The sequence below is a fragment of the Candidatus Poriferisodalis multihospitum genome, from assembly GCF_028283155.1.
Classification (GTDB): Bacteria; Actinomycetota; Acidimicrobiia; order Acidimicrobiales; family Poriferisodalaceae; genus Poriferisodalis; species Poriferisodalis multihospitum.
Map to the genome: position 1 here is coordinate 1 of NZ_JAPYOK010000091.1, position 48,055 is coordinate 48,055.

At 66.2% G+C, this 48,055-nt stretch carries 33 protein-coding genes and 2 pseudogenes; 19 read left to right on the forward strand and 16 right to left on the reverse strand.

All coding sequences use genetic code 11. The features are described from left to right. Together VI480_RS09290 and VI480_RS09295 are read right to left on the reverse strand one after the other, a co-directional pair. Positions 1-1,055 (reverse strand): ImmA/IrrE family metallo-endopeptidase (locus VI480_RS09290; RefSeq protein ID WP_323672553.1); only part of this gene is annotated, 1,055 nt, incomplete at its 3' end. A gap of 25 nt (positions 1,056-1,080) precedes the next feature. Further along, complete coding sequence (locus VI480_RS09295; RefSeq protein WP_323672554.1) at positions 1,081-1,413, reverse strand: type II toxin-antitoxin system RelE/ParE family toxin; 333 nt, start codon at positions 1,411-1,413, stop codon at positions 1,081-1,083. Between the two features lie 166 nt (positions 1,414-1,579). Between VI480_RS09295 and VI480_RS09300 the strand changes: the two genes are divergently transcribed. From VI480_RS09300 to VI480_RS09310, 3 genes are all read left to right on the forward strand, one after another. Next, positions 1,580-2,623 carry a hypothetical protein gene (locus VI480_RS09300; RefSeq protein WP_323672555.1) on the forward strand — a complete coding sequence of 348 codons (1,044 nt, stop codon included), beginning with the start codon at positions 1,580-1,582 and terminating at the stop codon, positions 2,621-2,623. A gap of 154 nt (positions 2,624-2,777) precedes the next feature. Continuing rightward, a complete protein-coding gene (locus VI480_RS09305) occupies positions 2,778-3,044 on the forward strand; it encodes a hypothetical protein (RefSeq protein WP_323672556.1) in 267 nt (88 codons plus the stop codon). A gap of 2 nt (positions 3,045-3,046) precedes the next feature. Beyond that, positions 3,047-3,565, forward strand: a complete 519-nt coding sequence (locus tag VI480_RS09310) for a hypothetical protein (RefSeq protein ID WP_323672557.1) — start codon at positions 3,047-3,049, stop codon at positions 3,563-3,565. Between the two features lie 49 nt (positions 3,566-3,614). Here the strand turns inward: VI480_RS09310 and VI480_RS09315 are convergent, their stop codons facing one another. Next, positions 3,615-4,802, reverse strand: coding sequence for a hypothetical protein (locus tag VI480_RS09315; protein ID WP_323672558.1), 1,188 nt, complete (start codon positions 4,800-4,802; stop codon positions 3,615-3,617). Between the two features lie 178 nt (positions 4,803-4,980). On the opposite strand from VI480_RS09315, the gene VI480_RS09320 reads away from it, so the two are divergent. Continuing rightward, entirely contained in the window at positions 4,981-5,868 is an 888-nt protein-coding gene (locus VI480_RS09320; RefSeq protein ID WP_323672559.1) for a gamma-glutamyl-gamma-aminobutyrate hydrolase family protein, read from the forward strand. Positions 5,869-5,877: 9 nt separating this feature from the next. Here VI480_RS09320 and VI480_RS09325 read toward each other — a convergent pair whose 3' ends face one another. Continuing rightward, the gene (locus VI480_RS09325) at positions 5,878-6,909 is read right to left on the reverse strand and encodes an LLM class flavin-dependent oxidoreductase (RefSeq protein ID WP_323672560.1); all 1,032 of its coding nucleotides are present in this window, start codon (positions 6,907-6,909) and stop codon (positions 5,878-5,880) included. 120 nt (positions 6,910-7,029) lie between these two features. On the opposite strand from VI480_RS09325, the gene VI480_RS09330 reads away from it, so the two are divergent. Both VI480_RS09330 and VI480_RS09335 read left to right on the forward strand, forming a co-directional pair. After that, positions 7,030-8,727, forward strand: a complete 1,698-nt coding sequence (locus VI480_RS09330; protein ID WP_323672561.1) for an NAD(P)/FAD-dependent oxidoreductase — start codon at positions 7,030-7,032, stop codon at positions 8,725-8,727. 80 nt (positions 8,728-8,807) lie between these two features. Further along, entirely contained in the window at positions 8,808-11,078 is a 2,271-nt protein-coding gene (locus VI480_RS09335; protein WP_323672562.1) for a xanthine dehydrogenase family protein molybdopterin-binding subunit, read from the forward strand. A gap of 203 nt (positions 11,079-11,281) precedes the next feature. On the opposite strand, the pseudogene VI480_RS09340 reads toward VI480_RS09335, so the two are convergent. Beyond that, positions 11,282-12,178: pseudogene (locus VI480_RS09340) on the reverse strand (MFS transporter); the annotation flags it as partial. Between the two features lie 118 nt (positions 12,179-12,296). On the opposite strand from VI480_RS09340, the gene VI480_RS09345 reads away from it, so the two are divergent. The 5 genes from VI480_RS09345 (at position 12,297) to VI480_RS09365 (ending at position 23,184) form a co-directional block, all read left to right on the forward strand. Further along, a complete protein-coding gene (locus VI480_RS09345; RefSeq protein ID WP_323672563.1) occupies positions 12,297-14,678 on the forward strand; it encodes a CoA transferase in 2,382 nt (793 codons plus the stop codon). Between the two features lie 275 nt (positions 14,679-14,953). Beyond that, positions 14,954-17,329: a TerB N-terminal domain-containing protein gene (locus VI480_RS09350; protein ID WP_323672564.1), complete on the forward strand. Its 2,376-nt coding sequence runs from the start codon at positions 14,954-14,956 to the stop codon at positions 17,327-17,329. Next, positions 17,326-18,732: an ATP-binding protein gene (locus tag VI480_RS09355; RefSeq protein WP_323672565.1), complete on the forward strand. Its 1,407-nt coding sequence runs from the start codon at positions 17,326-17,328 to the stop codon at positions 18,730-18,732. Before VI480_RS09350 ends, VI480_RS09355 begins: the two co-directional genes overlap by 4 nt. Continuing rightward, a complete protein-coding gene (locus VI480_RS09360; RefSeq protein WP_323672566.1) occupies positions 18,704-21,706 on the forward strand; it encodes a DEAD/DEAH box helicase in 3,003 nt (1,000 codons plus the stop codon). Before VI480_RS09355 ends, VI480_RS09360 begins: the two co-directional genes overlap by 29 nt. A 206-nt stretch (positions 21,707-21,912) precedes the next feature. Then, a complete protein-coding gene (locus VI480_RS09365) occupies positions 21,913-23,184 on the forward strand; it encodes an ATP-binding protein (RefSeq protein ID WP_323672567.1) in 1,272 nt (423 codons plus the stop codon). Between the two features lie 30 nt (positions 23,185-23,214). Here VI480_RS09365 and VI480_RS09370 read toward each other — a convergent pair whose 3' ends face one another. The 4 genes from VI480_RS09370 to VI480_RS09385 all read right to left on the reverse strand — a co-directional run bounded on the left by VI480_RS09370 (position 23,215) and on the right by VI480_RS09385 (position 27,300). Next, positions 23,215-24,474 carry an LLM class flavin-dependent oxidoreductase gene (locus VI480_RS09370; RefSeq protein ID WP_323672568.1) on the reverse strand — a complete coding sequence of 420 codons (1,260 nt, stop codon included), beginning with the start codon at positions 24,472-24,474 and terminating at the stop codon, positions 23,215-23,217. A gap of 17 nt (positions 24,475-24,491) precedes the next feature. Beyond that, positions 24,492-25,643 (reverse strand): serine hydrolase domain-containing protein, encoded by a 1,152-nt coding sequence (locus tag VI480_RS09375; RefSeq protein ID WP_323672569.1) that lies wholly within the window; start codon positions 25,641-25,643, stop codon positions 24,492-24,494. Positions 25,644-25,774: 131 nt separating this feature from the next. After that, positions 25,775-26,746 (reverse strand): hypothetical protein, encoded by a 972-nt coding sequence (locus VI480_RS09380; protein WP_323672570.1) that lies wholly within the window; start codon positions 26,744-26,746, stop codon positions 25,775-25,777. Then, positions 26,743-27,300, reverse strand: coding sequence for an RNA polymerase sigma factor (locus tag VI480_RS09385; RefSeq protein WP_323672571.1), 558 nt, complete (start codon positions 27,298-27,300; stop codon positions 26,743-26,745). The genes VI480_RS09380 and VI480_RS09385 overlap by 4 nt, the downstream gene beginning before the upstream one ends. A 115-nt stretch (positions 27,301-27,415) precedes the next feature. Here VI480_RS09385 and VI480_RS09390 point away from each other — a divergent pair, with 115 nt between their 5' ends. The 3 genes from VI480_RS09390 to VI480_RS09400 all read left to right on the forward strand — a co-directional run bounded on the left by VI480_RS09390 (position 27,416) and on the right by VI480_RS09400 (position 32,884). Further along, on the forward strand, positions 27,416-28,186 hold the full coding sequence (locus VI480_RS09390; protein ID WP_323672572.1) for an ABC transporter ATP-binding protein: 771 nt from the start codon (positions 27,416-27,418) through the stop codon (positions 28,184-28,186). 13 nt (positions 28,187-28,199) lie between these two features. Continuing rightward, positions 28,200-29,549, forward strand: coding sequence for an ABC transporter substrate-binding protein (locus VI480_RS09395; RefSeq protein ID WP_323672573.1), 1,350 nt, complete (start codon positions 28,200-28,202; stop codon positions 29,547-29,549). A gap of 113 nt (positions 29,550-29,662) precedes the next feature. Next, positions 29,663-32,884: a branched-chain amino acid ABC transporter permease/ATP-binding protein gene (locus tag VI480_RS09400; RefSeq protein ID WP_323672574.1), complete on the forward strand. Its 3,222-nt coding sequence runs from the start codon at positions 29,663-29,665 to the stop codon at positions 32,882-32,884. A 1,376-nt stretch (positions 32,885-34,260) separates the two neighbouring features. On the opposite strand, the pseudogene VI480_RS09405 reads toward VI480_RS09400, so the two are convergent. The 4 genes and pseudogenes from VI480_RS09405 to VI480_RS09420 all read right to left on the reverse strand — a co-directional run. Further along, positions 34,261-35,226, reverse strand: a pseudogene (locus tag VI480_RS09405) (ABC transporter substrate-binding protein); the annotation flags it as partial. 12 nt (positions 35,227-35,238) lie between these two features. Further along, positions 35,239-35,520: a hypothetical protein gene (locus VI480_RS09410; RefSeq protein ID WP_323672575.1), complete on the reverse strand. Its 282-nt coding sequence runs from the start codon at positions 35,518-35,520 to the stop codon at positions 35,239-35,241. 158 nt (positions 35,521-35,678) lie between these two features. Further along, the gene (locus VI480_RS09415; protein WP_323672576.1) at positions 35,679-38,078 is read right to left on the reverse strand and encodes a xanthine dehydrogenase family protein molybdopterin-binding subunit; all 2,400 of its coding nucleotides are present in this window, start codon (positions 38,076-38,078) and stop codon (positions 35,679-35,681) included. A 63-nt stretch (positions 38,079-38,141) separates the two neighbouring features. After that, positions 38,142-38,810 (reverse strand): SDR family NAD(P)-dependent oxidoreductase, encoded by a 669-nt coding sequence (locus VI480_RS09420; protein WP_416246672.1) that lies wholly within the window; start codon positions 38,808-38,810, stop codon positions 38,142-38,144. 237 nt (positions 38,811-39,047) lie between these two features. On the opposite strand from VI480_RS09420, the gene VI480_RS09425 reads away from it, so the two are divergent. The 3 genes from VI480_RS09425 to bfr all read left to right on the forward strand — a co-directional run bounded on the left by VI480_RS09425 (position 39,048) and on the right by bfr (position 40,768). Next, the gene (locus VI480_RS09425; RefSeq protein WP_323672578.1) at positions 39,048-39,725 is read left to right on the forward strand and encodes a metal-dependent transcriptional regulator; all 678 of its coding nucleotides are present in this window, start codon (positions 39,048-39,050) and stop codon (positions 39,723-39,725) included. A gap of 218 nt (positions 39,726-39,943) precedes the next feature. Continuing rightward, on the forward strand, positions 39,944-40,174 hold the full coding sequence (locus VI480_RS09430; RefSeq protein WP_323672585.1) for a (2Fe-2S)-binding protein: 231 nt from the start codon (positions 39,944-39,946) through the stop codon (positions 40,172-40,174). 120 nt (positions 40,175-40,294) lie between these two features. Beyond that, the gene (bfr, locus tag VI480_RS09435; protein ID WP_323672579.1) at positions 40,295-40,768 is read left to right on the forward strand and encodes a bacterioferritin; all 474 of its coding nucleotides are present in this window, start codon (positions 40,295-40,297) and stop codon (positions 40,766-40,768) included. A gap of 58 nt (positions 40,769-40,826) precedes the next feature. Here bfr and VI480_RS09440 read toward each other — a convergent pair whose 3' ends face one another. After that, entirely contained in the window at positions 40,827-42,242 is a 1,416-nt protein-coding gene (locus tag VI480_RS09440; RefSeq protein ID WP_323672580.1) for a DUF3179 domain-containing protein, read from the reverse strand. Further along, positions 42,208-44,079 (reverse strand): hypothetical protein, encoded by a 1,872-nt coding sequence (locus VI480_RS09445; RefSeq protein WP_323672581.1) that lies wholly within the window; start codon positions 44,077-44,079, stop codon positions 42,208-42,210. The genes VI480_RS09440 and VI480_RS09445 overlap by 35 nt, the downstream gene beginning before the upstream one ends. Before the next feature lie 141 nt (positions 44,080-44,220). Here VI480_RS09445 and VI480_RS09450 point away from each other — a divergent pair, with 141 nt between their 5' ends. Continuing rightward, entirely contained in the window at positions 44,221-45,927 is a 1,707-nt protein-coding gene (locus tag VI480_RS09450) for an NAD(P)/FAD-dependent oxidoreductase (protein WP_323672582.1), read from the forward strand. 71 nt (positions 45,928-45,998) lie between these two features. Here the strand turns inward: VI480_RS09450 and VI480_RS09455 are convergent, their stop codons facing one another. Next, complete coding sequence (locus tag VI480_RS09455; protein WP_323672583.1) at positions 45,999-46,814, reverse strand: enoyl-CoA hydratase/isomerase family protein; 816 nt, start codon at positions 46,812-46,814, stop codon at positions 45,999-46,001. Positions 46,815-47,032: 218 nt separating this feature from the next. On the opposite strand from VI480_RS09455, the gene VI480_RS09460 reads away from it, so the two are divergent. Next, positions 47,033-48,055: trimethylamine methyltransferase family protein (locus VI480_RS09460; RefSeq protein WP_323672584.1), on the forward strand; the 1,023-nt coding region annotated here is incomplete at its 3' end.

Below are 48,055 nucleotides of genomic sequence, written 5' to 3' on the forward strand. Positions count from 1 at the left end.
TTGCCTTCGGAGTGCTTCCACCAGCCCATGTGCTGCAGGCGCCCAACGACAATGCCTGGACCAATGCCAATCAAGTGGGCAAAACGCGTAGCGTCCGCGGCGGAGTTCAGATGCCCGAGCTCCGGCTCTTGTTCAGGTGGGATGAGAACTCGGGAGGCAAACGCATCGGCTTCCTGCTCGACTGCGCCGATGCTGACGCCGTCGTTGATGAACGTCTCCTTCTTTGAGTGCAGCAGGAGATGCCCGATCTCGTGGAAAAGCGTGAACCAAGCAATGTCGTGCCGCTTGTGCCGAGTGCTGATCTGAACCAAGGCCTTGTTCGGCCCGAGCCACCGCGTGGCACCGTTCAGCCGGCTTCCTCGAATCTCGGGCTCGACTACGAACGCCACCCCGACGTGTCGGCAGCGTTCTCGCACCGCGGGCACCCAGACGGCTGGATCGGCCTCGTTCGTCAATGAGCGCAGTTCGGGAAGCAACGCCCGCAGACCCGACTTGCTGAACCCCTCACATTCGAGCTTGGACCCCTCGATCTCTCCGATCCGCAACCACGCGGCTACCGCGCCAGGATCCTTGCTGAAAGCCCTTGAGGCCCGGTAAGCGGCGACCGGCTGCTCCCAGATGTCGCGCCAAACTGCGACGCTCGCGACCCCGAAGAACGAGCAGACCTCTCGCACACGCTCTGCGCCGGTGGTCCCCTTGGTGATCCATCCCCGCTTCACGAGTTCCGCAACGGGCAGCTCGTCCAGCCAGTCGACATCCTGCGCCAATCGCTCTAGCTCGGCACAGCGGGTGAGATGCGCGCGGTAGTTCAGTTCCAAGTTGTTCCAGAATGCTGCGGGCACTCGGGTGACTTGCTCGAGGCCCAACGCCGTCTCCGTCGTAACCGGTGCAGCGCCCTTCGCTATCTGGTTGACGTGCTTGGCTGACAGGCCCATCCGAGCGGCGAGATCGGTTTGGGTCATGCCATGTTCGTCAAGCCACTCAATCAACGTCTCACCTGGCGCGTAGACGATGTCAGGCTCGTACGTGTAACGGTTTTCGGTTCGGGTCCCCATGTCTCGGTGCTCCTAGATGTCTTGGTCAGTGGTAGTCGTCGATCTGGACGACGGTCACGCTGTCCACAGCAGACCAGTCGAGGCCACCGTCCGCGCTGCGTGGTGGCGGCTCTTCGGTGGGCCGAAAGATCAAGCGGTGCGGCCCCGTGAGACCGCACGCCAGACAGCCCTGAAGATCGCCGGTCAATTCGTGCCAACGCCCCGGAAGATCGCGTAGATCGCCCAGGTGACGGGCGGCGTTCATCTGCTGCAGCCGCAACGCGATCTTCTTTGCCATCGGCTCGCCGTACGCCTTGCGCGTTTCGGTCTCCGAATTGAACCGTCGCTCCAGCTTGCGCTTCGCGAACAGCACTTCCACGGAACGCTCCTAGGGGGTGTGGCGGACGTGTCCGCGGCGAGCACGAGGGCGATGCAGCAGGTCTAGAGCTGAGAGGTGCAGAGTTACGCACTAGATTGATACACCTATTAGGTATATTTCTATGTGATACAACTTGTGTACCTCCATCGACAAGAAAGATAGCACCATGAACGCACTGACAACGCTTGAGACCATCCGCAGGTGCGTTGCCGCCGAGCCGTCGTCGCTGAGCGAGGCACGTGATCGGCTTGATGCCGTGCGCTCAGCGGCTAGTACCCAGCCGGATGCGCTGCGCACTTACCGGTCAGGGTCGCTCGCGTCCAGATTCACGAACCGACCGGTCGCTGATGCCGACGGCGGTCTCGTCATCGATCGCCGCAAACATCCGAGCCTCGGGCCAGATGGCGGCGGGGAACTGCCTCGCCGACTGGTCGACGACGTCCGCCAACGCATCCGCCCGCAGTTGGTCCAGCGGTTCCCTGACTTGCGCATCGAGACTATGAAGCGCGGTCTTCTCCTGCGATTCAACCAGCCGCTTCAGTCCGGCGAGGACCCCACCGTGGACCTCGTGGTCGCGCTCAATCGGGTCGAGGCACCCGGACTGTGGATTCCCAACGTCGACCGGAATCGCTGGGATCCCAGCCATCCTGAGCGCCACGTCGAGCTCTTCACTGCTGGCTGGCCCTCATTGCGGCAGACGCGCCAGCACGTGGTGAGAGTGGCCAAAGCACAGGCAAAGCAGTTCAGCGACCCGGCGGTGTGCTCGTTCAATATCGCAGCGCTCGCATGGGAATGCATCGAGTTGGCCGAGCCGCTCGACCGTGCACTGCTGCGCTTCTACGAACACGCCGCCTCATCGCTGGCACGACACCTGACGAAGGATCCCGCAGGCATAAGCGCACCCATCAGGGTCACGGACCGAAACCTTGCAGTGAAGCGCTTTCGAAAGGTTGCAGACGCCATCGCTCTGGCCATCGATGCTGGCGACGACAGTGAGAAGGTCCACGATGTACTGGCTGCAACTGGCATCTTCTGGAAGCTCATCCAACCATCGCTCCCCCCAGAGGTAGCCGCCGTTCATCAGGTGATTTCTGATGGCGGCTCGTTGTCCATCACCAAGGCGGGCACACTCGTGGCCGGCACCGGTGTCAGCAAAACGCCTATCAAGCCGACTCGTTCCTACGGCGGCCGTCGTGTACCCATGGCGTAGCCAAGGACCGTGGTACGGCCGATTCGCAGACCGTCTGCGATTCGAAGGCGACGCGCGGCGACACGTCGTCGGGCTGCATGTGCCGCGTCGGGCCCGACACGGCGGAGTGCGATACCGCTGGTCCGTCGCCGCGCCGGGGTGTGAGCGTCGACAGGTGCGCATCGATTTTCCGATCACCTCGCCGCGACATCCTCGCGTCTTCGTCGACGGTCCCGCAGATTCGCCGCACCGCTATGACGATGGCTCGCTGTGTATGTGGTACCCGAGAGACCCGCTGGAGCGCCGCTGGGTATTCGACGACGGGTTGATGGCACTCTTGGGCCAAGTCGCAGCGCATCTCGTCAAGGAACACCTCTGGCGCATCACCGGCCACTGGCCCGGCGACGAAGTGCCGCACGCTGACGGCGTCAAGGCAGCGTGATGATGCCTCCGACGTTGTGCGCGGCCGAAGTGGGCATCGGTCGCTGGGAAGCAATTCTCATCGCAGCCGCCGTCTCCGCATGCGTCGCGCTGTTGGGAATATGGCAGGGTGCCCGAACAGCCCGACAAGACAGACAGCGCCGCCTCTTTGGCGAAGCGCTGGCCGCCGTCATGGAGTACCGCGAATACCCGTACATCGTGCGGCGCCGGGCGAACGACAAGGAACGCAGTGACATATCCCGGGCTCTCTCCGGCGTTCAAGGATCGCTGAACCGGTACATCGCCATCCTCACCATCGAGTCTCGGTCCGTCGGCGACGCCTACGCACTGCTCGTCGAGCAAACCCGATCAGTGGCTGGGCCACTAATCGCTTCAGGATGGGATCTGCGGCCCCGTGCCGAATGGGCCGACATGCGCGTCAATGACGTCGATCTCTCCGAGCTCCAACCTGTCACAGACGCCTTCATCAGAGCGGCCAGACAGCACTTGAGGCTGTTCCCGTCGTTCAAGAGCATCCGATGATCTGAACCCCCACGGAACCGCTGTGTCGGAGCCTCATGCGAATCGACGGCTAGTTGCCGGACTGCGTCACAGAAAGGCGGTAGATCCAGGCGCTGCCGCGTGGGTCTGTGGCGTGAAACAGCAAGTGCTCACCGGTCTCGCTCCATCGCAGGGTTGGCGGGCCATCCGACGCGGTCTGCGCGGGACCGTCCACGGCGATCGTGTACTGCTCGGTGGTTCCCGGATCCTGTAGCGAGCGGACGGCAACGGTTGCTCGGCTCGCCGTCCACTCGCTGATGGCCGCGATCGCGGAGCCATCGCGAGACCACGAGCCGCGGCCGCCGGCAACGCTGTCCAACAGCACTGAGTCGGACAGGTCGTCGAGCCGCACCATTCTCAGCTCGTCGCCGATCCGGTAGGCGATGGCGGCGCCATCGGGCGACCACGACGGCGCCGACAAGCTCTCTGTGCTCGCCGAAACCACTTGCTCGGCGCCGTCCGACAGATCCACCACCACGATGCGGTGTTCGAAGCGGATGCTTCCGTCGTTCTCGGTCACCTGCAGTCGCCGGGCGAAGACAACGCTGCCTTCGTCGGGCGACCACGCGGGATCTTGATCCAATACGTTCCCGCGGGTGATCTGAGCAAGTCCCAGCCCGTTGGGCAGGATCATGTAGATGTGGCTGGCCCGCTCACCGTCCACGATTGCTCCCTGCGAGAACGCAATCCACTGGCTGTCGAGCGACCACACCGGGGCATTCAGGCCGTGCTGAGCCGTCAGGAACGGCAGGTCGCTGGTGCCGTCGCCGTCCGCAACCCACAGGGTGCTGCCGACCCGGAACACCATGCGCCGGCAATCGGGCGACCACGACAGATGACCGACGCCTTCGGGTTTGGTGCTGGCGAAGCGCAGGGGCAGCTGGACCCGCTGAGCAGGAAGCGCTCCCCTGCAGACGTCAGCGGGCGGGCCGGGCTCGTCGAGCCGAACCCTGCTGGGGACGTATGGCTCCACGCCCGACACGGGGTGCTCCGGTTCGCCGAAGGCTTCAGACAGCTCGGTGCCGGACTCGTCATCGGCCTCGGCTGGCTCCTCACCTGATGCAGACGGCTCCGAATCCTCCGGTGCTTCTGCATTGACAATCGTCGCGACGGGCTCGGCGTCCTCTTCGGGCGGAAGTTCATCGGCGCTCGTTGCGGGTCCAGAGTCCGCAGATTCGGCGCCGTCAGCGTCGCGGCTCGATCCAAGCTGTGAACTCACTGCGACCGCAGCGACAAGCAGCGCTCCTCCGACGGCCGCGGCCAGCCACCAACGCCTTCGAGGCCCACCAGCGTCGCCGCGATGCGAGGACGGCACCTCCACCCGCGCGACCGTACTTGGCGCCACCCGCACACAACCCGTCAGAGGACGGACGAATCCGCGCATCTAAGGTGGCCCGGTGCCCAAGCCGCTGATCGGACTGTCGGGACGGCGCCGTGCGGGCGCGCGCATCCGGGGCTTCCCGCCGGTGTTCGTCGACGTCGAGGTGGATCTGTACATCGCCCATTACGCCCAGGCGGTTCACGCCGCGGGGGCCGTCGCGCTGCATGTGCCGCTCGACGCCGACCCGGCCGATGTCGTGCCGCGCCTCGACGGCGTGCTGCTCACCGGCGGCGAAGACGTGGCCGCCTGCCTGTACGCCGATCGCCTGCACGAGCAGGTGTACGACGGCATCGACCCGTTCGCCGAGCGCACCGCCGGATTCGACAACGACATGAGCGGCGCCGTGGAAGCGGTTCCGATGCTCGCTCGCAGCAACGGCGAGCAGAGCAAGCCACCCGCTGTCCGCAACGACGATGTGCCGCTGCGTGACGCATTCGAGATCGCACTGCTCGACGCCGCCGTCGGCGCCGGCCTGCCCGTGCTCGGCATCTGCCGGGGGCCCCAGCTCATCAACATCGCAGCCGGCGGAACCCTGCACCAGCACCTGCCCGAGCACGCGGCCACCGACGGGCCACCGGACGCCACACCCCACACCGTCGCCACGGTCGAAGGCAGCCAGCTGCGCCAGATGTACGGCCCCGAAGTGGCGGTGAACTCACTGCATCATCAAGCGGTGGATCAGCTCGGGGAGGGCTACGTCGCTACCGCTCACTCCCCCGACGGGATCATCGAGGGCATCGAGCACACCGATCTGCCGATTCTTGCCGTGCAATGGCACCCCGAGCTGATGACCGGTTCACTGACCGATCCCTGCTTCCGCTGGCTCGTCGACATCGCCAGCGGCCGATTGCCCTGTGCGGCACCGGCGCTGAACCGCCAGCCCCGGCATGGCCGCGGGGCCTGATCGGGCAGCTCAGCCGGAAGCCGCACCCTCGACAATCTCGCGTACCCGCGGGATGACGTTTCGGGCAAGCCGTTCGAGCGAATCGTTCATGATCGACGGTGCCAGGCCGGGCGGGCCGCCCCATGTGCACACGTCAGTCACGCCGTACTGGTTGATGAACGCAATCAGCTCGGCCGTGCAGTGGTCCTCATCGCCGACGATCCAGCCCTGGGGAATCGCACCCTTTGACGGGTCGAACGCTGTGAACTCGTCGGGCGTCTCGTCGAAGAGCCGGGCGTACACGCCCGCCCGGTAGCGCTCGGCGGCCCGGATCTGCTGCCAGGCGCCCTCGCGGTCGTCGGTCACGAACACCGAGCGGATGATGCCCACCCGGTAGTCGTCGGGATCACGCCCTGTCGCCCGCAGCTCATCACGCCAGGGTTCCAGCACGATGTCGGGTGCGCCCTGAGGCAGCAGGTGGGTGTCGAATCGGGCGGCTCGCACGGCGGCATTGCGGCTCATTCCTGCGATCCACAGCGGCGGCCCGCCGGGCTGCACCGGCGCCGGGGTCACCAGCAGGTCGTCGAAGCGCCAGCGCTTGCCCTCGAAGCTGAACGGCTCGCCCTGCCACGCCAGCTGCAAGATCTGCACCAGCTCCTCGGTCAACGACACCCGGCGCGACTGCGGGATGCCGAAGCCACGGAACTCATGCGCCGCGTAGCCCATGCCGATGCCGAGCTCGATGCGCCCGCCCGAGATGTTGTCGAGCACCGCAAGGTCCTCGGCCAGACGGATCGGGTGGACGAACGGCGCCAGCAGGATGTCGGTGGAGATGCGAATGCGCGACGTGCGCGCTGCCACCGCCCCGGCCACCGGCACGAAGTTCGGCAGGTGGCCGTCGTCGAGGAAGTGGTGCTCGGTGAACCAGGCCAGCTCGAAACCCAGCTCGTCGGCCATCTCGAGCTGATCGAGCGCCTGCGCATACATCTCGGGCAGCGACACCTCGCTGCCGGGTGGGCTCCGCAGATCGTGGACGACCCCGAAACGCAGTGGTTGAGCCATGGCTGGAGACTACGACGGCGCCGCAGAGCCGGGCTGAGGACCCACGCGCCACAGAGCCCGAAAATTTCCTAAGACGCGTTCGACTATTGTGAGAGGCAGATCACTTGGGGGGAACCAGACATGGCAGCTGCAGCGTCTAACGGAGCCTCGAACGGCAGCGCCAACGGCATGCCCGACTACGAGGTCATCATCATCGGCGCAGGCGTGGCCGGCATCTACCAGATGTACCGGCTGGCCGAGCGGGGCGTGCACGCGACCGTGCTCGAGATGGGCAGCGATCTCGGCGGCACCTGGTTCTGGAACCGCTACCCCGGCTGCCGCTTCGACTCGGAGAGCTACACCTACGGCTACTCCTTCTCCGACGAGCTGCTCGACGAGTGGCACTGGAAGGAGCGCTTCTCGGGCCAGCCCGAGAACCTGCGCTACCTCAACTACGTCGCCGACAAGTTCGACCTGCGCAAGTACATGCAGTTCAACTGCGCTGTCGAGACGGCGCACTTCGACGACGACGCCGGCGTCTGGCGGCTGCACTTGGGTGACGGCCGTGACCTGAGCTGCCGCTTCCTGCTGACCGCGCTGGGCTTGCTGTCCGCGCCGACCTACCCACGCATCGAGGGCGTCGAGGCCGACGGCACCGACGTGTTCGAAGGCCCGTCGTTCCATACCTACCACTGGCCCGCCGAACCGGTCGAGATCAAGGGCAAGCGGGTGGCGGTCATCGGCACCGGCGCCACCGGCGTGCAGGCCATCGCCGCCATCGGCGAGCAGGCCGATCACCTGACGGTCTTCCAGCGGCGGCCCAACTGGTGCGCGCCGCTGCACAACAGCGAGATCTCCGACGAGGAGATGGCCGGCATCCGCGCTCGCTACGACCAGATCTTCGACAAGTGTGCGCGCACCCCCGGCGGCTTCGAGCACGAGCCCGACCGCCGCGGCTTCTGGAACGTGCCGCCCGAAGAGCGCCGCGCGATGTGGGAGAAGCTGTACGGGGAACCGGGCTTCGGCATCTGGATGGCCAACTTCCGCGAGATCTTCTTCGATGAGGAGGCCAACGCCGAGCTGTCGGCATTCATCGCCGACAAGATCCGTGAGCGGGTCGACGACCCGATCGTCGCCGACAAGCTGATCCCCAAGGACCACGGCTTCGGCGTGCAACGCGTGCCGCTGGAGACGAGGTACTACGAGACGTACAACCGCCCGAACGTGGACTTGGTGGACATCGCGGACACGCCGATCACCAGGATCACCCCGACAGGCATCGAGACCACCGAGCGGCACCGCGAATTCGACCTCATCGTCTACGCCACGGGCTTCGATGCCATCACCGGCTCGTTCGACCGGATCGACTTCCAAGGCAGCGGCGGACTGAAGCTGAGGGAGAAGTGGAAGGACGGACCGGTCACCTACATCGGCCTGATGGTCAACGGGTTCCCGAACCTGCTGACCATCGCCGGCCCGCAGAGCGGCTCAGCGTCCACCAACTACCCGCGGGGCATCGAGATCGGCGTCGACTGGGTCACCGGCATCCTGGATCACATCTGGGAGCACGGCTACACACGCTTCGAGGCCGATGAAGACGCCGAGGCCGAGTGGACCAATCACGTCATCGACATGTACAGCATGATGCTGATGCGCAAGGCCCAAGGCTGGTTCACGGGCTACAACTCGAATGTGGACGGCCACGAGAAGGGCACCATCCGTTACCTCGTGTACAACGGCGGCGCCCCGAAGTACAAGCGCCGCATCGACGAGATTGCCGATCACGACTACGAGGGCGTCTCGTTCGCAACCGAGCGCACAGCCATCGGCGTCGGCTGAGCCAATCCGGCCCGGACGCCGTTTGACCGGTCAGCGCTGATTACCCTCCGGCCGTCGCCAACCGGAGGATCCCCCTGCCCATGAGCATGCTCGGCACCCGCGTGGAGCGGAAGGAAGACCCAGAACTCCTCACCGTCGGCGGCACGTACGTCGATGACATCGAATGCGAAGGCGCACTGCACGCAGTGTTCGTCCGATCGACGATGGCCCACGCCGACATCACGGCCATCCAGCTCCACGAGGCACAGCAGATGCCTGGCGTGGTGGGCGCCTTCACGGCAGCCGATCTCGAGCTCAGCGCCGATCCGCCTCGCATGCCCATGCTCAATCAGCAGATGCTGCGCTCCCCGCTGGCGACAGATCGGGTGCGGTATGTGGGCGAGCCGTATGCCGTGGTGGTCGCCGAGTCGCAGTCCCAGGCGACCGATGCCGCCGAGCTGGTGTATGCCGACTACGAACCGCGCGACGCGCTGGTGGACACCGCCGAGGCCGCGCTCAATGACCGTCTGCTGTTCCCCGAAGCCGAGACCAACACGGTATTCGCCATCCCGCCCAGCCCGCAGAACGGGCAGGATCCCTTCGCCGACTGCGAGGTCGTCGTCGAGCTGGCATTTCACAACCCTCGGATGACTGCGGCGCCCATCGAGCCGCGCACTGCGCTTGCCTCCTGGGACGCCAGCGCGCAACGGCTCACCTATTGGGCGTGCACCCAGTTCCCGCATCAGACCCGCGACACCATCTCCGCGTTCTGCGGGTTGGAGCCCAGCCAGGTGCACGTCATCACGCCCGATGTCGGCGGCGGCTTCGGGGCCAAGAACGCCCAGTACATCGAGGACTTCGTGGTGGCCCGCCTCACCTGCCGGCTCGAACGCCCGGTGCGCTGGGCGGAGACACGCTCGGAGGCCATGGTCGGCTTCACGCACGCTCGTGCAATCTCGTATTCAGCACGTCTCGGCGGCACCCGCGGCGGCAACGTGACCGCATACGAGGTGGACGCGCTGCAAGACGCCGGCGCCTACCCGATGATCGGGTCGCTGCTGCCCATGTTTGTCCGCACCATGGCGAGCGGCGTGTACGACATCCCGAACGTGGCGGTGTCCACCAACTCGGTCACCACGAACACCGCGCCGGTGGGCGCGTACCGGGGAGCCGGGCGCCCCGAGGCGGCGCTGGCGATCGAGCGAATGATGGACCTGTTCGCGGCCGAGATCGGGATGGACCCCGGCGAACTGCGACGCCGCAACTTCATCCCGCCCGAGGCCTTCCCGTTCAAGACCCCCACAGGCGCCGACATGGATTCCGGCGAGTACGCCAAGGCCCTCGACGCCGTGATGGAGGCTGCCGACTATCCCGGCCTGCGGGCTGAACAGGAACGGCGCCGCTCGGCGGGCTCAGCGAAGCTGCTCGGACTGGGTTGGAGCGCGTACGTGGAGATCTCGAACCCGATGGGCGCCCCGGAGTTCGGCAGCCTGGAGGTCCGCGACGACGGATCGGCGCTGGTGCTGACCGGCTCGTCCAATCACGGCCAGGGTCATCACACGGCGTACGCCCAGATCGCTGCCGACCTCACCGGTATTGCGTTCGAGCAGATCGAGGTACGCCACGGGGACACCGACGAGGTCAAGCGTGGCGGCGGCACCGGCGGCTCCCGCTCGCTCCAGACAGGCGGGGCGGCAGTCTTCGAAGCAGCGCAGGCAGTGGTGGAGCAAGCCAGGCAGGCCGCCGCGGCAATGCTCGAGGCCGATCCCGCCGACATCGTGCTGGACGTCGACGCGGGCACATTCGCCGTGGTGGGCACTCCCGCCAGGTCACTCGGCTGGGCTCAGATCGCCGCCCATGTGAGCAGCTCCGAAGGCGGCGAGCTGCACGCCGAGAGCGACTTCCAGCCGCCGGCCGCCACGTTCCCCTTCGGTGTGCAGCTCTCGGTGGTGGAGGTCGACAGCGACACCGGCCAGGTCACACCGCTGCGCCATGTCACATGCGACGACGCCGGCGTGATCGTGAACCCGATGATCGTGGAAGGCCAAGTGCACGGCGGGGTCGCATCGGGGATCGCACATGCGCTCGGCGAGGTGTTCGTCTACGACGGCGACGGCAACCCGCTGACCGGCAATTTCATGGACTACGCCATCGCGTCAGCCGCAGAGCTGCCGAGCTTCGAGCGGATACCGCTCGAGACCCCGACCGATCGCAACCCGCTCGGCGCGAAGGGCATCGGCGAGTCGGGCACCATCGGTGCCACACCGGCAGTCCACAACGCCGTCATCGACGCGCTGGCGCACCTCGGTGTGCGCCACGTCGAGCTCCCCTGTACTCCAGAACGGGTCTGGCGATGTCTCCGGGACAGCTGAGATGCTGAGCCGGGCCTGAGCGGGCCGCGAGCACAGCGAGCTAGAGCGGGAAGCGCAGGGCGACTCCTTGGCTCGAGCGCGGCCGCGCGCTCATCTGTGTTCGCGCGTGTTGAGCCCGCTGGCCAGCACGGTGACAACCGCCAGCACACCGATACCCGCCGAGGCGAGGTAGGCGAAGGTCGACCTGCGACGAACCAGATGACGGCGAGTGTCCAAGCCGATCGGGCAGCGGGCAAGAGCGCGACAAGCCCTGAGCAGACGGCGATTGCGACGGTGGAGGCTTGGCGCCCTCCCCAGCGATCCAGCACGATGCCCCACAGCGGCGCCGCTGCCATGCCAGCCGCTCCGCCCGCGAACAGCAACAGACCGGTCCTGAAACCCGTCAGTTCGATGACATCGCGACTGCTCAGGCTCACCAGGACCCGCGAACCGATGGGTCCGAGAGCGCTCAGCAGCGCCGTGGCCGCCAAGAGCATCACCGGGCGGCGTATCAGAGTACGCAAACGGGGAGGTGCGCCAAGGGTTTGAGTCGGGCTGGCAGCACCGGTACCTGCGTCGGCGGGGTTCGGCATCAGCGCCGCAATGGCGGCACCCACGACGGCCGTCGCCAGAAACGCCAGCCGCCAGTTCACATCGGCGCTCAGGCCGCCCAGTATCGGGGCGGTCAGCTGGCCGAGCGCCTGACCGGCGGCATAGCGGCCCACGATCCGGCCGACGCCGGATGCGGCCACCGCCTCGGTCAGCGCTGCCAGCAGCAGCGGTGTGATGAACGCGTTCATCGAGCCTTGTGCGACACGAGCCACCAGGAACCACAGGTATGACGGCGCGATGGCGCACCCGGCCGTGGCGACGGCGTAAAGGGCGATTGCCGGACGGAGTATCCGGGATCGACCCCAGCGATCGGCGATCGTGCCCGACACCAGCAACAGCCCCGCGAAGGGCAGCAGGTAACACCACAGCGACCACCCGATCTGCGCGGTCGTGACCGAATAGGTCTCGCGGAGCTCGGGGATCATCGGCAGCATCACGAAGGTGCCGAGCGGTCCCATCGAACCGCCGAGATAGAGCAGCGCCCGGCGCCACTCGCCGTTCACTGCCATCCCCCCATAAGCCCCTGCACGCTACTTCGCAGCCGCTGGACGGGTCCGGGCGATCGCACTGCTGCCCAGGGCGCAGCCGCTCGCGCCTACGATCGCCGCGCGACGAACGGGGGCAGTCATGGCCGAAGAAGCTCCTCTGCCGTCCCGCCGCCCGACGCCTGCGGTTCCCGAAGCCGGGCTGTCTCATGTGCGGGTGCTGGAGCTTGCCGGAGGCGTGGGAATCGCTTGGGCGGCGAAGCTCTTCGCCGACCTGGGTGCCGACGTCATACGCGTCGAGGACGGCAACGACGCGGTCCGGTCGCGGCCCCACGATGTCCACCGGTGGCTGAACTCCAACAAGCGATCCGTCTGGTCACTGAGCAACGAGCTGATAGGCGGTGCCGACATGGTGATCCACGATCGCCGCGATCTGCCCGATCTGAGGCAGCAGAACAGCCAGCTTGTCGTGCTTGCCTTCACCCACTTCGGGCTCACCGGGCCATATGCGCACTACGACGCGGCTGAGATCAACGTCATCCACGCCTCCAGTTGGGGAAACCTCTCACCGGGCGGTGCCACCGATCCCGACCTCCCGCCCCTGAAAGCGCCGGGCCATCACGCCAACATCAACGTGGCCAGCGTCGCCGCGATCGTGGCCCTCGCGGCCACCGAGCGAGCCGCCGTCAGCGGTCAAGGCGAGCACATCGACTTCGCCGCCGTCGCAGCAGCGGCCAAGATGACTGAAGTCGCTCCTGCCACGGTCTCATTCCTGGGCGTGGAGGCCTCCCGGCTCGGCACCCGGACGGTGGTGCCGTGGCGGATCTTCCAATGCACCGACGGGCTGCTGCAGCTCATCTGTCCCGAGCAATCCCAGTGGGAGGCCTTCGTGGAGCTCATGGGCTCCCCCGAGTGGGCATCACTCGAGGTGTTCGCCACTGGGCCGGACCGGACCCAGAACGCCGACGTCCTCAACATGTATCTCGCAGAGTGGTTCGCCGACCAGCAGGCCGACGAGATCTACCACGCCTCCCAGGCCGCCCGAATTGCCGTGACGCCGGTGAACACGATGGCCCAGCTCGAAACCAACGAGCACTTCGCCGAGCGCGGGTTCTTCGCCACCACTCCCGACGGGTTGAAGCTGCCGGGACCGGGGTTCCAGATCGATCAGCCGTGGTGGCATCTGGCTGCCGAAGCACCCGACGCCGGAGCCCACGACGGCGAGGGCTGGCGGCACCGCACAGGCGGCGCAGATCACGGCGAGGCCGCCGCGGCAACCCGGGGGCGGCGCCCGCTGGAGGGAGTGCGGGTCTGTGACTTCACGTGGATCTGGGCCGGTCCGTTCTGCACCCAGATCCTGGCCCACCTCGGAGCCGACGTCATCAAGCTCGAGTCTCCCGATCATCTGTGCATGTTCCGGCGGCTGCCGCTGAACCCACCCGACAGCCCGCCGCCGGCGCATGACACCTCGGGTCTGTTCCAGCTCTACAACAGCGACAAGCGCAGTGTCGGCATCGACTTGTCGCACCCCGATGCCGCGGAGGTTGTCGCACGGCTCGTCGCCATCAGCGACGTCGCGGTCGACAACTTCGGCGTCGGCGTCATGGATCGGCTCGGGTTCGGTGCCGAGCAACTGCGCGCCATCAATCCCGACATCGTCATCGCCTCGCTGTCCGGGTACGGAAGCACCGGCCCCTGTGCCGAATATGCGGCGTACGGGCCTGCGGGCGGTGCGTTCGCCGGCCTGTACGCCTCCAACGGCTATGAGGACGGTTCCGCGCTCGAGACCGGCGTGGCCGTCGGCGATCCATGCACGGGCATCACCGCTGCATGGGCGGTGGTGGCATCCCTGTCCGCCCGCCGTCACAGCGGCATCGCCGCCACGATCGACGTCGCGATGACAGAAGCCGTCGCGGCGACGGTCGGCGAAGGCTGGATGCAGTACGTGACCGACGGCCGATCGCCTGCTCGGATCGGCAACCACGACCCGATCTGGTCGCCGCACAACTGCTACCCGGCTCAAGGCGACGATGAGTGGGTCGCCATTGCCTGCACCGACGAGCGCATGTGGCAGTCGCTGTGCACGGTCGTCGACCCCGGTCTCGCGACCCGCCCGGAGTTCGCCGGCGCTGCGGATCGCAAGCGGCACGAGACTGAGCTTGATGCCGCAATCTCGGCGTGGACGCAGACGCGGGATCGCTGGCAGATCACCGACGAGCTGCAGGCGGTCGGCGTCACCGCCTTTCCCTCGCTCGCAGCGCACGAGCTGTGGACTGGCGACCCCCACTTCGAGGCCAGAGGGATGCTCGAGCGGCCTCACCACCCGCTCACCGGCGACCGTGTGGTGCCCGGCGTGCCGTGGCGCTTAAGGGACGGCCCCAATGGGCTGCGACGCCCGGCACCCCTGCTCGGCCAGCACACCGTCGAAGTCATGACCGATGTCTTGGGATACGCGCCTGATGCCGTGGGCGACCTGATCACTCGGGGCGTCGTTCAGGAACCTGCCACGGCTCACACCGATTGAGGGCGCTCGCAGGCGGCGCATTCGCGCGGTGCCTCAGGCGCTAGCGGCGGCTTGGACGGTGGTGGTGACCTCGGGCGTCAGGTCGTGGCCGTGGAAGTTCTGGAGCCGCTCGATGGTCTCGTGAAGACTCCATCCACACCATCGGGTGTCCACGCGCCTCGACTCGCACAAAAGCATGAGCGGGGCTGACTGCAACGCAGTGAATGTGCAAGGATTCTGCGGCTTGAGTCCGACAAATGGTCTGGGCCGGGCCACGAACGACTGGTATCGGAGCCATGAGAGGTCTGTTCAGGCGAAGGAACCGGCGCGACGCGCCATCAGACCAAGAGCGGACCCCCAACCGCCCGAGTCCCGCTCCTTCGCCCAATCAGCCACGTATCCCCGACCGCCCGAGACCGGCACCCGCGCCTGCGCAACCGTTAAGCCGAGGTTTGTCGCAAACGCCGCGTTCGGTGCCGCCACCGCGAGTTGAGCGAGCAGCTTCGACAGAACAGCAGTCACACGCGCCAGCGAAGACAACTCTTGTCCGACCCCGGCGCGGTGTCGCTACGTGGGTGCCCGCGGACGCCACCTTTGAGGTGGATGGACGCAAGGTCCACGGCGGCATGGTGTACATCGGTAGCCGCGCGCGAGCCGCCGGCTACGAAATCACTGAGCCGTGTCTCATTGATCGCTCCCTGCGAGTCGGCTGGAGGCGGCCGGATCGGTCTGGTTCAACCATGGGCTACTGGCCGTCCTATGACACCAGCGCACCCGAGGCACGCAGTGCCTACTTGAGCTGGCTCATGGACGGGCGCCGCGATCCGTCGGCGTACATCGGGTACGTGTTCCTGTTCTTCTACGGACTCGAACGCCGGCTTCTCGTAGACCTTGCCGAGGACTCGAACGACCCCGAGATCGACGAGCTAGAAGCAGAGGTCCAGCGGCTGCTTGACATCTATGCCAACAACCGTTCCTTCCGGGGGTACGCGACGAGCTTTCTCGACCTCATCGTCGCCATGAAGTCGTTGGAGGGTGACGTGGAGCCGGTGCCTTGGGATCCTGACTCTCGAAGCTGGGAGATACCAAGCGCGCTTCGCCTCGGCCTTGGTCGACTCGCTGCGGCAGGCACCCCACTTCCGGTGGATTGGGCACTGAGCTACTTGCGCTACCACCCTGAGAACGGCCTCCGGACCGCGGCCCATCGATGTGAGTCTCATTTCGACGAGCTATTCCGCATCCGCTATCGGGAGCGACACCCCAACGGCATCAAGATGCGCCCGCCTGCCCGCAAAATCAGCTTCTCCTACTACCCGGCATCTGCCGGTTTCGGAGGCACGGTTTCAGCTCAATCGGATGTGCCCGATATTGCATCTGTAGTGGGTCCGCTCAACAAGCTGAAGGATCTTGGCGCGGAATGCATGGATGAATTGGATGCACTGAGCCGCTTTCTCGGGCGACGACCGGAAGACTCCGCGAGTGCTTTAGCGGTGTCGTTGCTACCCGAGGCGTTGCTCGCGACCCACGGTGGTCCCTTGGTTCAGAGAATGAGCGACTGGGTCGCATCAGCTCTCGCTGAGGATTCATTCGCCTCAGTGTCGCTGGACGAGCTCATACAGCTTTGGTCGCCTGGCCGCGAGGAGAAGCTCACGAAACGGGACGCAGCCTCGTTGGCGTCTCTGCTGGCGAAGCTAGGCGTCGGACTGGAGCCCGACGTTCGATTCGGGGCCTCAACGCCCAAGCCTGGCTCCACGGTTGTGTTGTTCCCTCTGCCTGATGGATCGTCTGCTGCGCCTTCCACCGCGTACACGGCCGCGGTGTCACTAGTGCATCTGGCTGCCTTGGTCGCGGCCGCCGACGGCACCCTTAGTCCCGCCGAGCAACATCACCTCGCTGAGCACATCGAGCAAGTGCTCGGACTCGACGCATCTGAACATGCTCGATTGGAAGCCCACTTCGTGTTGCTCGCCGCAAGCAAGCCCAGCATGGCTGGGCTGAAGAGGAAGGTCGAAGCTCTCTCCAGCAACGAGCGAACCGCCGTTGGCAGGTTCCTCATCGACATCGCTGCAGCGGACGGCGTGGTCAGTCCCGAAGAGATCTCGACCATCACCAAGATCTTCCGCTTGCTCGAGTTGGACGAGACGGACGTCTACAGCCAAGTGCATGCACTCGCCACCGGCGATCCAGGCCCAGTGACCGTACGCGAGTCGTCACGGACGACGCGCTGGGCCATCCCAGAGCCTGCAGCGGACCGTCAATCCAGCGCGATTCGACTCGACCACGCCAAAGTGCAAGCTCGCCTAGCGGAGACTGCACACGTTGCTGCCCTGCTGACCGACATATTTGCCGACGACGAGATCCCGCCAGCGCACCCGCATGGCGCGTCGATCGGTTCGCCGGAGCCGCTAGATGAACCGCCTTCTGATCTGTCGCCGGTGCCGGGTATCGACGGGCTTGACGATGCCCATTCAGAGCTAGCCACAGCGCTGACGCAGCAAACCGAATGGCTCCGTTTTGAGGTCGAAGAACTGGCTGCCTCTTTGGGCCTGCCGCTCCTCGATGGTGCTCTCGACGTCATCAATGAGGCCGCTATTGACCTTTGCGGCGAACCGCTGATCGACGGTGACGACCCGCTCGAAATCAACCCGTACGCCCTCGAGGAGGTGCTGTGACATCAGCGAACCCCACAGCTGATCGAATTCGCCCGCGCGAACGCGATGCGGTTATCCAATCCCTACGAGCCGGAGTAGTGCCGCGCATCGGCCAACAGCACATTCAGGTTGGACGCGCCAACGAGGTCTCGGCACTTGTGACTGACATTGATCGAGTCGCCGACGGCGGCTCTGCCATCCGGTTCGTCATCGGGGAATATGGCGCAGGCAAATCGTTCTTCTTGAACTTGGTGCGCTCAATCGCTCTTGAGCGCAAGCTCGTCACCATCCATGCCGATCTGTCGCCCGACCGCCGCCTGCATGCGACAGGCGGCCAAGCCCGAAGTCTGTACTCGGAACTCATGCGCAACCTCTCGACACGTGCGAAATCTGACGGAGGTGCGATGCCATCAGTGGTTGAACGCTTCATCAGCGAGAGCCTCAGGCTCGCCCGTGCACGCGATGTGAGCCCGGAAGCTGTAATCCGTGAACGGCTCGCCCACTTGCAGGAAATGACCGGCGGATACGACTTTGCGGAGATCATCGCCGCCTATTGGAGGGCCCATGAGAACGGCAGCGAGCAGTTGAGCGCCGATGTGGTCCGATGGTTGCGAGGCGAGTTCTCCACCCGTACCGACGCTCGCGCAGCGCTGGGCGTGCGCACGATCGTCGATGACGGGAACTTTTACGACCAACTGAAGCTGTTCGCACGCTTCGTCCGAATGGCGGGCTTCTCCGGCGTGCTCGTGTGCCTAGACGAGATGGTGAACCTCTACAAGCTGTCCAACACAAAGGCTCGCAACTCCAACTATGAGCAGGTGTTGCGCATTCTGAACGACTGCTTGCAAGGTTCAGCCGACGGCCTCGGATTCGTGATGGGCGGCACCCCAGACATGCTGTTGGACACGCGCCGCGGCATGTACTCATACGCTGCGTTGCAATCCCGGCTCGCGGAGAACACGTTCGCGGCTGGTGGCCTCGTTGACTTCTCTGGGCCTGTGCTTCGCCTTGCGAACCTCTCACCGGAAGACATGTACGTGTTGCTCGGCAAGCTGCGACACGTGTTTGCCAGCGGTGAGCCGTCTCGTTACCTAGTGCCCGACGATGCCCTCGAAGCGTTCATGAATCACTGTGCTTCAAGAGTAGGCGACGCGTACTTTCGGACCCCCAGAAACACGATCAAGGAGTTCGTTAACTTGCTCGCCGTGCTCGAGCAAAATCCCGACGTTGAGTGGTCCGACCTGGTCAAGCGAGTCGAGGTTCCGGCCGAGTTCAATCCCGACCTTGAGCCGATCGACGAAGACAGCCCCGAGTTGGTATCCGGCCCGCCCTCGGGCTCACCTGAGGAGACTCGCCCGCCGATCCGCCCGGTGCGACCGATCGTGACCAGCAGCGATGACGAACTCACCAACCTCAAGCTCTAATCAACGGGCGTCTTCTGCGTTTGAACGCCTTCACCCCAGGCTGCAGCGTTGGATCTACGACCGAAGCTGGACGTCACTGCGTGAAGCTCAAGAACGAGCGATTGAGCCGATCCTCGCGGGTGAGCGCGACATCGTCATCGCCGCGGCGACGGCTGCAGGCAAGACCGAGGCCGCTTTCTTGCCGATCCTCTCGGCTCTTGTCAGAGCGACAGAGGAAAGCGAGCAGGAGCGGCACGATCCATGGACCTGGCATGATCCTTGGAAGCCACAACCAATCCAGTCAGCGACAGGCGTCCAGGTTCTCTATGTCTCGCCACTAAAGGCGCTGATCAACGATCAGTACGACCGTCTAGACCAACTTTGTGAGTGCGCCGAAATCCCGGTTCATCGTTGGCACGGCGATGTCGCTGGGTCATCGAAACAGCGTCTGCTGAGGGAGCCATCCGGAGTCCTGCTGATCACGCCCGAGTCGTTGGAAGCGCTCTTTGTGAATCGAGGGACGGCCATTCCCGCCCTGTTCACTGGCTTGCGCTATGTGGTGATCGACGAGCTGCATTCGTTCATCGCCACGCCGCGTGGCGCCCAACTGCAGTCTCTCCTACACCGTGTCGCACTCGCAATCCGGAGGCGTCCACCCCGGATCGGCCTCTCGGCGACTCTCGGTGACATGACTCAGGCAGTCAAGTTCCTGAGGCCCGCCGAGCCAGAGTGTGTCGAAGTCATCGACTGTGACGATGACGGAGCCGCAATCCAGTTGCAGCTTCGTGGCTACGTCTCCACGCCGCCAGCGATTCCTCAATCCGAAGCTGTGGTTCTAGAAGAAGCAGGTCAGGAAGTCCCCGTCGAAGAAACCTTGTCTGGAGACCGGATAGCGATTGCGGCTCACCTGTTTCAGGCACTCCGAAGTCAAGACAATCTGGTGTTCGCCAATGCGCGCAGCGATGTTGAGATCTATGCAGACTTACTTCGCCGCCGCAGCGAGCGTGAGCGGCTTCCGAACGAATTCTGGCCACATCACGGCAATCTCTCAAAAGAACTACGCGAGGACGTTGAGGAGCTGCTGAGGGACTCCACTCGTTGCACGACCGCCATTTGCACCTCAACGCTTGAGATGGGCATCGACATCGGTTCGGTTGCCAGCATCGCTCAGGTGGGCGCGCCGCCGTCGGTGGCGGCTCTCCGTCAACGGCTCGGTCGCTCGGGACGCCGCGACGACGAAGCTTCGATCCTGCGTCTCTACGTCAGCGAAGCCCCGATAGATGATCGATCAAGTGTGATCGATGAATTGCGTTGCTCCCTCGTACAGACCGCAGCGATGGTCAGGCTCATGCTCGACGGGTGGCTCGAATCGCCGGCTGATCCAGGGTTGAATTATTCGACGCTCATCCAGCAGGTCTTGTCCGTCCTGGCACAACACGGCGGCGCAAGGGCGGTCGAGATCCACCGGGCCCTGTGTGACGCAGGTCCGTTCGAACAAGTGGACCAAGCGCGATTTGCTGGCTTGCTCCGATCCATGGCAAGACACGATCTTTTGTCTCAGGCTTCCGACGGGTTGCTATTGCACGGCGTCGCCGGGGAGCGCTTCGTCAACCACTACAGCTTCTACACAGCATTTCAAACGGCATCAGAGTGGCGCTTGGTCACGGGCGGCAAGACCCTTGGCACGATCCCAATCGACCATCCACTCTATGAGGGACTCTTGCTCATTTTTGCGGGGCGGCGCTGGAGAGTGCTCAGCATCGACCCAGATGCTCGTGTCGTCGAACTCGAGCGGTCCAGCGGGGGCATCCCGCCGAGCTTCCCCGGAGGCGGCATTTCGGTATCGGACAAGGTACGAGCGGAAATGCTCTCGATTTACAAGTCCAGCGATGTACCAGAATGGCTCAGCTCAACAGCCCGGGAGCTGCTGGCCCAGGGCCGGGCTGCGTTTCACCGGCTCGGCTTGCGCGATTCTTCCTTGCTGGTCGACGGATCTGATCTGCTGCTGCTTCCGTGGATGGGTGATCGCTCCCTGTTCACCGCAGCGATGGCACTTCAGAAGCACGGATTGGAGACAAGCATCGATGGGCCCGTCATTCGGGTAGCTCGGACTCGCGCGAACGAACTCGCCGATTCGCTCGACGAACTTCTCGAAGCGAGCACCCCGAAGCCCGAAGAGCTAGCTGCAGAGATCCAGAACAGCGCCATCGAAAAGTGGGACTGGGTGCTCGATGCGGCGATGGCGGCCGAAGCCGCAGGCGCACGACAGCTAGACGTATCAGCCGGCTGGGAGCTGCTGACTCGTGTCGCTAGCAGCCTTGCTGAATCAACGAGTCGGCCTGCATACGACAAGGCGTCAACGTCGTTACGGCACGTTGAAGACTCCCTCGATCAGGAGTACTGCGTGGTTGACCTTGAGACGACTGGATTCAGCCCGCGCCTGGGGGACCGAATCGTCGAGATCGCAGCAGTGCGCGTGCGTGGCGACGGAACCGTCTTGTCCGAGTGGTCGACGCTCATCAACCCACTACGCGACATCGGTGCAACCGATGTCCACGGCATTACAGACCGTGACATCATCGACGCACCCGTGTTTCAAGAAGTGGTCGGCGACGCGCTACTTCAGCTCCGTGGCGCCGTTCTCGTAGCGCACAACCTTGCGTTCGATATGAGGTTTCTCACTGCTGAGTTTGACCGCGCCGACTTTGACATCCGAGCCTGGCCCTCACTGTGCACGCTGCAGCTCAGTGAACTCGTTGAGCCCTACGCCTCGCCCCGGAAGCTCGCCGACTGTTGTAGTCGTCACGGCATTGAAGTTGCTGCTGCACACGACGCCCTCGCTGATGCCCGAGCGACTGCCGCGTTGTTGGCTACGTATCTGCGTACGACGTCCGCCACCGGTCGCAGCTCGCTGGCGAGCATCGGCTGTAACCCCACTGTGTGGCCGCAGCGCCATCCGTCGATAGCACCCTCAGGCAAGTCGAGACTGCGCTAGAAATACAACGTGCCAGCGGACGGCTAGGTCAACTGCTACATGGGCGTCCCCATGACTTGACCCCTCGAAAGCAGCGGACTGAATCGCAGCCGAGCAAAAGCGCTCCAGAAACTGTGGGCTAGATCTGCCATTAACTGTAGGTTAATGTTCCTAGGAGTTGTAGGTTCCATGGTTTACGCGCTCGGCGGCCAAGGAAACAACAGGCAATGTCCGATACTCTCAAGCCTTCTGGCTACATAGCCCGTGTTACCGACGCCGCCGTTGCCGCCGCGCTCGAGGCAATGCCCACGGTCGTCATCGAAGGGCCAAAGGGTTGCGGCAAGACGTGGACAGGTCGGCGGTTCGCTCGCAGCGAGATCCTGTTCGACCGAGATCTGAACGCTCGACGCTCCGTGTCCGTGGCACCGGGCCTCGCTCTCGAAGGGCCCGAACCGCGGCTGCTCGACGAATGGCAGCTCGCTCCAGAAGTTTGGAACCAGGTGAGGCACGCCAGCGATGAAGACCAGCGCAAGGGCCGGTTCATCCTCACCGGATCGGCGGTCCCCGCTGATGACATCACCCGCCACTCCGGCGCAGGACGCATCGCACGGATTCGGATGCGTCCAATGTCGCTGGTCGAAACCGGCGAGTCCACTGGCGACGTGTCGGTGGGAGCTTTGCTTGACGCGAAACCGGTGAATGCACAGCGACCGGCGACAAGCTTCAACGATGTCGTCGATGCCCTCTGCCGCGGAGGCTGGCCGCAGCTGTCAGACGAGTCAACGGCCGAGGCCCAGCTGTTCTTGGACAACTACCTCGATGACGTGTGCCGCACCGATGTGGCAGCTGTGGATGACGTGGCGCGCGACCCGGCCGGAATCGCACGGTTGATCGCATCCGTCGCACGAAACATCGCCACGACCACGTCGTTCTCCAAGCTCGCCGCGGAAGCCGCTGGCGACCGGCCACTCAATCGCACGACGGCCACCGAGTATCTGCGCGCGCTGGAACGGCTCTACGTCGTTGAGGACGCTCCAGCCTGGCGTTCCCATCTTCGTTCACGAGCGACGCTGCGGGCTGCGCCCAAGCGCCACTTTGTCGACCCGTCACTCGCAGTCGCCGCCCTCGGGGGTAATCCGCAGCGGCTCTTGGCTGACCTCGAGGCGGTCGGATTCCTCTTCGAGTCATTGGTAGTGCGGGACCTGCGCATCTACAGCCAAGTCAACCGGGCATCTGTTTTCCACTATCGCGACAGTGATCAGCTCGAAGCCGACGTCGTCATCGAAGCCCGCGACGGCCGGTGGATCGCCGCGGAGGTCAAGCTCGGTGGCGAGCGCGACATCGAGCAAGCCGCTCAGTCGTTGAAAAGGCTTCGTGACAAGGTCGACACTTCACGAGTCGGCGAACCATCCAAGCTCCTGATCATCACCGCGACCGGATACGGCTATGACAGGCCCGACGGCACCAGCGTGGTGCCGATCACGGCGCTCGGCCCCTGAAATGCGCGAGCTATCGGCGGCGAAAGCGATTCACGCGCTGGCGGCTGCCTGCACCGTGGCGGTGACCTCGGGCGTCAGGTCGAGGTTGTGGAAGTTCTGGAGCCGCTCGATGGTCTCCGCGTAGCGTTCGCGCTTGCTGGCCTCCCGCTCGGGGGCACGCTCGGCGAATTCGGGCATGACCTCCTTGGCGAACAGCTCCATTGACTCGCAGATGTCCTCGTGGCGGTTGCGGCCCGCCTGGCTCACGAAGATCAGCTCGTCGACACCAGCATCCTCGTACGCCCGCACGAACTCGCGGATCTGGTCGGGCGTGCCAATGCAACCGCGCAGCGAGTCGAGCCCGCCAGCCGACACCAGGTTCTCCGCGCCCTCCGAGCCGACGGCCGCCTGCACGGTGGCGGTCAGCTTCGCAAAGCCCATCTCCTCACGGTTCTCCTCGAACTGGGTCCAGATGTCGGTGGCGCCCGGCGTGTGGGTGCCGAACGCGTAGTAGTGCAGCAGCGAGTAGGCGAAGAAGTGGAAGCCGTCGAGGCCCCGGTCGATCGCGGTCTGCTCATCGCGATGGCACATGAAGCCCGTCGTGACCGCGATGTTGGGGTTGGGCGCCAAGCCGGCTGGATCGGTGCAGGCCTCGAACGCGGCGTAGTAGTCCGAGACCCACTGGCGGGCCTCGTCGGGATCGATGAAGGAGAAGCTCAGCGCACCGAGGCCTCGCTGGCCCGCCATCAAGATTGTGTCGCGCTGGCTGCACGCCACCCACATCGGCGGGTGCGGGCGCTGCATCGGCTTGGGCACAACGTTGCGCGCCGGCATCGAGAAGAACTTGCCGGTGTGCCCCTCGTACGGCGACTGCGCCATCATCTTGGCGATCTCGGGCACCGCCTCTTCCCACATGGCCCGCTTGTCGGCCCGCTCGATCTCGAAGCCGCCGAGCTCCATGTCGCTCGAGGTTTCGCCGGTGCCGAATTCGACCCGTCCGTTCGAGATGATGTCGAGCGTGCCGATGCGCTCGGCTACCCGAGCCGGGTGGTTGTAGCCCGGCAGCACCGGCACGATGCCGTGCCCGATGCGGATGTTCTGGGTGGTCGCGGCGCAGGCCGACAGGAACACCTCGGGCGCCGATGAGTGCGAATACTCCTCCAGGAAGTGGTGCTCCACTTCCCACACCGTGCTGAAACCCAGCTTGTCGGCGAGCTGCACCTGCTCAAGTGCCTCGTGCACGATGCGGGCCTCGGCCCCGTCGTCCCACGGACGCGGCAGCTGGTGTTCGTAGAAGATGCTGAAGCGCATGCCGGTTCCTTTCGCGTTCAGTCTGCGGCCGCGATGCTGGCAAAGGCGGCATCCACGATGCGACCGCCCCGCGGGTCGCCGGTGATGGCGGCATCCATCCGATTCATCACGTAGGCCACCGAGGCGCGCACGTCGAAGTCGACGACGGCGATGGACCCGCCCCAGCCACCCCAGTGCATGTGGTTCGGGTTCGGGCTGGTCACCCAGCCGTCGAGCTGGCGAGCGAAGCCCAGGCCGTGCCGCAGTCGCAGCATCAGCACTTCGTCGATGTTGTCGACCTGCTCTTCAAGGCCCTTGCGCGCCCCGGCCTCGGACATGATCCGAACGCCATCCACTTCTCCGCCGCAGGCCAGCATTGAATGGACCCGCGCGACCGCGCGGGCATTTCCGATGCCGCCCGCCGCCGGGATTTCGGCTGCTCGCCACGCACGCGTCCGGGGTTCGGTGGCGTCAAGCGAGCAGCTCGCCAAGGTGCGCACAGCGATCGAATCGGGGTCGATCGGCACGCCGCTCGCTTCGAGCACCGCCAGCAGGGACGGGGGCGGAAGCAGCTCGCCGACTCGGTGGTCTTCCGACGCGGGCAGGCTCATCCAGAAATCCGCGCCGAGCGGCTCAGCGATTTCGGTGCGGAACCAATCCGCCATGCGCTTGCCGGTGATGCGGTAGAGGATCTCACCCTCGAGATTGCCCTGGGTGACGGCGTGGTAGCCCGACTTGGTTCCTGGCTCCCACCACAGTTCCTGGGCAGCCAACCGTTCGGCGATCGCGTCGAGGTCGTATAGATCCTCTGCCGAGACCGGCGGCACGAATCCGGGCAGCCCCGCCGTGTGCGACATGACGTGCCGCACCAGCACGCCTTCCTTGCCGTTCTGTGCGAACTCGGGCCAGTACTCGCACACCGGCGCATCGAAATCCAGCTCGCCCCGATCGGCCAACGCGAGCATGCACGTCGCCGCCATGGTCTTGGTGGTGGAGTACACGTTCACGATCGTGTCCCGGTCCCACGGGGTGCCGTTCGTGTCGGCGTCTCCGGCCCAGATATCCACGACAGACTCGCCGTCGACGGTCACCGCCGCAGCAGCACCAACTTCGAGGCCTTCGCCGAAGTTCCGCTCAAAGGCGTCGCGAACTGCCTCGAATCCCTCCCTGCACGTGCCGTGTATCTCCATGACCTGCCCTTCGTGCCATGTCGGCCCACACGGCCGCCAATTCGGGGCTCATCATGGCAGTAGCTGCATGCACTCGCCCATGCCGAAAGTGTCAGTACAGGACGCTGCGCGGCCGCGGGTGGCCTCCGCACTCAGGTGGTCGGCGCAGTAATCGGCGGTGCTGTGCCGAAGTCAGCCCAATCCGTGACGACGCTGAATGATCCAGCGCCGTCGATGACGGCGGTGTAGCTGACCCGCCTGATCAGGTCGTCGCGATCCACCCACACGTCGAGCTGGACGTTGTCGAGTCGCTGAGGCGATTCCTGATTCGTCATGGTCATGAACATGCCGAGCGACATGAGGAAGCCGGCCCCTGCGCCAGCAGGCAGGGAGTGCGTGCGGTAATGGGCCACCGTCACGCCGTCGAGACTGGTGTCGCCCACCTCCACGAAGTCGAACACGGCGCCGAGATCGTCGATGGTGACGCCGAACGTCAGATTCGACCTGACGGGTGCGCTGGAATCCTCGGATTCCGGAGCCCAGACATATGGATGGGGGCCCTCCCACGGTCCGTCGCCGGTCGCTCGATACGCCTGATCGCCGATGACCACTTCGGCGTAGGAACCCAAATCCGGGATGCCTGCCTCGGGCACTGCGGGTCCGGATGTCAGCCGATACTCGAAGCTGCGGTCCGAGAACACGCCTTCGATCATCATCTCCCACGGCTCGGCCAAGACATCGAAGTCGAACGTGACCGTCGTGGATGTGGTGGCTGAGCTGCTCACCCCGATCGTGGCCTCGACAGCCTCGTGCACGGCAGCAGTGGCATCGCGACCGGTGCCAGTGTCGTACACCACGATCGTCGCAGCCGCGACGACGGCGATCACCACCGCCGCGGCAGCTGCGCTGATCCAGCGTCGGCGAGCGGGCACGCCGACTGGGGACGATCTTTTCGGCCCGCGAACAACTCGAAGCCGCGGAGATGCCTCCCCGCTGTCCGCCAGGATTGACTCCAGCAACTGGGCCGGCTCCGGGTCCGTCGCCGAGGCCAGCGCATCGACGTTGACCGGGTTCGCCCGGCGCAGATCGGCGAGCAGTCTGTCTTCGATACCGGCACCAGTCATGAAGCACTCCCTTCGCCTGCGCTGGCGTCATCAAGACGACCAAGGCGCGCAGCGAGTCGTTTGCGGGCCCGATGGACGCGGATGGCCGAGGCGTTCGCCGAGATGCCGAGCACCTGGCCGATCTCGGCATGGCTGAGCTCCTCCCACGCCACGAGCATGAGCACTTCCCGGTCGGCTTCAGACAGGGCAGCGAGGGCCGCCGTGATCAGCGTCGAGCGCTCGCCGACCTCGGGCGCGACCGGTTCGTCTGCCTCCGCGGGGCGGACCAGGCGCAGCCGATCGTGCGCCGCCTGGCGCCGCCGACTGGAGCGTGTGGCGTTGCGGATCATGTTGCGAGCCACGCCGAACAGCCACAGCCGCTCGGAGCCCTCGGGGACGTCGTCGCGACGGCGCCACGCTGTCAGCAACGTGTCAGCGACAACCTCGTCGGCAGTTGCGGCATCGACCCTGCGGCGGGCGTACGCCAGCAACGGCCGGTACGCCTCGGCATAGAGGTGCCGGAACCAGGCCTCGTCGTGAGCGGCGACCATGCAGACAGCCATCATGGCTGTCATGTCCGCTTCTGCCTGACTCTTTCGCGGCGCCGTCACGCATGCTGTCCGGCGAAGTCGTTGACATTCGTGCCGACGATGCGATCATCGACGCCTACCTTGGTTCCGAGGTACACGCATGAGCAGCACCGATACCCAGACGCCAGCCGATGCACTCGGGCCAGCCACAACCCCTGCGCTGGAGGTGCGCAACCTGGTGGCCGGCTGGGGCGGTGTGCCCGCCGTGCGCGACCTGTCGCTGCACGTCCATCCCGGCGAGGTGGTGGCGCTGCTGGGGCCCAACGGCGCCGGCAAGACCACCACGCTGCTGACCATCGCCGGGATCCTGCGGCCGATCGACGGCGAGATCGATGTGCTCGGCGAGCCGCTCGGCGGGGCCAGCGCGCACCAGGTGGCTCGCCGGGGCGCCGCGTTGCTGCCCGAGGATCGCGGCATCTTCTTCCAGCTCTCCGTCGCGGAGAACCTGCGCCTGCACCGGCACCGTCGCAGCGAAGTGACCGAAGCCGACATCATCGGCTGGTTCCCCGCGCTCGAGGCCCTGCTGGATCGCCGGACTGGGTTGCTCTCGGGGGGCGAGCAGCAGATGCTGGCGCTGGGCTGCAAGCTCATCGCCGATCCGAAGCTCCTGATGGTGGATGAGATGAGCCTCGGGCTGGCGCCGATCATCGTGGAGCGCCTGCTGCCGGTGGTACGACGCATCGCCGACGAGACCGGCACCGCCGTGCTGCTCGTGGAACAGCATGTGCATGCCGCGCTCGCGATCACCGACAGGGCGTATGTACTCAATCACGGCGAGCTGGCGCTGTCGGGCACTGCGGACGAGTTGGCGCAGCGACCTGAGGTGCTCGAAGCCAGCTACCTCGGGGAGCGCACCCTCGACCACGAGTAGCGTCGGGGACTCCATGAGATATCTACATGCACGATCATTGGTGCTGCTCGTTGCGTTCTGTCTTCTGGCAGCTGCGTGCGGCGGTTCAGACGGCACTGGCGACGACGCCCCGACCACCACAGCTTCGGGCGGCGCCGCCACGGACACCGGCACGGCGACCGACGCCACGACCGGCGACGGCACCGGCGGAGCTGCAGCAGGAGGCGACGACGCGTCGGGCGATGGCGCACCGATCGACCGCACCGGCGAGGTCATCCGGGTCGGCTATGTCAACAACGAGGGCGGCAACATCTCCCTGCCCGAGCTGCGCATCGGCGGCGAGGTAGCCATCGGGGTGATCAACGACGCGGGCGGCATCCACGGCGCCAGGATCGAGCCGATCTTCTGCCTCTCCGACGGCACGCCCGAGAGCGCCATCAACTGCGCGATCAAGCTGATCGAAGAAGACGTCGACATGGCGTACATGGGCGTCGAGCTGGGCTCCGAAGCGGCATTCGGACTGTGGCTCGACGCCGGCATTCCCTACGTCTCGTCGCACTCGTGGGGCCAAACCGAGAGGAACAGTCCCGGCTCCTTCCTGCTCCACGTGGCGACCGGGGCATTCGCCGTGGGCCCCGCCAAGACCTTCTCCGAACTCGGCATCGACCACATCGCAGTCGTCGTCCAGGACTCCTCCACCGCCCTGGACTTCATGGACAACATCATCGCCCCGGTGCTCGCGCACTACGGCATCGAGATGGAGCGCGTCGTGGTCGACATCGCAGCGCCCGATTGGACCGCCGCCATCGCGGCGGCGCAGTCCGCTGGCGTCGAGGGAATGATGGGCCAACTCGACGAGTTCGGCTGCATCGGCATGGTCGGATCGGCCGCCGCGAGCGGCTTCGACAAGCCGATCTTCGCCGGGTCCTGCACGCTGTATATCGACGTGCTCGGGCCTGCTGCCATCGGCACATACACCCAGGGTGACCAGTGGGTCCCATGGGTTGCCGAGTTTGCACCGCCCGATATCCAAGAACGGCTCGCGCAATACGCCGACCACATGACCGCGGCCGGTCACGAGCAGCTGATCGAGGGCTTCGCCATTGCCCCCTACGGAGCATGGCGCGAGATCAAGTTCATCCTCGAGACCATCGAGGGCCCGATCACCTCCGAGTCGATCACCGACGCCTTCGCCAACGCCGGCGAGACGCCCGGATGGTTCGGCCCCAACCTGCGCTGCGGGCAGGCACCGTGGCCGCCAGAGTCCTCGCACTGCATGTCGCACATCATGGTGTGGCAGGTGGTCGAGGCCGACGACGGATCGCTGCGCCGGATCGTGGTCGGCGACGGACTCTTCGACGCGTACGAGCTGAGCGGACTGTAGGGAGGCTGAGCCCCGGACCCAGCCAGAAGAACCGTCAATATCCACACAGCCTCCGACGCATCTGCGAGCATCTGCGGATGAGTGATCGGGCAATCTGAGGCGGATCTGCCGAAGTGGACCAGTACCTGCTCTTCGCGATCATCGGCTTGGGATCGGGCTGCCTCTACGCGGCGCTGTCGATGGGCTTGGTCATCACCTACCGGGGCACCGGCATCATCAACTTCGCCACTGGCGCGATGGCGATGTGGGGGGCGTACGTCTACGACGAGCTCAGCGACACCGGCGATCTCGTGCTGCCGCTGGTGCTCATTCGCAGCCGCATCAGCCTCGGAGGCAGCTCGGGCAGCGTGCCCTTCGGGGTGGCCATCGTCCTCGCCGTGCTGTCGTGCAGCCTCGTCGGGCTGTTGGTGCACTTCTTGGTCTTCCGGCCGCTCCGGCGAGCCCCGATCCTGGCTCGCGTGGTCGCGTCGGTCGGCGTGCTGCTGATCATCCAAGCCCTGATCGTGATGCACTTCATGAGCAGCGCCCGCGTCGTCGCTCCGATCCTGCCCAACGAGCCAGTGAGCTTCGCAGGGGTCAGCTTCTCTCGCGATCGCCTCTGGCTCACGGCCGTCGTGCTGCTGACCGCCGCCGCGGCATGGGCGTGGTTCCGCTTCACGCGCTTGGGGCTCGCCACGCGGGCCTCGACCGAGAACGAGCGGGCAGTCAGTCTGGCCCGCTACTCGCCGCAGGTGCTGGCCGGCTCGACGTGGGTGCTGTCGAGCACGATCGTCGGCTTCCTGCTGATCATGGCCTCGCCGATCGTCTCCCTCAGCCCGTGGACCTACCTCTCGATCGTTCCGGCACTCGCCGCGGCAGTCATCGGTCGGTTGCTGTCCATCGCCGTCACCGTGGCGGCCGCATTCGGGCTCGGCATCTTCCAGTCGATCGTCGTGTACCAGACCACCAATCCATGGTGGCCCGATTGGGCGATCACCGGCATACCCGACGCTCTGCCGTTCGGGGTCATCGTGATCGCCCTGTTCGGCTTGGGTCACAACCTGCCGACCCGTGGCGCCGTCGAAGCCGATGCCCTGCCCGAGGTCGTCCGGCCGAAGATGCGGCCGAGCGTGGTCGCATCGGCCGTGGTGGCGGCCGGAGTGCTGACCGCCGTGGCACAGGGCAGCTACCGCATCGGGATCATGACCAGCATGATCATGACGATCGTCATGCTGTCGCTGGTGGTGCTGACCGGCCTCGTCGGCCAGATCTCGCTGGCCCAGGCTGCCATCGCGGGAGCCGCGGGCTTCGCGCTCAGCAAGCTGGGCGATTCGGTTGGCATCCCGTTTCCCATCTCACTGCTGCTCGCAGCGCTCATGGCCACCGCCTTCGGGCTCGTGGTCGGCGTCTCCGCCCTGCGCATACGCGGCGCACAGCTCGCGGTCGTGACACTGGCGGGAGCGGTCGCGCTCGAGGAGTTCGTGTTCCGCAACTCCGCCATCACCGGTCGGTATGGCAATCCCATTACAGGTCCTTCGTTGTTCGGCGCGAACCTCAGCATTCGCGAGGGCAGGAACTTCGCCCGCATGGAATTCGGCTTCCTGGTGCTGGCCGTGGTGACCGTGTGCGCCATTGCCGTGGGCAACCTGGCCCGAAGTGCGACAGGGCGCCGCTTCCTGGCCGTTCGTTCCAACGAGCGGGCGGGCGCGTCGGTCGGCATCAATGTTGCGGGCACGAAGATGCTGGCGTTCGCGCTCGCGTCGTTCCTGGCTGGCGTGGGCGGCGCATTCATCGGCTACAGCCGGGGCCAGCTCTCCGCGGAGAGCTTCGCCGTGCTCATCGGCCTGAGCTTCTTGGCGCTGGCCTACCTGTGCGGGATCACGAGCGTGCCCGGCGCCATCATCGCCGGGCTGTTCGCCCCGCTCGGCATCGTCTACATCACCGCAGATCGGATTGCCGAACTAGGCCGGTGGTACCAGTTGGTGGCTGGAGTCGCACTGGTGGCAACTGCGATCTTCTTCCCCGAAGGCGTGGCAGGCGCGTACCGCCAGAACCTCGCACGCTTGCGAGCATTCCGGTCACGCAGGCGGGCCCGGGCCGAGGCGCGCGAACGCAGCGATCTCGGCGCGACGCCCACCGAGCCTGGCGCCGGGACGGCGGGCGAGTCGGTCCGTCTGTCGGAATATCGGCGCAAGGAGCGCCAGCGCAGCTTCGAGGGCGCACCGGTCGTGCTGGCAGTGGAGGATCTCACGGTGCGCTTCGGCGGGCTGAAGGCGCTGGACCAGGTGTCGCTGCGAGTCCGTGAGGGCGAGATCGTGGGATTGATCGGACCGAACGGCGCCGGCAAGACGACGCTGATCGACGCACTGACGGGTTTTGTGCCGTCCCGTGGGCGTGTGACGTTCTGCGAGGAACGGCTTGCCCGTGAAGCTCCCCATGTGCGAGCCCAGCGGGGGCTGGCACGCACGTGGCAGTCGCTCGAACTGTTCCATGACCTGACCGTGCGCGAAAACGTGCAGGTTGCCGCCGAGCGGTCCTCGATGCGCTCGGTGCTCGCCGATCTCGTCATACCCGAGCGGCCAGCGGACACGTCGCGGGTTGATGCAGCGATGCAGATCGTCGGCTTGGTCGGTGACACCGAGACTCGTCCAGCCAACCTCCCGCTCGGCCGCCAGAAGCTGGTCGGTGTTGCACGCGCGCTGGCGTCGGAACCCCGGGTGATGCTCGCTGACGAGCCAGCCGCAGGATTGACCACTGCGGAGAGCATCGCGCTGGGCGTGCGCCTGCTGGACGTGGCATCGGAGGGCGTGTCGATCTTGCTGATCGACCACGACATGAATCTCGTGCTCGACATCTGCGACTACATCTATGTGCTCAACTTCGGTCAGATCATCGCGGAGGGCACGTCAGCGGAGATCCGGGCCCACCCGCGCATCAGGTTCGTCTGCATCGGGATCGAGAGCGGCAGCGTCCTCGAGAACTTCGTCGAGCAACGTGTCGACGCCAGCTTGCAGTTCGAACGTGGCCTGACGGCTGGACCCGATCAGCCCTGCTTCTTGAGCGATGAGCGGAAGCCGGTGCCGCAGCGAGTCGAAGAAGTTCGCCTCCCCGTTGCCAAAGGCAATGAACTGGCGAGCCAACGGGACCAATTGAGGATGTACCTCGCTTCCGCCCTCCTGCTCCAGATACGCAATGCTCGCCTCCAGGCGGTGAGCTGCGGTCGCAAACCTCTCCTCGGCTTCGGCGATCAGCGTCGGCTCGGAGATGATGATGGCGATGATGAGGCCAGAGAAGGTCCGGAAGAGCGAGTTGAAGATCAGCGTCAGGTGCCGGTACCGCAAGAGCTCCTCACGTGACAGCGGTTCAGAACCGCTCACCCCGTCCTCGATGAACTCGCTCCTGCCGGTCAGCATGTAATACAGCTGGTTGTCGAGGCTCGAGACCACCGCCGGCCGAAGCTGGTAGTCGAAGAAAGCCCTCAGCTGCGCCCGTTGACCCGCGGCGGATTGGAGAGCCTCGACGAGTTCGGCGCGGCCATGGTGAATCTGGTCGACGTTGGATTGCAGACCGTCGACTGCTGAGTGCATAGGCAGGGCGGCGTCGCCATGGCCTGCGCCATCGAGGACGTCCAGGTGCTGGCGAATGCCGGACAGATCGGCTGCGACAGCGTCGCGAATCGCCGGCAACTCACCCAGCGGCGTCGTGGGGGCGCTTCTGGCCGTAGCCACGGCCGCAACGGAACCCACGTGCTGGTCAACTGCCAGAGCTGCATGCAGAACTTCGGCGATCCCGTGGTACCCATCGACGGATCCGACGCTGGCGACCGCTTGAGTCAGGAGCGCCGTGGCCTCCGCCTGCAGCGCCGCCGCGGTCCCATCAATTGCGGCAATGTCACGCGCCTCCTGCGCGGCCAGACCCAAGCGGATCTTCATCATGTCGATCATGTTCGCTTCGCCGTAGGCGCCGTCCACGAGTTCCCTCGCGAGCGGAATCAGCGTTGGCTGCAGATCTGGGTGGGGGTCTTCAGCGAATACCCCGATGCTGTCTTCGAGCTGGTACATCACCAGATCGACGTTTTCCTCGACCGTGGCAACGAAGGCAATATCCGACTGTCTGGCCGCAACCTCGAGGAGGACCGATCCTTGGTCGACTTGCTGAGTCATGAGCGCGAGGCGCGAGTACCGCAGCAGGTCGTCGGGTGTGACAGCTTCGCTGCGGTCGGTGATCAAGCCATAGAACACGTCGTCCTCGCTCGCCACCGACGCAGGCACCAGTTCCCAATTGGTCATGGCAATGATCTCTTGCCGGCGTCGTTCGGACTCGCGTCGGACTTCGGCAAGGGCGAGTCGCCGTCGTTCGATCTCTGCGGAGCGCTGCACAAGCTCATTGGTCAGCTCGCGCATCGTCGCCGATGCCTGCGAATGCCCTGAACTCTGCAGAACGTCGAGTTGCTCATACAGCGTTTCAATCTCTGCGTCCATCGAGGCTCGGGACTCCGCCAGAGTCTCTGCTGTCATGCCTGCGTGGGTTGCCACCGTGGCAGCGTCCGCCAACGACTTCACCTGCCGCACAACTGCCAGCGCGCTCGTCACCGCACCAATGTCGGGTTCGTCATCGGCCGGAGCCGCCGAGTCGCCGGCAACGACCCAGCCGACGGCCGTGCTCGCAGCGATGATCGCAAACACGACCAGCGTGATCGTCGCGAGCCGGGCCGACACCCGCAAACGGCCCATTACTGCGAGTCCCCAAGATTGGCCACCGGCACGAACCTGCCGTCGTCGTTGATCACCGTCAGCAGGACTTCGTCGGATCCCTGGTTGTCGTCCGGGCCGTACTGCAGGCTGACGCCGGACAGGTCGATGGCCTCCAGCTCGGCGAATGCGCCCAGGAAGCACGCGCGGGTCACATCTGCTCCGCACGTTTCGAGTGCCACGATGGCCAATCGTCCCGCCAGGTACCCCTCCAGCGAGACGAACCCGGGCACTGCGCTCGGATCGAGCTCGCTGAGCGCCTCCCGGTACTCCGCCACGACCGGGGTCCCGGCATCGTCGGGAATCGGGACCACCTGTGTCACGTACACACCGGGCGCTTCATCTCCCAGCTCCTGCGCCAGCGCATTGCTTCCCACGAACGAAACGGCCATGAAGACCGGATCAACGTCCATGCGCAGCAGCGAGATCGCCTTGGCCACCGGCTGGTAAGCACCGATGAAGATGACCGCCTCGGGCTGTGAGTCTGCGATGTGGAACACCGCAGCCTTCACCGCGCTGGAGTTCCGCTCGTAGTACCAAGTGGCAACGGGTGCCAGCCCGCGTTTGTCGAGGGCCTCGGTCACACCGTTCAAGCCGGATTGGCCAAACGAGTCGTTCTGGTACATGACCGCCACCCGGGTGACGCCTAGGTCTTCGGTGAGGCGCTCCACCATGTGCTCGGTTTCCTGCGCGTACGAGGCTCGCAGGTTGACTACCGAGTTGAGATCGGGATCGCGCAGGAAGCCAGCGCCGGTCAACGGTCCGACAAACGGCACAGCCCGCGACTCGGCGAGCGGGACAGCCGAGCGCGACGTCGGCGTTCCCACCTCTCCGATCAGCGCAAACACTCGCTCTTGGGTGATCAGGTCACGTGTGCTGGCGAAGGCAAACCCCGGCTCGTACCGGTCGTCTCGCGTGACCAGTTCGAGCATGCGGCCGTGTACCCCGCCTGCTCGGTTCTACTCCGCGAACGCGGCCTCGATGCCCAAGCGCATGGCATGTCCCAATGCCTGCGCCGGACCGCTGAACGCCGCAGACTGCCCGAACAGCACACGATCATCGGAAACGCCGGGGCTCGCCGGATCGCCGGGCGCCGGTGCTGTCACCGGCGCGGGCGCCTCTGATGTACCGGCCATTGCATCATCATCCGGCGTGGTGCCGGTGAACGCCGCCACCAGGATGGCCACGCCCGCAACCAGAGCTGCCAACCGCCCAGTTGCCGGGGGGAGGTAGGTAGACATGGCGTCCTTCCTTTGCTGAGAGTCGCGGGAGCGCCGCATCCATCGATGGATACGGGGATCGCAGGTCCAGCTACATGGCGCTCGGTGATAGCAGCGATTATCTGGGTGAGTGTCGTGACATCCCGGTGGGCGGGTCCGACGTGTCCGGCGGCTGCGATCTAGCTCGGGGAGCCAGCAGCGGCAATTGCCGCGTGGATGCGGGCTGGACTCAGGGGCAGTTCGTCGACGGTGATGCCCAACGGTGCGAGGGCATCGCACACGGCGTTCGCTATGGCTGCATACGGGCCGAGCGTGCCGCCCTCGCCTACGCCGCGGATCTGGTTCAGGTTGTGCGCCGGATCGGCGACATGGCCCAACTCGATCGACGGCACCCGGTCGGCGGTGATGGCCAGGTAGTCCATGAACGTGCCCGAATGCAGCTGGCCGTCGGCGTCGTAGACGAAGTGCTCGTACAGCGCGCCGCCGATGCCCTGCGCGATGGCACCGTGCATCTGGCCTTCCACGATCATCGGGTTGATCACGCGGCCGGTGTCCTCCACGCACACGATGCGCTGTAGGTCCACCTCGCCGGTGTCAAGGTCGACCGCGACCACGGCGGCTTGCGCGCCCGCTGCGAACGTGCCGGTCATCGGGTCGTAGAAGCGCATGGCCTCCAAGCCGGGCTCCAGGCCGGGCGGCAAGCGGTGGGGCTCGAAGTACGCCACCTGGGCGACCTCGCCGATGGTGACGCCGACCGCGGGCGCGTCCTGCGTGTGGATGAAGCCGTCGTCGATGCTCAGCCACTCAGGCTCGGCTTCGAGCAGGTGTGCCGCAATGACGAGCGTCTTGGCCAGCACGGTGCGGGCAGCCAGCGTTGCTGCACCCGAGCCGATGACGCCCTGGCGGCTGGCGAATGCACCCATGCCGAACGAGATGCGATCGGTGTCGCCCATCTCGACGGTCACCTGATCGACACTGACGCCGAGTTCAGCAGCCACCACCTGCGCCATGGTGGTTTCGAGGCCTTGGCCTTGCGAGGTGACGCCCATGGCAGCGGTGATCGTTCCCGACGGGTCCACGCGCACTTCTGCCGACTCATGGCCGGTGCGGAACGGCAACCGTGGACCCGCCGAGGCTTTCTGGCCGAGACCGGTCAGCTCGTTGTAGCAAGCAAAGCCGATTCCCAACGCACGCCGTTCGACTCCCGCAGCGCGGGCTTGGGCCTGGTGTGATCGGAACCCGTCGTAGTCGACGAGCTCCACGGCTTGGTCGAGGCAGTCGAGGTAGGTGCGTGAGTCGTGCACCAGCCGCGTGGGAGCGGTGTAGGGCAGGTCGTCGGGAGCCACGAGGTTGCGCCGGCGGATATCGAGGGGGTCCATGCCGAGTTCGGCGGCTGCATCGTCGAGCAGTCGCTCCATCACGAACACCGTCGCCGGCCGGGCGACACCGCGGTACGGGCCGGTCGGCGTGGTGTTGGTGGCCACGCCCAGCACCTCGCAGCGGTAATGGGCGAGCTTGTAGGGGCCGGTCAGCAGGCCGCCGGCCATGAGCGGCTCGATGCCCGCCGTCCACGGCGGTGAGCTGTAGGCGCCGACATTGGCATGCAGCACCGCGTCAATCGCCACCAGCGTGCCGTCCGCGTCGAAGCCGGCCCGCACCGAGTACTGGTGGTCACGGGCATGCAGCGCAGTTGCCATGTGCTCCGATCGAGTCTCGACCCACCCGACAGGACGGCCGAGCCGCCGAGCGAGTTGGCTCACCACGACGTCTTCGGGATACAGCGCCCCTTTGATGCCGAACCCGCCGCCGACATCGCCGACCACCATGCGCACAGCGCTGTCGGCCACGCCGAGCACTTTGGCCATGCCGGCGCGATGCAGGTACGGCACCTGCGAGGTGGCGTGCAACGTCAGCTTGGTGCCCTCGCGATTCCAGTGAGCCACGGCGCCGCGACCCTCCATGGGCGTGGCACCGTGCCGGTTGGTGCGGTAGTGACGTTCGAGCACCAGGTGCGAGCCGACAATTGCTGCGTCCGCGTCGCCGGCATCGAAGGTGCGGGTGACGATGAGATTGTCGGGTGCGATGTCGTGCACCGGTTCGGAGGGATCCGTCGCAGCAGCCACGGCATCGACGTGCACCCGGAGTTCGTCGTAGGTCACCTCCACCAGCTCGGCGGCGTCGGCCGCTGCCGCCGCCGTGGTGGCGATCACCGCAGCGACGGCCTCGCCCTGGTAGCGCACCTTCTCGGCCGCGAGCACCGGCTGGGGGGTGTTCACATGTGTCTGCAGTGCCGACTCGGCGATGAGCGCCAAACCGGCGAAATCCGGGTCGGCGCCAGTCGCAACATCGACCACACCGATGGCCTGCCGGGCAGCCGACACATCAACCGAGACGACCCGCGCATGGGCGACCGGACTCCGAACGAACGCCACGGCGAGCTGCCCGTCGTAGCGGACGTTCGCGATGTAACGACCGCGCCCTTGCAGCAGCCGGCTGTCTTCGCGCCGGGGCACGGGCTTGCCGAACGGACCGCCCTCGGTGGGCGTTGTTTCATCCAGCCGGAATGGCTCGTCTGCCACGCTGCTCTCTTCTCCGCCGGTTCCCGACCGGCTGCTCTGGCGCAATCCGGACGGAGGCCTCGCTCACACCATCGAGTAGCCGCCGTTGACGGAGATGGTCTGGCCCGTCGTCCATCCCGACAGTGGCGAGGCCAGCAGCAGCACCATCGGCGGCACGTCGTCGGGCACACCGACCCGCCGCAGCGGATACATCTTGGCGATGCGAGCCATGCGCTCGTCGTCGGCATTACCGGTGTGGTGGGCAAACCGCTCCGAGCGCACCAACCCGAGCGACACGGCGTTGGCGCGGATGCCGTTGCGGCCGAATTCCTTGGCGATCGACTTCATCAGGCCCATCGTGGACGCCCGAGTGGTGGCCACCCCCGCCAAGCGGCTCTCGCCCACACGGCCCGAGTCGCCCATGAGCGACACGATCGAGCCTTCGATGCCCGCATCGACCATGTGGCGTACGACGGCTTGAGTCATGCGCATGGTGCCCATCACGGTCACGTCCACCATGCGCGCCAGATCGTCGGGGTCAGCATCGACAAACGGCCCGGTGTCGGTGTAGGCGGCGTTGTTGACCAGCACGTCGATGCTGCCGAACTCGCTGACCACCTCATCGACTGTGCGCTGCACGTCGTGGCCGCTGGTGACGTCGCAGCGGATTGCGAGCGCCGCGCGGCCCGCTTCCTGCGCTGCGGCTGCGCCCTTCTCGGCACCCTCGCTCGAAGCGTTGAAGGCGAAGGCCACGTTCGCACCCTCGTCGGCGAACGCCGCAGCGATGGCCAGACCAGGACGTTCTTTCCCGTCAACTGCAGATCCATCGCATGCTCCGATTCGTGTGCCCGTGCCCGCACGGCACTCCGTCAGTCTGCCGCTATCAGCACGTGAGCGCCCGCGCGCCCCGGCACCGCGCCGCCACGACGGCAGCGAGCTCTGTCGTAATCCGGTGCAGCCGGTCTGCGGGCTACCGCTATGGTGGCGACCATGGCGTACAAGCCGGCGGAATACCACCCCGCTTTCGAGGAGTACTCCGAGACGGTATACGAGCTGGCGGAGGACGGCGTCGAGGTCATCCAGGCGCGCATCGCCGAACGCCTCGACGTGTCGCGCCCGGCCGTGTCGGAGATGATCCGGCGCATGCAGCGCGAGGGCCTGGTCCAAGTCGACGACGAGGCGCACATCAGCCTCACCGACGAGGGCGAGGAGATCGCCACCACCGTGGTGCGTCGGCACCGGCTGGCCGAGCGGTTCCTGACCGACGTCTTGAAGCTGAATTGGGCCGACGCCCACCACGAGGCGGGCCGCTGGGAGCACGTGATCTCCCCGGTCGTGGAACGGGCGATGATGGACCTGCTCCACGATCCGAACACCTGCCCGCACGGCAACCCCATCCCCGGCTCCGACTACACCGCGCCAACGAACGCGAGGCCGCTCGCAGACATCGGGACGGCCGGCGGCTTCACGGTGCAGCGCATTCCCGAAGAGCTGGAGTTCGCACCCGGCCAGCTCGAATTCTTGGAGCAATCCGGGCTCATGCCGGGCCGATCGGGAACCGTCATGTCGGTCTCGCCGGACGGCACCGCCACCGTGGAGATGGATGAGGGCACGGTGGGCGTCAGCGCCTACACCGCTGAGCGCATTCTCGTCACTGCAGGCGACTGAGCGATCCGGCGCCCGCCGTGGCGCCTCTCAGCTCGGTGCCCGCGTGGGCATCGGCCCGCTCCGCCGAGCAATGACTTGCGCGCTGTCACACGCCGCGCTTGCGCGCGGTCACACGCCGCGCTTGCGCGCGGTGCGTTAGCACTGCCTAACATGGGTCATAAGGAGTCGTGCACCACGGTGGTGCGCGCTCCAGCACAGCGCCGGGGTCGCCGACGTCGATGATCGTCTGCCAGTGTCTTGCGACGAATGAGGCCGCCATCCGGAGACTCGCCGCGCACGGTGGCACGACAGTCCGCGACGTGTCGATGGCCTGCGGTGCCGGGACCGACTGCGGCAGCTGCGTCGCCATGATCCAGGCCGTGCTCGACCAGTGCGTGCTCGAGGCCATCGACCCCGAGCATCACCCTGTCCACTCGATTGCATTCGAGGCGATCGCGGTGGGCGCCTAGCTCCTGGGCCCCGGGCCCGAGCGGCCCGCGACCGGCGCGAACACAGGCGGGAAGCAACAGCCAGCGTGCGCTGTCGTCTGCCGATTCGGATTGCTCCGGCATGCGCGTAGGGTGGAGTTCATGCAGGGATCACCCGAGGTCATCGAATTCTTGAACGAAGCGCTGACGGCCGAGCTGACGGCCATCAACCAGTACTTCGCCGCCTCGAAGATCGCCGGCAACTGGGGATATGACCGGTTGGCCTCCAAGTACCACGAGGAGTCCGTCGAGGAAATGCGCGATGCCGAGAAGCTCATGGAGCGCATCCTGCTGCTGGATGCGCTGCCCAACATGCAGCGGCTGGGCACGGTGATGATCGGCGAGACCGTGCCAGAACAACTTGCCCTCGACCGGCAGCTCGAAGAGCACGCCATCGAGCGGTACCGCACTGGCGTGCGGCTGTGTCTCGACCACGGCGACGCCGGTACCCGGGAGCTGCTGGAGCACCTGCTGGTCGGCGAGGAAGAGCATCTCGACTGGATCGAAACCCAGCAGAGCCTCATCGAAGACATCGGCATCGAGCGGTACCTGCTGAGCCAGATCGGCGACGACTAGCACTCCTCAGCGCTTGAGCAAGTACGTGCGCCCGCTGCGGCGGCGGAATTCTCAGCGGCTAGGGGTGAAGTTCGATTTCGGGGTCGTAGGCGGCGGCCGCGAACCAGAACGTGTCGATGTGCTCGATGGGCTGCAGCTGAGCGCCCGCCAGGGGGCCGTCGAGCGCCCGGCCGAGTATCGACCAGGTGGAGCCGGTCTGATCGTCGGTGAATGCTCCCGGCCCGGCCGAGCTCGCAGCGTCGGGCATGCGGCTGAAGGTGAGAGCCTGACCGTCGACGTTGGGGTCGAACACGCCGGTAGCTCCGACATCACGGCCGAAGGCCACCTGCTGGTTCTGGATCGGAGTCGCCGTGCCCGGGAGATGAAGTGCGATCACCGTCGTGCCGCCCAGGCTCAACGGCAGCACGCCTGCTGAACTCAGCGTGTCGAGCTGCACTGCCACCGAGGCGTCGCCGTGGCGGACGACCAGCACGCGAGTCTGCGGTGGCAGGCGATCGTCGGGGGTGCCGCCGAAGAAGGTTGGGCTTCCATTGGGAGTGTCGTAGTTGACGTAGGGATTGGTGCCGTATGAGCGCCCGAAGCCTCCGGGACGTGTCATCACGAGGCCGTTGGGATGCTCGTCGAGGAACGTCTCGAAGGCCACGGTGGCCATCGGGATCAGCTCGAGCTGGGATCCGGTGAGCGCGCCCGCGATGGCCTGACCGGTGTAGTGGGCCCACAGGCTCTCGGTCTGGCGGTCGTACATGACGAGTGCCGAGTTGTAGAGCCGGCCCGAAGTGCCGAAGTCGAAGATGCGATCGCCGAGCTGGCGGTAGTACCCGATAGCCGTGTTGCACAGCGGGCAGTAGGTGATGGTGACCGGCTCGCCACCGACGGTGTCGTTGACGATCTCGTGCCACAGCAGCACCTGCACCGGATAGGCGCGGGCATCACCGTTGAGCGTGAGCGTGACCACGGCTTCCTGGGGCTGCAGGAAGCCGACGTCGGCGGCCCGCTCGAACTCCGGTGCGTCGATGGAGGGGATGCCGTCGGGTGGCGGCCCGCCGGAGAGGACATCGAGGGGCGACACCAGCGGTTCGGGCAGCAGGGGCGCAGTCATGCCCTCGCGCAGCGCCGAGACGGTGGACTCGCGCGGGCCGCCGGGGATCTGGGTGACCCTGACGTCGACGATCACCTCGGCCGGCGTGGTTGCCGGCGGCGCCGCTGCGGCCGTCGTCGCCGGCGCGGTGTCGGCGCTCGCTGCCCCCGTCGCATTCGAACCCGTGGTATCGGGTTCGGACGGCTCGTCGCTGGACGAGTCATCGGCACACCCAAGCGCGATGAACATGAGCGCTGCTGCCAGCAGCACCAGCACGCCGCGGGCGCCGCGCCCTCGTACAGCCGCGAGCTTCAGCCGGAATCGATCCAGACGGCGGCTGGTCGTCGTGCCGGCGCGGATGTCAGCCGGAACGGATGCCGCTGTCGTGAGAGCCATCGTGCGACGCTACTCCGGCCGTTCGCGCCTCCATGTTCAGGGCGCTGACGCAGGTGCGCTCCGGCAGATGCCAGAGCGCCCACGATGCGGCCGGTTCGTCGACGAGGCGCCGGGCGTTCGTGCACCGCTGTGCCAGGTCATCGTGGGCAACGACCAGCTCGGAGCACAGTCGGTCGCCGTAGTCCAGCTCCACCCGTTCGTGGTCGATCTCGGGCAGCTCCAGGCGGTACAGCCACAGTGCGTACTCGGGTACCGACGCCCGGTCGTGGGCGAGACAGGTCAGGCCGTCGTCGACGGCGTCGGCCACGGTGCCTGCCGCGACCACCTGGTCTCGGGCGACGGCGCCCACATCGGCCAGGTGGCGGTGGTTCGAGACGGTCGCGACAGCTCCCAGCACGAGCACGACCGTCACAAGCGCACCCATGGCAACGCCTGGGACGCTTGCCGCGTCCACGCGGGCAGCATCCGTTGCTGCGCCTGATGTCGGCGCTGGGGCTGATGCAACGATCTCTCCGTGGTCCACCGGTGCACGCCCGCGCAGCGCTACGGCGGCCAGCACCATGCCGAGCAGGGCCACGACAAGAGCCGCAACGGCCACCGCACCCAAACGCTCATCGAACAAGATCCATGCAGGACTGAACGACAGGGTCATGATGCGACGCGGCGCAGCGTCGTAGCCACCCGCAGAACCAACGACCACCGCGCACGCGATCACCGCCACGGCCGCGCTCGCGCCCAGAAGTGACGATGCATTCGGTCGGCTCCGCCGGCGGGACGCGAGTTGTGCCAGCGTCACTGCAACAAGCGGCACCGCCCACGGGTCGACATAACGCCCGTAGAGCAACGCGTCGGCCCGTGCGCTGCCTGTCAATGTCCAGCCGCCGAGCATCACGGCTCCGATCGCGCCAAGCGCCAAACAGAGCAACGCTGCCGTCAACGGATCGGGAATGCTGGCAGACCGATTGCGGGCCAGCCAGATGGCCGCACCGAGGCCGGCGACCAGGCCGATCAAGCCGAGCCCGGCCGTGCCCCCGCCCAAGGCCAGCAGCTGTCCCGACACGGTGGCGATTGGTTCGGCGCCACGATCCAGCTGCGCCGCTTCGCTCAGGCGCTCCGTCGGCCACGTGTCGGTGAGGGTCAGCGCCACGGCCGTCGCTGTGCCGCCGGCGGCCAGTCCCACGCCGAGAGCGGCCCAGGCACGGCGGCCGATGCGGCACAGCAGCGCCGTCGCCACCACCGCCACCACCAGCACGATCATGCGGGCGTGCAGTGCCACGGCCAAGGTTGCGAACAACCCCGCACGGGCCCACGCCCGCCGGCTCGCCGCGGAGCCGGCATGCAGCACGGCGAAGGCCACTGCGAGCGCCGCTACGAGCACGAACAGAGTGAGCAGAGTCTCGGGCCACGCGATGCGCGAGGCAGCCGACAGCGACGGATGGACCGCCGCGATCAACCCGGCCGCACCCGCCACCCACCAGCGCCGCGAGCCCACCAAGCCGAGTCGACCGGCCACCACCACTGCGGCGGCCGCCGCCAGCGAGTTGACGACCAGCGCGAGGTAGTGCACCACCTCGCCCTGAGTGTCCAGCAGCGAGACCTGCGCTACGGCCACCAGCGGCGCTATCACCAGCCCATAACCCGGCTGGAACGGGATGTGGCCAAGCGCGAGCCCGTCGCCGCCGACCCATTGAGCGATGCCCAGGTATGCCGGCACATCGGGCACTGCCACCGGCCCGCCGGCCACGATGGCGATGCGCAGATGCACCGCCAGCAGGGCGAGCAGCACACCCATTCCCACTGCGGCCAATGCGAAGACCCGCGGCGCGTCACGCTCCATCCCGCTGCGAAGGCTGTCACGAATTCCCGCGACGCGATGCACTCGCAAGCGCGAGAGCCCAGTGCCCCCAAGGCCGCACGGCCGGGACATCGCAACCGTCGGTTCATCTAACATCGGTTAGGTTTCGAGGAGGGGCGGACCATGGCAGACAGCCCGACCACAATGACCTCGCACGCTCGTCCGGCGGTCAGCATCGACCCGGAGACGGGTCGCAAGATCTTCAACACCCGAGCGGCGAAGGCGTCAGAGAAGATCGACGGCGTGGGCTACTCGGTCAACGCAGATGAGCATCTGAAGGAACTGCCTCCGCCCCCGCCCGGTGCCGTGTTCAACGCCGAAGAGCAGGCCAAGTACCGCGACTTCAAGGAAGCGCGCCGGGGCGCCGCCGACTACATGGCCATGGAAGGCGAGTTCAAGCGCTATCTCGACGACGTCTATTCCGAGCCGCCGATCGAGCGCGAAGCGCTCGACGACGAGTGCGAGGTGCTGTGCATCGGTGCCGGATTCGCCGGGCTATTGCTGTGGCACAAGCTGAGCAGTGCCGGCTTCACCGACGTGCGCTTCTGCGAGAAGGGCGGCGACGTCGGCGGCACCTGGTACTGGAATCGCTACCCGGGAATCGCCTGCGACGTGGAGTCGTACAGCTACCTGCCGCTGCTCGAGGAGATGAAGTACATCCCGACGATGAAGTTCGCCTCAGGCTTCGAGATTCTCGAGTACTGCCAGGCGATGGCCGACAGGTTCGGCTTCTACGACCACTGCCTGTTCCACACCACCGTCGACTCCACGGTGTGGGACGAGGAGACCGGACGCTGGACCGTCTACACCGACCGCGGCGACGCCATGAAGGCTCGCTACGTGATCCTGGCCAACGGCATCCTCACCAGCCCGAAGCTGGCCCGCATCGACGGCATGGCCTCCTTCGCGGGCGAGTCGTTCCACACGTCGCGCTGGGACTACAACATCGACCTCGAAGGCAAGCGGGTGGGCATCATCGGCACCGGCGCCACCGCCGTGCAGGTCATCCCCGAGATCGCCAAGGTGGTCGGCGAGCTGTACGTGTTCCAGCGGACGCCGTCGTCGATCGACGTGCGCGACCAGCGGGAGACCGACCCCGAGGAGATCGCCGAGTGGTCGAAGGAGCCCGGCTGGGCGCGGGCCCGTCGCAAACGGTTCTCGCGCATCTCGTCTGGCCGCACGGCCATCAAGGCCAATGACGACTACCTGGCCGGCCGGGTCGATGACTTCAAAGAGCGCAAGCAGCACGCCCGCAAGCTGTCGCCCGACGAACTGGTGCAGAAGCAGCTCAACACCAACTTCCGGATCATGGAGCAGATACGGGCCCGGGTGGACGCCATCGTGGACGACCCGGCCACCGCCGAGGCGCTCAAGCCGTACTACCCCTACGGCTGCAAGCGGCCCACCTTCCACGACGAGGAGGGCACGCGGACCTTCCTGGGACTGCACAGCCACGGCTTCCCGAACCTGTTCATCGTGTCGGGTCCCCAAGGCGGCGGCGGCAGCTTCAACTTCACCGACGCCATCGACACCCACGGCGACTACATCATCTGGATGCTCACCGAGATGCGCGACAAGGCGTGGAACGTGGTGGACATCACCGAGGACTCAGAGGTGAACTACGCCGAGCACTGCCGGGTCGCCGACATCACCACCGCCCCGCTGCGCGACTGCCTGTCGTACTACAACGGCCACGGCGACGCTCAGCCCGGGAGCTTGGCGTACTACGGCGGCGGCTACTGGCACAAGTGGCGGATCGCCGCGCAGGAGTCGCTCGATCCGTACCTGTTCGAGTTCAAGCCCGACGAGTTACCCCAGCCCGCCGGCTAGCTGCCCGCCGACCGGGTCGACCGCCGGCGGAACTCGGTTCTCCGCGGCGGCACCTCAGCTGATGCGGCGGGTCAGCGGTTGGACCACTTCACCTGGCGGCGTTCCAGGAACGAGGCCATGGCCTCGCGGCTGTCCTCGGTCAGCGACGACATAATCTGCGTGCGGTTCTCGAGGTCGATGCCGGCGCGCAAGCTGCCGATCTCGAGGTTCGACCACATGACTTCCTTGGTCATCCATACGCCGAAGGGGCTGTTGGCGGCGATCTCGGCCGCGACGCCGAGGCAGGTGTCCATGAGGTCGTCGTCGGGCACGACGGCGCTGACGAGCCCGATGCGCTCGGCTTCGGCGGCGTCGATGACCCTGCCGGTGAGCATCAGCTCCCAGGCCCGGGAGGCGCCGATGAGGCGGGGCAGCATCCAGCTCACGCCGATGTCGCAGCCCGAGATGCCGAGGCGCACGAACGCGGTGCCGAACTTGGCTCGCTCGGCGCAGTAGCGGATGTCGGAGGCGCAGGCGAGCGCGAATCCGCCGCCCGCTGCCGCCCCGTTGATGGCGGCGATGATCGGCTGGCGCACGTCGCGCATGTGGTGCACGAGCTCGGCGATCTCCTGCTGCACGGCCATGCCGCGCTGGGGCGCGCCTAGGTCTTCGGTGCCAGGCACGCCGCCGAAGCCAGTGAGGTCGAGTCCGGCGCAAAAGCCGCGGCCGGCGCCGGTCAGCACGACCGCACGAGTGTCGTGGTCGGCGTCGACGGCGCTCAGCGCGTTGTGCAAGTCGGCCACGAGCCCGTGGGTGAGGGCGTTCAGCCGCTCGGGTCGGTCCAGGGTGATGCGCGTCACGCCTTCGGCGGGCGTGTCGATGCTCAGGTTCTCGTAGGTGTCGGACATCTCGGCATCCTCTCGCTGGCGTATGCGGTGCGGCGACAGCACAGTAGCCAGCGGCGTCGAGGCACCCTCGGGCGCGTCGAATAGGGCCTGAGTGGCTTGCGTCAGCGACCGTGCGGATGGCTGCGCGGACCAGATCTGCTGACGTCTGGCGGGATGGCAGACAATTGATTCGGGGCGGTGCCCGTGGCGGCCGCGGCGGTCGCGCGGTGCAGCCCACAATGTGCCGATGGCGAACGGCAGCGGCGGGAACTGCAGCAGCGGCACCCGCGGTGGGCGGCGGGGGCGTTCGAGCCGGGTCGCTGCGCGCACCGCAGGCCCGGTGCTGTCTGCGGAGCAACCCACACCGCGCCCGTGGCGACGACGAGGCGCTGGAGCTCTTCCGGGCTGCCGGGGCGCGGGCCGACGGCGTGCGGGTCCGCTTCGAGCCCGGCCTGGCTCGAGAGCTCTGCTCCACCGCGCCGAGCCGGTTCGCCCTGTGGGGCCGCGACGGCCGGCGCGTCGAGATCGGCGGCGACCACGTGGTGTTCACGCCGGTGTACGGGCCGCCGTTCGTCACCGATCTGGATGGCGGCCGGCGCTATGCCACCATCACCGACTTCGAGAACTTCGTGAAGCTGACGTGGATGTCGCCGTGGCTTGCCCATGGCAGCGGCACGGTGTGCGAGCCGGTCGACGTGCCGGTCAACAAGCGCCACCTCGACATGGTCGATGCCCACCTGCGCTGGTCGGCCAAGCCGTTCATGGGGGCAGTGACGGCGCCCGAGCGGGCCGAGGACTCGATTGCGATGGCTCGCATCGTGTTCGGCGCCGAGTACATCGAGACGCACTGCGTCATCCAGGGCAACGTGAACGTCAACTCGCCGCTCGTGTGGGACGACACGATGAGCGGCGCGCTGAAGGCCTACGCCCGGGCGAACCAGGGCTGCCTCATCTCGCCGTTCATCATCGGCGGGGGCATGGGCCCGGTCACCCAGCCAGCGCTGATCGCCCAGGCCCATGCCGAGGCAATGACCGGAATTGCGCTGACCCAGCTGGTGCGGCCCGGCTCGCCGATGATCTACGGCAACTTCCTGACCACCATGGATCTGCGCTCGGGTGCGCCCACGTTCGGCACTGCCGAATCGACGCTGGCCACCTACGCGATCGGCCAGCTCGCCCGACGGTTGGGCCTGCCGTTCCGCTGCGGCGGCCACTACACCGCCTCGAAGATCGCCGACGCGCAGGCCATGCAGGAATCGGCC

Bases quoted from the DNA above. Each gene is read 5' to 3' on its own strand.
- VI480_RS09375 (WP_323672569.1), bottom strand. From the start codon at position 25,643: ATGGAGATACACGGCACGTGCAGGGAGGGATTCGAGGCAGTTCGCGAC.
- VI480_RS09450 (WP_323672582.1), top strand. From the start codon at position 44,221: ATGGCAGACAGCCCGACCACAATGACCTCGCACGCTCGTCCGGCGGTC.
- VI480_RS09365 (WP_323672567.1), top strand. From the start codon at position 21,913: ATGTCCGATACTCTCAAGCCTTCTGGCTACATAGCCCGTGTTACCGAC.
- VI480_RS09425 (WP_323672578.1), top strand. From the start codon at position 39,048: ATGGCGTACAAGCCGGCGGAATACCACCCCGCTTTCGAGGAGTACTCC.
- VI480_RS09360 (WP_323672566.1), top strand. From the start codon at position 18,704: ATGACGAACTCACCAACCTCAAGCTCTAATCAACGGGCGTCTTCTGCG.
- VI480_RS09410 (WP_323672575.1), bottom strand. From the start codon at position 35,520: ATGTCTACCTACCTCCCCCCGGCAACTGGGCGGTTGGCAGCTCTGGTT.
- VI480_RS09345 (WP_323672563.1), top strand. From the start codon at position 12,297: ATGGCCGAAGAAGCTCCTCTGCCGTCCCGCCGCCCGACGCCTGCGGTT.
- VI480_RS09395 (WP_323672573.1), top strand. From the start codon at position 28,200: ATGAGATATCTACATGCACGATCATTGGTGCTGCTCGTTGCGTTCTGT.
- VI480_RS09325 (WP_323672560.1), bottom strand. From the start codon at position 6,909: ATGGCTCAACCACTGCGTTTCGGGGTCGTCCACGATCTGCGGAGCCCA.
- VI480_RS09310 (WP_323672557.1), top strand. From the start codon at position 3,047: ATGCCTCCGACGTTGTGCGCGGCCGAAGTGGGCATCGGTCGCTGGGAA.
- VI480_RS09390 (WP_323672572.1), top strand. From the start codon at position 27,416: ATGAGCAGCACCGATACCCAGACGCCAGCCGATGCACTCGGGCCAGCC.
- VI480_RS09300 (WP_323672555.1), top strand. From the start codon at position 1,580: ATGAACGCACTGACAACGCTTGAGACCATCCGCAGGTGCGTTGCCGCC.
- VI480_RS09455 (WP_323672583.1), bottom strand. From the start codon at position 46,814: ATGTCCGACACCTACGAGAACCTGAGCATCGACACGCCCGCCGAAGGC.
- VI480_RS09430 (WP_323672585.1), top strand. From the start codon at position 39,944: ATGATCGTCTGCCAGTGTCTTGCGACGAATGAGGCCGCCATCCGGAGA.
- VI480_RS09370 (WP_323672568.1), bottom strand. From the start codon at position 24,474: ATGCGCTTCAGCATCTTCTACGAACACCAGCTGCCGCGTCCGTGGGAC.
- VI480_RS09445 (WP_323672581.1), bottom strand. From the start codon at position 44,079: ATGGAGCGTGACGCGCCGCGGGTCTTCGCATTGGCCGCAGTGGGAATG.
- VI480_RS09350 (WP_323672564.1), top strand. From the start codon at position 14,954: ATGAGAGGTCTGTTCAGGCGAAGGAACCGGCGCGACGCGCCATCAGAC.
- VI480_RS09380 (WP_323672570.1), bottom strand. From the start codon at position 26,746: ATGACTGGTGCCGGTATCGAAGACAGACTGCTCGCCGATCTGCGCCGG.
- bfr (WP_323672579.1), top strand. From the start codon at position 40,295: ATGCAGGGATCACCCGAGGTCATCGAATTCTTGAACGAAGCGCTGACG.
- VI480_RS09335 (WP_323672562.1), top strand. From the start codon at position 8,808: ATGAGCATGCTCGGCACCCGCGTGGAGCGGAAGGAAGACCCAGAACTC.
- VI480_RS09385 (WP_323672571.1), bottom strand. From the start codon at position 27,300: ATGACAGCCATGATGGCTGTCTGCATGGTCGCCGCTCACGACGAGGCC.
- VI480_RS09440 (WP_323672580.1), bottom strand. From the start codon at position 42,242: ATGGCTCTCACGACAGCGGCATCCGTTCCGGCTGACATCCGCGCCGGC.
- VI480_RS09330 (WP_323672561.1), top strand. From the start codon at position 7,030: ATGGCAGCTGCAGCGTCTAACGGAGCCTCGAACGGCAGCGCCAACGGC.